Origin of the sequence: Streptomyces sp. NPDC050738 (assembly GCF_040654175.1) — a bacterium.
GTDB lineage: Bacteria > Actinomycetota > Actinomycetes > Streptomycetales > Streptomycetaceae > Streptomyces.
Genome location: NZ_JBFAHN010000010.1, coordinates 1 through 57,208, shown reverse-complemented (window position 1 = coordinate 57,208; position 57,208 = coordinate 1). Strand labels below are relative to the sequence as shown.

The 57,208-nt window shown below is 70.0% G+C and carries 50 protein-coding genes; 28 read left to right on the top strand and 22 right to left on the bottom strand.

All coding sequences use genetic code 11. The features are described 5' to 3' along the window. The first annotated feature begins 142 nt into the window (after positions 1-142). The 4 genes from AB0H78_RS24620 (at position 143) to AB0H78_RS24605 (ending at position 3,603) form a co-directional block, all read left to right on the top strand. Complete coding sequence (locus tag AB0H78_RS24620) at positions 143-688, top strand: hypothetical protein (RefSeq protein WP_363236716.1); 546 nt, start codon at positions 143-145, stop codon at positions 686-688. Between the two features lie 319 nt (positions 689-1,007). Beyond that, positions 1,008-1,847 carry a helix-turn-helix domain-containing protein gene (locus tag AB0H78_RS24615; RefSeq protein WP_363236715.1) on the top strand — a complete coding sequence of 280 codons (840 nt, stop codon included), beginning with the start codon at positions 1,008-1,010 and terminating at the stop codon, positions 1,845-1,847. A 29-nt stretch (positions 1,848-1,876) separates the two neighbouring features. After that, on the top strand, positions 1,877-2,938 hold the full coding sequence (locus tag AB0H78_RS24610) for an AAA family ATPase (RefSeq protein ID WP_363236714.1): 1,062 nt from the start codon (positions 1,877-1,879) through the stop codon (positions 2,936-2,938). Further along, complete coding sequence (locus tag AB0H78_RS24605; RefSeq protein WP_363236713.1) at positions 2,935-3,603, top strand: DUF4276 family protein; 669 nt, start codon at positions 2,935-2,937, stop codon at positions 3,601-3,603. The genes AB0H78_RS24610 and AB0H78_RS24605 overlap by 4 nt, the downstream gene beginning before the upstream one ends. 70 nt (positions 3,604-3,673) lie before the next feature. On the opposite strand, the gene AB0H78_RS24600 is transcribed toward AB0H78_RS24605, so the two are convergent. Continuing rightward, positions 3,674-5,170, bottom strand: coding sequence for an oligopeptide:H+ symporter (locus AB0H78_RS24600; protein WP_363236712.1), 1,497 nt, complete (start codon positions 5,168-5,170; stop codon positions 3,674-3,676). A gap of 474 nt (positions 5,171-5,644) precedes the next feature. On the opposite strand from AB0H78_RS24600, the gene AB0H78_RS24595 reads away from it, so the two are divergent. Beyond that, a complete protein-coding gene (locus tag AB0H78_RS24595) occupies positions 5,645-6,322 on the top strand; it encodes a response regulator transcription factor (protein WP_363236711.1) in 678 nt (225 codons plus the stop codon). A gap of 15 nt (positions 6,323-6,337) precedes the next feature. Beyond that, positions 6,338-7,633: an ATP-binding protein gene (locus AB0H78_RS24590; RefSeq protein ID WP_363236710.1), complete on the top strand. Its 1,296-nt coding sequence runs from the start codon at positions 6,338-6,340 to the stop codon at positions 7,631-7,633. Here AB0H78_RS24590 and AB0H78_RS24585 read toward each other — a convergent pair. After that, the gene (locus tag AB0H78_RS24585) at positions 7,626-8,147 is read right to left on the bottom strand and encodes a GtrA family protein (protein ID WP_363236709.1); all 522 of its coding nucleotides are present in this window, start codon (positions 8,145-8,147) and stop codon (positions 7,626-7,628) included. The genes AB0H78_RS24590 and AB0H78_RS24585 overlap by 8 nt on opposite strands. Before the next feature lie 103 nt (positions 8,148-8,250). Between AB0H78_RS24585 and AB0H78_RS24580 the strand changes: the two genes are divergently transcribed. From AB0H78_RS24580 to AB0H78_RS24570, 3 genes are read left to right on the top strand one after another with little or no spacing between them, the layout of a single operon-like run. Then, positions 8,251-9,390 (top strand): 5-(carboxyamino)imidazole ribonucleotide synthase, encoded by a 1,140-nt coding sequence (locus tag AB0H78_RS24580; protein WP_363236708.1) that lies wholly within the window; start codon positions 8,251-8,253, stop codon positions 9,388-9,390. Beyond that, on the top strand, positions 9,387-9,911 hold the full coding sequence (gene purE, locus AB0H78_RS24575) for a 5-(carboxyamino)imidazole ribonucleotide mutase (protein ID WP_363236707.1): 525 nt from the start codon (positions 9,387-9,389) through the stop codon (positions 9,909-9,911). The genes AB0H78_RS24580 and purE overlap by 4 nt, the downstream gene beginning before the upstream one ends. 10 nt (positions 9,912-9,921) lie before the next feature. After that, complete coding sequence (locus tag AB0H78_RS24570) at positions 9,922-11,121, top strand: dipeptidase (protein ID WP_363236706.1); 1,200 nt, start codon at positions 9,922-9,924, stop codon at positions 11,119-11,121. Between the two features lie 54 nt (positions 11,122-11,175). On the opposite strand, the gene AB0H78_RS24565 is transcribed toward AB0H78_RS24570, so the two are convergent. After that, positions 11,176-11,538, bottom strand: a complete 363-nt coding sequence (locus AB0H78_RS24565; protein ID WP_363236705.1) for a VOC family protein — start codon at positions 11,536-11,538, stop codon at positions 11,176-11,178. A 95-nt stretch (positions 11,539-11,633) separates the two neighbouring features. On the opposite strand from AB0H78_RS24565, the gene AB0H78_RS24560 reads away from it, so the two are divergent. Then, positions 11,634-12,173, top strand: coding sequence for a CGNR zinc finger domain-containing protein (locus AB0H78_RS24560; protein WP_363236704.1), 540 nt, complete (start codon positions 11,634-11,636; stop codon positions 12,171-12,173). 53 nt (positions 12,174-12,226) lie between these two features. On the opposite strand, the gene AB0H78_RS24555 is transcribed toward AB0H78_RS24560, so the two are convergent. Beyond that, on the bottom strand, positions 12,227-13,552 hold the full coding sequence (locus AB0H78_RS24555; RefSeq protein WP_363236703.1) for a UDP-glucose/GDP-mannose dehydrogenase family protein: 1,326 nt from the start codon (positions 13,550-13,552) through the stop codon (positions 12,227-12,229). 165 nt (positions 13,553-13,717) lie between these two features. Here AB0H78_RS24555 and AB0H78_RS24550 point away from each other — a divergent pair, with 165 nt between their 5' ends. Beyond that, on the top strand, positions 13,718-14,875 hold the full coding sequence (locus AB0H78_RS24550; protein ID WP_363236702.1) for an acyl-CoA dehydrogenase: 1,158 nt from the start codon (positions 13,718-13,720) through the stop codon (positions 14,873-14,875). A 4-nt stretch (positions 14,876-14,879) separates the two neighbouring features. Here AB0H78_RS24550 and AB0H78_RS24545 read toward each other — a convergent pair whose 3' ends face one another. The 8 genes from AB0H78_RS24545 to AB0H78_RS24510 form a co-directional block, all read right to left on the bottom strand. Then, a complete protein-coding gene (locus tag AB0H78_RS24545) occupies positions 14,880-15,854 on the bottom strand; it encodes a sugar kinase (RefSeq protein ID WP_363236701.1) in 975 nt (324 codons plus the stop codon). Further along, positions 15,851-16,513 carry a bifunctional 4-hydroxy-2-oxoglutarate aldolase/2-dehydro-3-deoxy-phosphogluconate aldolase gene (locus AB0H78_RS24540; protein WP_363236700.1) on the bottom strand — a complete coding sequence of 221 codons (663 nt, stop codon included), beginning with the start codon at positions 16,511-16,513 and terminating at the stop codon, positions 15,851-15,853. Before AB0H78_RS24540 ends, AB0H78_RS24545 begins: the two co-directional genes overlap by 4 nt. Beyond that, positions 16,510-17,250, bottom strand: coding sequence for an SDR family oxidoreductase (locus tag AB0H78_RS24535; RefSeq protein ID WP_363236699.1), 741 nt, complete (start codon positions 17,248-17,250; stop codon positions 16,510-16,512). The genes AB0H78_RS24540 and AB0H78_RS24535 overlap by 4 nt, the downstream gene beginning before the upstream one ends. After that, on the bottom strand, positions 17,247-18,326 hold the full coding sequence (locus tag AB0H78_RS24530) for an enolase C-terminal domain-like protein (protein WP_363236698.1): 1,080 nt from the start codon (positions 18,324-18,326) through the stop codon (positions 17,247-17,249). Before AB0H78_RS24530 ends, AB0H78_RS24535 begins: the two co-directional genes overlap by 4 nt. A 14-nt stretch (positions 18,327-18,340) precedes the next feature. Next, entirely contained in the window at positions 18,341-19,540 is a 1,200-nt protein-coding gene (locus AB0H78_RS24525; protein WP_363236697.1) for an ROK family transcriptional regulator, read from the bottom strand. Between the two features lie 32 nt (positions 19,541-19,572). Next, on the bottom strand, positions 19,573-20,919 hold the full coding sequence (locus AB0H78_RS24520; RefSeq protein WP_363236696.1) for an MFS transporter: 1,347 nt from the start codon (positions 20,917-20,919) through the stop codon (positions 19,573-19,575). A gap of 7 nt (positions 20,920-20,926) precedes the next feature. Further along, complete coding sequence (locus AB0H78_RS24515) at positions 20,927-22,498, bottom strand: right-handed parallel beta-helix repeat-containing protein (RefSeq protein WP_363236695.1); 1,572 nt, start codon at positions 22,496-22,498, stop codon at positions 20,927-20,929. A 173-nt stretch (positions 22,499-22,671) separates the two neighbouring features. Continuing rightward, positions 22,672-23,901: an LCP family protein gene (locus AB0H78_RS24510; RefSeq protein ID WP_363236694.1), complete on the bottom strand. Its 1,230-nt coding sequence runs from the start codon at positions 23,899-23,901 to the stop codon at positions 22,672-22,674. A 107-nt stretch (positions 23,902-24,008) separates the two neighbouring features. On the opposite strand from AB0H78_RS24510, the gene AB0H78_RS24505 reads away from it, so the two are divergent. Next, on the top strand, positions 24,009-24,533 hold the full coding sequence (locus AB0H78_RS24505; protein WP_363236693.1) for an acyl-CoA thioesterase: 525 nt from the start codon (positions 24,009-24,011) through the stop codon (positions 24,531-24,533). A 12-nt stretch (positions 24,534-24,545) separates the two neighbouring features. Here AB0H78_RS24505 and AB0H78_RS24500 read toward each other — a convergent pair whose 3' ends face one another. Beyond that, the gene (locus tag AB0H78_RS24500) at positions 24,546-25,958 is read right to left on the bottom strand and encodes an LCP family protein (protein ID WP_363236692.1); all 1,413 of its coding nucleotides are present in this window, start codon (positions 25,956-25,958) and stop codon (positions 24,546-24,548) included. 117 nt (positions 25,959-26,075) lie between these two features. On the opposite strand from AB0H78_RS24500, the gene AB0H78_RS24495 reads away from it, so the two are divergent. Beyond that, on the top strand, positions 26,076-27,101 hold the full coding sequence (locus AB0H78_RS24495) for a glycosyltransferase family 2 protein (RefSeq protein WP_363236691.1): 1,026 nt from the start codon (positions 26,076-26,078) through the stop codon (positions 27,099-27,101). A gap of 57 nt (positions 27,102-27,158) precedes the next feature. On the opposite strand, the gene AB0H78_RS24490 is transcribed toward AB0H78_RS24495, so the two are convergent. The 4 genes from AB0H78_RS24490 to AB0H78_RS24475 form a co-directional block, all read right to left on the bottom strand. Further along, positions 27,159-28,721: an LCP family protein gene (locus AB0H78_RS24490; protein ID WP_363236913.1), complete on the bottom strand. Its 1,563-nt coding sequence runs from the start codon at positions 28,719-28,721 to the stop codon at positions 27,159-27,161. Positions 28,722-28,851: 130 nt separating this feature from the next. Next, complete coding sequence (locus tag AB0H78_RS24485; protein WP_363236690.1) at positions 28,852-30,642, bottom strand: LCP family protein; 1,791 nt, start codon at positions 30,640-30,642, stop codon at positions 28,852-28,854. 221 nt (positions 30,643-30,863) lie between these two features. After that, positions 30,864-32,156 carry an LCP family protein gene (locus tag AB0H78_RS24480; protein ID WP_363236689.1) on the bottom strand — a complete coding sequence of 431 codons (1,293 nt, stop codon included), beginning with the start codon at positions 32,154-32,156 and terminating at the stop codon, positions 30,864-30,866. A gap of 140 nt (positions 32,157-32,296) precedes the next feature. Further along, positions 32,297-33,049: a TIGR03089 family protein gene (locus tag AB0H78_RS24475; protein WP_363236688.1), complete on the bottom strand. Its 753-nt coding sequence runs from the start codon at positions 33,047-33,049 to the stop codon at positions 32,297-32,299. Positions 33,050-33,167: 118 nt separating this feature from the next. Between AB0H78_RS24475 and AB0H78_RS24470 the strand changes: the two genes are divergently transcribed. The 3 genes from AB0H78_RS24470 (at position 33,168) to AB0H78_RS24460 (ending at position 36,546) form a co-directional block, all read left to right on the top strand. Beyond that, entirely contained in the window at positions 33,168-34,460 is a 1,293-nt protein-coding gene (locus AB0H78_RS24470) for an N-acetylmuramoyl-L-alanine amidase (RefSeq protein WP_363236687.1), read from the top strand. An 81-nt stretch (positions 34,461-34,541) separates the two neighbouring features. Next, a complete protein-coding gene (locus tag AB0H78_RS24465; protein ID WP_363236686.1) occupies positions 34,542-35,624 on the top strand; it encodes an NDP-sugar synthase in 1,083 nt (360 codons plus the stop codon). Positions 35,625-35,655: 31 nt separating this feature from the next. Continuing rightward, positions 35,656-36,546 (top strand): DNA-3-methyladenine glycosylase 2 family protein, encoded by an 891-nt coding sequence (locus AB0H78_RS24460; protein WP_363236685.1) that lies wholly within the window; start codon positions 35,656-35,658, stop codon positions 36,544-36,546. Positions 36,547-36,674: 128 nt separating this feature from the next. Here the strand turns inward: AB0H78_RS24460 and AB0H78_RS24455 are convergent, their stop codons facing one another. From AB0H78_RS24455 to AB0H78_RS24445, 3 genes are read right to left on the bottom strand one after another with little or no spacing between them, the layout of a single operon-like run. Further along, positions 36,675-37,976: a coenzyme F420-0:L-glutamate ligase gene (locus AB0H78_RS24455; protein ID WP_363236684.1), complete on the bottom strand. Its 1,302-nt coding sequence runs from the start codon at positions 37,974-37,976 to the stop codon at positions 36,675-36,677. Beyond that, positions 37,973-38,929, bottom strand: coding sequence for a 2-phospho-L-lactate transferase (gene cofD / locus AB0H78_RS24450; RefSeq protein WP_363236683.1), 957 nt, complete (start codon positions 38,927-38,929; stop codon positions 37,973-37,975). Before cofD ends, AB0H78_RS24455 begins: the two co-directional genes overlap by 4 nt. 12 nt (positions 38,930-38,941) lie before the next feature. After that, entirely contained in the window at positions 38,942-39,457 is a 516-nt protein-coding gene (locus AB0H78_RS24445) for a cysteine dioxygenase family protein (protein WP_363236682.1), read from the bottom strand. Positions 39,458-40,079: 622 nt separating this feature from the next. Between AB0H78_RS24445 and AB0H78_RS24440 the strand changes: the two genes are divergently transcribed. From AB0H78_RS24440 to AB0H78_RS24430, 3 genes are all read left to right on the top strand, one after another. Continuing rightward, positions 40,080-40,343, top strand: coding sequence for a WhiB family transcriptional regulator (locus tag AB0H78_RS24440; protein WP_206966728.1), 264 nt, complete (start codon positions 40,080-40,082; stop codon positions 40,341-40,343). 208 nt (positions 40,344-40,551) lie between these two features. Continuing rightward, a complete protein-coding gene (locus AB0H78_RS24435; protein WP_363236681.1) occupies positions 40,552-44,256 on the top strand; it encodes a glycosyltransferase in 3,705 nt (1,234 codons plus the stop codon). Then, positions 44,253-45,731 carry a DUF5719 family protein gene (locus AB0H78_RS24430; RefSeq protein ID WP_363236680.1) on the top strand — a complete coding sequence of 493 codons (1,479 nt, stop codon included), beginning with the start codon at positions 44,253-44,255 and terminating at the stop codon, positions 45,729-45,731. Before AB0H78_RS24435 ends, AB0H78_RS24430 begins: the two co-directional genes overlap by 4 nt. A gap of 1 nt (position 45,732) precedes the next feature. On the opposite strand, the gene AB0H78_RS24425 is transcribed toward AB0H78_RS24430, so the two are convergent. Next, positions 45,733-46,206, bottom strand: coding sequence for a metallopeptidase family protein (locus AB0H78_RS24425; RefSeq protein ID WP_363236912.1), 474 nt, complete (start codon positions 46,204-46,206; stop codon positions 45,733-45,735). Positions 46,207-46,523: 317 nt separating this feature from the next. On the opposite strand from AB0H78_RS24425, the gene AB0H78_RS24420 reads away from it, so the two are divergent. The 8 genes from AB0H78_RS24420 to AB0H78_RS24385 all read left to right on the top strand — a co-directional run bounded on the left by AB0H78_RS24420 (position 46,524) and on the right by AB0H78_RS24385 (position 54,824). Further along, positions 46,524-46,901 (top strand): DUF3499 domain-containing protein, encoded by a 378-nt coding sequence (locus AB0H78_RS24420; RefSeq protein ID WP_363236910.1) that lies wholly within the window; start codon positions 46,524-46,526, stop codon positions 46,899-46,901. Positions 46,902-46,957: 56 nt separating this feature from the next. Continuing rightward, positions 46,958-48,340 (top strand): phosphomannomutase/phosphoglucomutase, encoded by a 1,383-nt coding sequence (locus tag AB0H78_RS24415; protein ID WP_363236909.1) that lies wholly within the window; start codon positions 46,958-46,960, stop codon positions 48,338-48,340. Between the two features lie 204 nt (positions 48,341-48,544). Further along, positions 48,545-48,730, top strand: a complete 186-nt coding sequence (locus tag AB0H78_RS24410) for a Trm112 family protein (protein ID WP_363236679.1) — start codon at positions 48,545-48,547, stop codon at positions 48,728-48,730. Positions 48,731-48,780: 50 nt separating this feature from the next. After that, entirely contained in the window at positions 48,781-49,938 is a 1,158-nt protein-coding gene (locus AB0H78_RS24405; protein WP_363236678.1) for an SIS domain-containing protein, read from the top strand. Positions 49,939-49,992: 54 nt separating this feature from the next. Continuing rightward, the gene (gene manA, locus AB0H78_RS24400) at positions 49,993-51,156 is read left to right on the top strand and encodes a mannose-6-phosphate isomerase, class I (protein ID WP_363236677.1); all 1,164 of its coding nucleotides are present in this window, start codon (positions 49,993-49,995) and stop codon (positions 51,154-51,156) included. A 72-nt stretch (positions 51,157-51,228) separates the two neighbouring features. Next, on the top strand, positions 51,229-52,206 hold the full coding sequence (locus AB0H78_RS24395; protein WP_363236676.1) for a cation diffusion facilitator family transporter: 978 nt from the start codon (positions 51,229-51,231) through the stop codon (positions 52,204-52,206). A gap of 282 nt (positions 52,207-52,488) precedes the next feature. Next, positions 52,489-53,946 carry an adenosylhomocysteinase gene (gene ahcY / locus AB0H78_RS24390; protein ID WP_363236675.1) on the top strand — a complete coding sequence of 486 codons (1,458 nt, stop codon included), beginning with the start codon at positions 52,489-52,491 and terminating at the stop codon, positions 53,944-53,946. A gap of 257 nt (positions 53,947-54,203) precedes the next feature. After that, the gene (locus AB0H78_RS24385; protein WP_363236673.1) at positions 54,204-54,824 is read left to right on the top strand and encodes a hypothetical protein; all 621 of its coding nucleotides are present in this window, start codon (positions 54,204-54,206) and stop codon (positions 54,822-54,824) included. On the opposite strand, the gene AB0H78_RS24380 is transcribed toward AB0H78_RS24385, so the two are convergent. Then, a complete protein-coding gene (locus AB0H78_RS24380; protein WP_363236672.1) occupies positions 54,821-55,717 on the bottom strand; it encodes an RDD family protein in 897 nt (298 codons plus the stop codon). The two genes, AB0H78_RS24385 and AB0H78_RS24380, sit on opposite strands and share 4 nt — an antisense overlap. A gap of 97 nt (positions 55,718-55,814) precedes the next feature. Here AB0H78_RS24380 and AB0H78_RS24375 point away from each other — a divergent pair, with 97 nt between their 5' ends. Continuing rightward, entirely contained in the window at positions 55,815-56,822 is a 1,008-nt protein-coding gene (locus tag AB0H78_RS24375) for a stage II sporulation protein M (protein WP_363236671.1), read from the top strand. Positions 56,823-57,208: the final 386 nt, after the last annotated feature.

Here is a 57,208-nt window from a genome sequence, read left to right as displayed (position 1 = left end):
CCATCTCCGTATCAATGGAACCGCCGTCTCCACCATCGGATCCGTGCAGAGCGACCGAGCCACCTGCTACAAGACCACGAGTTGCAAGTTCAAGAAGGGCCATATCTAAACCCCGCATGAACCTCACGAGAAGGAAATGGACATGGAGATCAGCCACGTCGAGATGATGGGCAAACTTCTTGGCGCCGATCCCCCCCGCGCCGTATGTGACTTCACCACCCTCCACGCCGATGGTGATGTCGGCGAAACCGGCTCACTTCAGTACGCCTCCCGCGACCGGTGGATCCTCGACCTCGACCACGCCGGACGCACACTCCACACCCCGGAACGGGAAGAATTCACCGGCCTAGGCGGCGAGCGCCACACTGCCGACCGTCCCACCACCCCCTCGTACACCTCGGCCGTCGCACTCCTGCTCCCTCGGTACGCAGCCATCTACGGACGGCGCGGTGACGACTGGAGCATCGACGAAACCGTGCCCATCCGCACTGGCGATGGCGGCTCGCTTCAGGTGGTCTTCCAGCACAGGGAAGACCCTCGATTTCGGTCCACGGCGCATGTTCACCCCACCCAGTACTGCATCACCGCATTCATCAACCCCGCGGAGACGCGGAAGCTCACCAACCTCCGCTTCGAACTCACCGAAGAGGAAGAGGAGCAGGCCAGGCGTTTGCTCGACGCTGCTTGACCGCTGTCCTGGCTGAGCATGCGCCAGAGAGGTACGGCTGGGGGATTACCGCGCATCCGCCCAGGTCGCCACCGGGGCGCGGGTTTCCGCGCCCCGGTCAGCCACGTGCCCCTTTTAAGTAACGGGAGAGAAACTGATCAAACCCGACCTGTCCGCTCCAACTTCAGCCACTTGTCGCACAATTGGCTGAATTGGCGTCCAAAATCCGGATCGGCGGGGTATGGTCGGCCGCAGCAACCCCACAACGTAAAAGTCGGCCCCTGGCAGGACGGCAATCCACGCCAAGGGCCTGACCATTCAGGAAGAAGCGAACTTCCCCATGGCTGATCCGCAGTCTAGCGTCGGCACGTCCGCGCACCCCGGCGTCCCGATCCCCGCCGACGCCCCCCGCTCCGGCGTCCTCCACGTACGCCACCGCCACACCGACCGCTTCACGGTCGTAGGCAATCACCTCGCCCAGCACCCGAGCCTCTCTGCGACCGCGATCGGATTCGCTGTTCACATCCAGTCGCTGCCCGACGGCGCGTCTGTCACGGTCAAGACGCTGACTCTGCGGTTCCCCGAGGGCGAGACGACCGTCCGTCGTGCCCTCAACGAGCTTGAGGAAGCTGGCTACTTGGAGCGCAGCCGTGTACCCCTCGGCGGCGGCCGGTTCGCCACCCGTGCGTTCTTCTACGACAGGCCCGGCGCTGCGCAGGCGGTCACGCCGCCGACCGCCCCGACGCCTCCAATTCCCCTAGAAACCACGGCAGTCATCGACCCCGCAGACGTACGACCAAAGCCGCAGCCCGCGCCCACCACCGGTCCCGCCCCCGATTTGCTCGCCCGCCTCCGCCTCGCCGACTCCCGCCTCCTCCTCTCCGCCAACGACGTCTACACCCTCACCCCGGCCGTCGAGACCTGGCTGAACCGCGGTGCCACCCCCGCCCAGATCACCCGCACCCTCACCGCGAACCTCCCACCCGAACCGGCCTCGATCCACCACCCGGCACGCTTCCTCGAACACCGGCTCACCACCCTCCTCCCACCTCCACTCCCAGCCGGACCCGCACCGACCGCACAGCCACCCCTCCAGAGCTGCGAAGGCTGCGAGCGCGCCATCCGTTCCCACGACTCCGCCGTCCGCTGTCGCGACTGCCGTCCAGCGGTACCCGCCTGATGAGCTGGGCCTGGCATAGGCTCGGCGGCATGCCGTACAAGCTCTCCGAGGTGTCCGTCGAAGGCTTCGCCTCGATCCGGTCGGGCGTGCTCACGCTCGGCGACGTGACCGTGCTGGTCGGGGCCAATGGCGCCGGGAAGAGCAATGTGGTCGGGCTGCTCGAACTGCTCGGGCGCATGGCCGACTCCGAGCTCGGTCTCGCGGTCGGGCTGCGGGGTGGGGCGCAGGCGATGCAGTACGCCGGGCCGCGGGCCGAAGAGGGGATCCGGCTACGGGTGAAGGCCGAGCCGTACCTCTATGAGGCCCACCTTGTGGCGGCGGCCAATGACTCGCTGATCTTTGCGACGGAGCAGTGGGGGCGGCCTCCGGAAGGCCGTGCCAGCGGCCACAAAGAGTCGGAACTTCACGGGCCGATGCGTGACGTGTTGGGCGGTTGCCGGGTCTTCCACTTCCAGGACACCAGCATCAACGCACCCGTCAAACAGCTCGGTTTCACCGCCGACAACGAGGCGCTGAGGCCGGACGCACGGAACCTGGCCGCGTTCCTGCTGCGGTTGCGGGAGAGCGAGCCCCAGACTTACCGGCGGATCGTGCGAGCCGTGCAGTCCGTGGCACCGTTCTTCCGGGACTTCTTGCTGGCCGAGGAGCCGGGCGGGAAGATCCGGCTGCGCTGGACGCAGCAGGGCGTGGATGCGATTTTCCCGGCGGAGGCGCTGTCGGACGGAACGCTCCGGTACATCTGTCTCTGTGTGCTGCTTCTACAGCCGGATCCGCCGTCGCTACTGACCTTGGACGAGCCGGAGTTGGGGCTTCATCCGCATGCGGTGGTACAGCTGGCGGACATGTTGCGGTCGGCATCCGTGCGGAGCCAGGTGGTGATCGCTACGCAGTCCGTGACGCTGGTCAACCAGTTCTCATTGGACGAGCTCGTGGTCGTGGAGCGGGAAGAGGGAGCTACTCGGCTGCAGCGTCCGGAGCGTGCGGAGCTGGAGGCGTGGATTGATGAGTACTCGCTCGGGGAGTTGTGGGAGAAGAACCTGCTGGGCGGGCGCCCCGCCCCCGAAATGCCGCTGCGAGGGCACACGGAATGATCACGGTGGGGGTCCTCTGCGAAGGGCAGACCGAAGAGAACATGGTCAGGGATTTCCTCGCACCCGAGCTGTTCGGGGCAGGGATCATCCTGGTTCCGACCATCCTGCTGACGGGGGCGCGTGCGGGAGGTCCGGCCGGACGGGGCGGCGTCAGCAAGTGGGCGAAGATCGAGAAAGATCTACGGCTGCGGCTCGCCACCACTCCGCACTGGGCGGCGGTCACCACGCTGCTTGACTATTACGGGCTTCCGCAGGACAGCCCCGGCATGGACGACCGTCCGGCCGGCTCGGCCAGGCAACGTGTGGAGCATGTCGAGCGGCGCATCGCGGAGCGGATCGAGCACCCCAGGTTTCTGCCGTACCTGGTGCTGCACGAGACCGAGACGTGGGTATTCGCCGCTGCCGAGCAGATGGGCGAGTGGGCTGAAGATGCAGCGCTGGCGGGTGAGTTGAAACGGCAGGCAGATGCGGCGGGCGGGCCGGAAGGCGTCAACGACGGCGCGGACACCGCTCCGTCCAAGCGACTGCTCCGGGCGTATCCCGCGTACAACAAGACGCAGGACGGGCCGGTCGCGGTCACAGACCTGGGGCTCGTTGAACTGCGCGCTGCCTGCCCGCACTTCGACTCCTGGATCGGCAGCCTGCTGGCGCTGACCGGGGTGTGAGCAGACGCGATGGGCCCCGCACCGGAGGTGATCCGGTGCGGGGCCCTTCGTCGTACAGGAGCGGGAAACGTCAGCGGACGTCGCCCATGAGCTCCTTGACCTTCTTGCGGTTCATCCACACCAGCACACCCGCGATGACCGCGACCGTCGCTTCGACAGCGACGATGCCGCTCTTGTTCAGGTTGAAGCTGAACGGGGGCAGCGACAGCATGCCGGTGACGCTGTCGCCTGCGGTGACGGCCAGGAACCAGACGCCCATCATCTGGGAGGCGTACTTGGCGGGGGCCATCTTCGTGGTGACCGACAGGCCGACCGGGGAGAGCGTGAGCTCACCGACGGTCTGGATGAAGTAGACCGCCACGAGCCACATCGCCGCGGCCTTCGTGCCGTCGGTGGCGATCGCCAGCGGGGCCAGGAAGACGAAGAACGAGGCGCCGACGAGGACCAGGCCGGAAGCGAACTTCACGACCGTGCTCGGCTCCTTGCCGCGGCGGTTGAGCGCCAGCCAGAAGGTGGCGAAGACCGGGGCCAGGGCCATGATCAGGACCGGGTTGACCGACTGGTACCAGGAGACCGGGAAGTTCCAGCCGAAGACCGAGTTGTCGGCCGAGGAGTCGGCGAAGATCGACATGGTCGATCCGCCCTGGTCGTAGATCATCCAGAAGACGGCGGCGGCGACGAAGAACCAGATGTAGCCGGACATCTTCTTCTGCTCGAGACCGGTGAGCTCCTTGTCGCGCTTGATGCGCGCCAGGACGAACACCGGAATGATCAGGCCTGCGAGGGTGATCGGGATCAGCACCCAGTTGAGGGTGTAGACGCCCGAGACGACCGTGATGAGGTAGAAGACGGCGGCGATCGCCATCCAGATCATGGCCTTGCGCAGCGTCGAGGCGCGCTCGGCGGCCGACAGCGGGGTCGGTACGACGCTGGACGTCGCGTTCAGGTGGCGCGAGCCGAGCAGGAACTGGCCGAGGCCCAGCGCCATGCCGAGAGCGGCGATCGCGAAGCCGATGTGCCAGTTGACGTTCTCACCGATGGTGCCGATGATCAGCGGCGCGGCGAAGGCACCCAGGTTGATGCCCATGTAGAAGACGGTGAAGCCACCGTCTCGGCGGGCGTCCTTCGGGCCGTCGTAGAGCTGGCCGACCATCGTGGAGATGTTGGCCTTCAGCAGACCGGAGCCGAGCGCCACCAGGCCGAGACCGACGAAGAACGTACCGGAGGACGGCAGCGCCAGCGTCAGGTGCCCGACCATGATCACGGCGCCTGCGATGGCGACCGTTTTGCGCGGGCCCCAGACGCGGTCCCCGAACCAGCCGCCGGGCATGGTCAGCAGGTACACGAGCGACACGTAGACCGAGTAGATCGCCGTCGCCGTGGCCGGGTTCATGTTGAGGCCGTCGGGCGCGATCAGGTACAGGGGGAGGAGCGCCCTCATGCCGTAGTAGGAGAAACGCTCCCACATCTCGGTCATGAAGAGCGTGGCCAGGCCGCGGGGGTGGCCGAAGAAGGTCTTCTCGAAGCCGGGAGTGCCGGCCGAGTTCTTCGTCAGGCTGGTCGCCATGGGTCGATCCTTGCTTGCTAGGGACGCGCTGCTGGGTAAGCGGGGGACGCGCCCTGTGGGGGGTGGCCGGCACCGGCATGTGTTCGTCCCCGCCTCACGCCCTGAGGGTTCAGCCGGAATGGGGTCCGTGCCGAGGGGGAAGACCACACCGGGATCCACGCTCCGCGCTCAACTTCGAACGCGGGGCCCGGCCGATAGGTCATTCACAGTGCATCAGAACGGCAAGCCGTTCTTGTACAGAAAAAGGGACTGTTGGCGAGTCATAGCCGCCGAAAGTCCCCTGAGTAGTGCTATAGGCGTCGGGACACCATAAAGGCAACGAAGCGGCATTTGGAAGCCATTGAGATGTGGATCACAGGCCTGCGTGGAACCGGCTACCCACATTCGAAGGCAGAAACCAGGATCTCATCCCAGACCCGCAGGCTCTGTCGATCACCTCCCGGCCCGGGGCCTGCGCGGACTACCATCACCCTCATGACCCGTGTACTGCTCGCCGAGGATGACGCATCCATCTCGGAGCCCCTGGCCCGCGCCCTGCGTCGGGAGGGTTACGAGGTCGAGGTGCGGGAGGACGGTCCCACCGCGCTCGACGCCGGCCTCCAGGGAGGCGTCGACCTGGTCGTCCTCGACCTGGGCCTTCCCGGCATGGACGGCCTGGAGGTGGCCCGCAGGCTGCGCTCCGAGGGCCACACCGTGCCCATCCTCGTGCTCACCGCCCGTGCCGACGAGGTCGACACGGTGGTCGGCCTGGATGCGGGCGCCGACGACTACGTCACCAAGCCCTTCCGCCTGGCCGAGCTCCTCGCCCGCGTCCGTGCCCTGCTGCGGCGCGGCTCCAGCGACCCGGTCCCCGCGCCCGCCACCCACGGGGTGCGGATCGACGTCGAGTCGCACCGCGCCTGGATGGGCGACGAGGAACTCCAGCTCACGGCAAAGGAGTTCGACCTCCTGCGCGTGCTCGTGCGCGACGCGGGCCGCGTCGTCACCCGCGATCAGCTGATGCGCGAGGTCTGGGACACCACCTGGTGGTCGTCGACGAAGACGCTCGACATGCACATCTCCTGGCTGCGCAAGAAGCTCGGCGACGACGCCGCCAATCCGCGGTACATCGCCACGGTCCGAGGCGTCGGTTTCCGCTTCGAGAAAAGCTGACGTACTCATAGGTCCATGCGCCGCCGACTGATCAACTCCACGCTCGCCGTCGTCCTCGTCGTCATCGCGGTCTTCGGCGTCTCGCTCGTCATCGTCGAGACACGCACCATCAGCAGCAGCGCCCAGGAGAGCGTGGACTCCGAGGCGCAGCGGCTGGCCTCCATCGTGGACAGCCGTCTGGTCGGCCACGAGAAGGTCTCCACGGAGATACTGCAGGGCCAGATCGACGTCACCACGCGGTACGCGGTCATCGAGATCCCCGGCCGCGACACCATCCGCCTCGGCACCAGACCCGAGGGCGGCGTCATCCGGGGCACCGCCAGCGGCGAGAGCGGCGAGAAGGTCAGCGTCGAGGAGTCCCGTTCCTCGGTGACGCGCGAGGTCGGCAAGACCCTGCTGATCATCGGCGCGGTCGCGCTGCTCGCCATCGTGGCGGCGACGCTCCTCGCCGTACGGCAGGCGAACAAGCTCGCCGCCCCGCTCACCGACCTCGCCGAGACCGCCGAGCGCCTCGGCTCGGGCGACCCGCGGCCGCGCCACAAGCGGTACGCGGTCCCCGAGCTGGACCGGGTCGCCGATGTCCTCGACTCCTCCGCGGAGCGCATCGCCCGCATGCTGACCGCCGAGCGGCGCCTGGCGGCCGATGCCTCGCACCAGCTCCGTACGCCCCTCACAGCCCTCTCCATGCGGCTGGAGGAGATCACCCTCACCGACGACCTCGACACGGTGAAGGAGGAGGCGACGATCGCGCTGACGCAGGTCGAGCGGCTCACCGACGTCGTGGAGCGCTTGCTCACCAATTCGCGCGATCCGCGTACGGGCTCCGCCGTCACCTTCGACCTCGACGAGGTCGTCAAGCAGCAGCTGGAGGAGTGGCGGCCCGCTTACCGGAGCTCGGGGCGGGCGATCGTACGGTCGGGGAAGACGAATCTGCGGGCCGTCGGCACCCCGGGCGCGGTCGCCCAGGTGATGGCCGCGCTGATCGAGAATTCGCTGATGCACGGGGGCGGGACGGTCGCCGTACGCACCCGGGTGACCGGCAACCAGGCCGTGATCGAGGTCACGGACGAGGGCCCCGGGGTGCCGCCCGATCTCGGCGCGCGGATCTTCGAGCGGACCATCAGCGGCCGGAACTCCACCGGCATCGGTCTCGCCGTGGCCCGCGATCTCGCGGAGGCGGACGGCGGCCGGCTGGAGATGCTGCAGCAGCAGCCGCCGGTCTTCGCGCTCTTCCTGAGCCGGGACGGCAAGGGCGTACGGCCGTTGCCGGAGCTCGATCCGGAGCCGGAGCCGGAGCCGACGATCAGGTAGTGCGGTTCACCGGCACCTGCTGGGCCTGGGCCTCAGGGCTCTCCAGAAAGGATTCCGCAGTCGCTACGGCCTCGCGCGCGGGCAGCGCCTTGAAGACCCAGGTGCGGTACGACCAGAAGCGGAAGACCGTGCCGATGCCGAGCCCGACGACGTTCTTCGCCATGTTGTCGGCGAGCGTCGAGGTGAAGCCGAAGCCGTAGTGCGAGAGGGCGAGGATGCCGTTCTCGATGACCAGGCCGATGCCGCTGAAGAGCAGGAAGAGCATCAGCTCGCGGCTGCGCTTGTTCTTGTCGGTGTGCCGGTACGTCCAGTAGCGGTTGCCGATGTAGTTCGTGGCGATGGCGACGACCGTCGCGATGACTCCGGAACGGACAACCGCCAGGTAAAAAGCGTGCACGCAGATGTTGAAAACGATCAGGTTGACCACAAAGCCGATCGCACCGACCGCCCCGAACTTGGCGATCTCGCGGGCGAGCAGGTCCAGCCGCGTCCGCAGCGCGCCGCGTTCGCTCATGGTGGGGGCCCCGTCCAGATAGGCAGATGAATGTGGTCAGCCCTTCCACTCTAACCAGCGGCTGGGTGAGGGCATCGGCCACACGGCGGATACCCTGGAGTACGTGACGTTCCCCGTAGTCGGCATGGTCGGTGGCGGTCAGCTCGCCCGTATGACCCACGAGGCGGGCATCCCCCTCGGCATCAGATTCAAGCTCCTCAGCGACACCCCCCAGGACTCGGCGGCCCAGGTGGTGAGCGAAGTCGTCGTCGGCGACTATCGCGACCTGGCCACGCTGCGCGCCTTCGCGCGCGGGTGCGACGTGATCACTTTTGATCACGAGCACGTACCCACCGAGCACCTGCGGGCCCTGGAAGCGGACGGCATCGTCGTCCGCCCGGGGCCCGACGCGCTGGTGCACGCCCACGACAAGGGGGTGATGCGCGCGAAGCTCAGCGCGATCGGCGCGCCCTGCCCCCGCCACCGGATCGTGAGCGATCCGGCGGACGTGGCGGTCTTCGCGGAGGAGGTGGGCGGCTTCCCGGTGATCCTCAAGACGGTCACGGGCGGCTACGACGGCAAGGGCGTGTGGTTCGTCCGCACCGCCGCCGACGCCGAGGACCCCTTCCGGGCGGGCGTGCCCGTCCTCGCGGAGGAGAAGGTGGACTTCGTACGGGAGCTGGCGGCCAATGTCGTCCGCTCGCCGCACGGCCAGGCGGTCGCGTACCCCGTGGTCGAGTCCCAGCAGGTCGACGGCGTCTGCGACACGGTCATCGCCCCGGCGCCCGACCTCGACGAACAGCTCTCCGGCGAGGCCCAGCAGCTGGCGCTGCGCATCGCGGACGAGCTCGGAGTCGTCGGCCACCTCGCGGTGGAGCTCTTCGAGACCCGTGACGGCCGCATTCTCGTCAACGAGCTGGCCATGCGCCCGCACAACTCCGGCCACTGGACGCAGGACGGCGCGATCACCTCGCAGTTCGCGAACCACGTCCGCGCCGTCCTGGACCTTCCGCTGGGCGACCCGCGCCCGAGGGCCACCTGGACGGTCATGTGCAACGTGCTGGGCGGCGACTACCCCGACATGTACCAGGCGTATCTCCACTGCATGGCCCGCGATCCACAGCTCAAGATCCACATGTACGGAAAGGACGTGAAGCCGGGCCGCAAGGTCGGCCACGTCAACACCTACGGCGACGACCTGGACGACGTGCTGGAGCGCGCGCGCCACGCAGCCGGCTATCTGCGAGGAACGATCACAGAATGAGCACCCCCGTCATCGGCATCGTCATGGGCTCGGACTCCGACTGGCCCGTGATGGAGGCCGCGGCCAAGGCCCTGGACGAGTTCGAGATCCCGTACGAGGTCGACGTCGTCTCCGCACACCGGATGCCGCGCGAAATGATCGCGTACGGCGAGGAGGCCGCAGGCCGCGGCCTCAAGGCGATCATTGCCGGCGCCGGGGGAGCGGCCCACCTCCCCGGCATGCTGGCCTCCGTCACCCCGCTGCCGGTGATCGGCGTCCCCGTCCCGCTGAAGTACCTCGACGGCATGGACTCCCTCCTCTCCATCGTGCAGATGCCGGCCGGTGTCCCGGTCGCGACGGTCTCGGTCGGCGGCGCGCGCAACGCGGGTCTGCTCGCCGCGCGGATTCTCGCCGTCCAGGACCCCGAACTCACGGTGAAGATGGGGGAGTTCCTGCAGGAGCTGAACGACCAGGCGACGGAGAAGGGCAAGCGGCTGCGCGCGAAGGTCCAGGGCGCGGACTCCTTCGGATTCGGAAAGTAGGCGGCCCGCGATGACCCTGCCCCTGACCCCGCACCTCACCGAAGCCCTCGACCTGCTCGCCGAGCACCCGGTCGTCGACGGCCACAACGACCTCCCGTGGGCACTGCGCAAGCTGGTCCGCTACGACCTCGACCAGCTCGACATCGCCCGCGACCAGCAGGGCGCGCTGCACACCGACATCCACCGCCTGCGCAAGGGCGGGGTCGGGGCGCAGTTCTGGTCGGTGTACGTACAGACCGACCTGGCCGGCGACGAGGCGGTCAGCGCGACGCTCGAACAGATCGACTGTGTCGAGCAGTTGCTCACCCGCTACCCGAGCGACCTGGTCCGCGCCTGGACGGCCGACGACATGGAGGCGGCGCGCGCCCAGGGCCGTATCGCCTCCCTCATGGGCGCCGAGGGCGGCCACTCGATCAACAACTCCCTCGCCACGCTCCGGGCCTTCCACGCGCTCGGCGTCCGCTACATGACGCTGACCCACAACGACAACACCGCGTGGGCGGACTCGGCGACCGACGTGGCGAAGGCGGGAGGCCTGACGGCCTTCGGCCACGAGGTCGTACGCGAGATGAACCGCACCGGCATGCTGGTCGACCTCTCGCACGTGGCGGCGACGACGATGCGCGACGCGATCGCCACGTCGGTGGCGCCGGTCATCTTCTCGCACTCCTCGTCGCGTGCGATCTGCGACCATCCGCGCAACATCCCGGACGACGTCCTGGCGCTGCTCGCCGCCAACGGCGGTACGGCGATGGCCACGTTCGTGCCGAAGTTCGTGCTGCCCGAGGCGGTCGCCTGGACGAACCGCGCGGACGAGAACATGCGCGCGCACGGCCTGCACCACCTCGACACGACGCCTGCCGCGATGAAGATCCACGCGGAGTTCGAGGCGGCGAACCCGCGCCCGATGGCGACGGTCTCCACGATCGCCGACCACCTCGACCACATGCGTGAGGTCGCGGGCGTCGACCACATCGGTATCGGCGGCGACTACGACGGAACCGCCTTCACCCCGGCGGGACTTGAGGATGTCGCGGGCTACCCGAACCTGATCGCGGAGCTCATCGGCCGCGGCTGGTCCAAGGCCGACCTGGCCAAGCTCACCTGGCAGAACGCGGTCCGCACCCTGCGTGCCGCCGAGGACGTGGCCCGCGAACTCCAGTCGCAGCGCGGCCCGTCGAACGCGACGCTGGACCAACTGGACGGCTGAGCACGGCAGTCGGCGGGGGGTACGGAACCAGGTTCCGTACCCCCCGCCGCCGTTTCAGCAGGCGCAGAGACAGAAGGGGTGCCCGGCAGGATCCGCGAACACCCGCCAGGTCCGCCCCGCCTCTCCCTTGTCCAGCAGCTTCGCGCCGAGAGCCAGCACCGCCGCCTCCGACGCGTCCAGGTCCTCGACCGTCAGGTCGAGATGGAACTGCTGCGAGGCGTCGACGGAAGGCCACTTCGGCGGTACGTGGCCGGGCGCCTCCTGGAAGGCCAGCGGCGTCCCCTCGTGCCCGGTGAGGGTGACCCAGCCCTCGTCCTCCTCCTTGAACGTCCCGCCGAGTACTTCCGCGTAGAAGGCGGCGAGCGCGTGCGGATCGGGGCAGTCCAGTGCGACGGTGCCGAGCTTGGCCAGAGCCATGGTGTCCTCCTGAGTACCTGCGAGGCGTTACCGATGGACCCCGTCCATGCAGTAACCGTTACTGCATACTCCCGCATAAGAGGTAACGTCGCAATATGAATGACAGAGCTCCCGCGCCCGGCGGTCTCGCCCTCGTCGAGCAGCTGGTGAACACGCTCAGCCTCGACACCGGCGACGACCGCCTCGCCGCGGAGTTCTCCCTGACCGGCACCGCACTCGCCGAGGCGACGGAGCTGCGCGAAGCCCTGCGCGCCGCCTGCCGTGCGCACGCGGGCCACGACGTACGGGACGCCGGAGCGGCGCTGACACGCCTCTTGTCGGCGGCCCCGCTGCTCCTGGAGATCGACGCCGAGGGTGCGGCGACCCTGGCTCCCGCCGACCCGGCCGCACTCTCGTCCCGTATCGCGGCAGCCGTCGCGACGGCGGCGGCGGACGGCAGCTGGCCCCGCCTCAAGGCCTGCGAGGCCGAGGACTGCCACTGGGCGTACTACGACCGCAGCCCGGCGGGCCGCAGTCGCTGGTGCACGATGTCGGTCTGCGGCAGCCGCGCCAAGATGCGCGCCTACCGAGCCCGCAGATCAAGCGTGACCGGCAACTCAAGCGCGACCGGCAACTCAAGCCCGTCCGGCGACTGAGGACAACGCGGCCGAAGGCCGGTCGCGTGCCCGCCCCACCACCCGCACCCGAACTACGCGCGCGGCCGCCCCATGGCCCGAAACGTCCAGCCCGCTTCCCGCCACGCCACAGCGTCCAGCGCATTGCGCCCGTCCAGGATGATCCGCTCGTCCGCCACCTCGCCCAGCGCCGCCGCGTCCAGTTCCCTGAACTCCCGCCACTCCGTCAGGTGCAGCACGACATCCGCGCCCCGCACCGCGTCGAGCGCGCTCTCCGCGTACCCGAGCGTCGGGAAGAGGCGCCTGGCGTTCTCCATGCCCTTCGGGTCGTACACGGTCACCTGACCGCCCTGAAGGTGGATCTGCCCGGCCACATTGAGCGCGGGCGAGTCCCGTACGTCGTCCGAGTCCGGCTTGAAGGTGGCGCCCAGCACGGCGACCCGCTTGCCCAGGAAGGACCCGCCGCCCACGGCCTCCCGCGCCAGCTCGACCATGTGCCCGCGCCGCCGCATGTTGACCGAGTCGACCTCGCGCAGGAACGTCAGCGCCTGGTCGGCCCCGAGCTCGCCGGCCCGCGCCATGAAGGCCCGGATGTCCTTGGGCAGGCAGCCGCCCCCGAAGCCGATGCCGGCCCGCAGGAACTTGGGGCCGATGCGGTCGTCGTACCCGAGGGCCTCCGCCAGCTTCACGACGTCGCCGTCGGCGGCCTCGCACACCTCGGCCATCGCGTTGATGAAGGAGATCTTCGTCGCCAGGAAGGAGTTGGCGGCGGTCTTCACGAGCTCGGCGGTCGGGAAATCGGTCACGACGAAGGGCGAGCCCTCGCCGACCGGCCCGGCGTACACCTCACGCAGCAGCTTCTCGGCCCGCTCGCTCTCCACGCCGACCACGATCCGGTCGGGATGCAGCGTGTCCTCGACGGCGAACCCTTCCCGCAGGAACTCCGGATTCCAGGCGAGCTCGACGCCCTCGCCGAGCGTCTCGGCCAGCCGCGCCGCGGATCCCACCGGCACGGTGGACTTCCCGACGACGAGCGAGCCGGCCTTCACGTGCGGCACCAGCGAAGCGAAGGCGGAGTCCACGTAGCTCATGTCGCACGCGTACTCCCCGTGCTTCTGCGGCGTGTTCACGCAGACGAAGTGCACATCGCCGAAGGCGCCGACCTCTTCCCACGAGGTGGTGAACCGCAGCCGCCCGCTCGATCCCTCGATCCCGGCGACATGCCGCTGCAGGATCTCGTCGAGCCCCGGTTCGTACATGGGCACGCGCCCCTGCGAGAGAAGCTCGATCTTCTCGGGGACGACATCGAGGCCGAGGACCTCGAATCCCAGCTCGGCCATGGCCGCGGCGTGCGTCGCGCCGAGGTATCCGGTGCCGATCACGGTGATCTTGAGGGCCATGCGGTGCTCCTGGGACGTACGGACACGAGTGCGGGCCCGAGCATATCCGGGCGCCCCGCAGGCAAGGATTCCCCCTGTATCGAAGCTCACGTACCCCTGCGCATGGCGCCCGCACTAAAATGAAGTTACTAAACGGTAGTTAACATCCCTGGGGAGTGAGCAGTCTTGGCCGGTTCGCCCGATTTCGACCTGTACCGTCCGGCCGAGGAGCACGACATGCTCCGCGACGTGATCCGCTCCCTCGCGGAGGCGAAGATCGGCCCGTACGCGGCAGCCGTCGACGAGGAGGCCCGCTTCCCGCAGGAGGCCCTCGACGCCCTGACCGCCAACGACCTGCACGCGGTGCACGTCCCCGAGGAGTACGGCGGCGCGGGCGCCGACGCGCTCGCCACGGTCATCGTGATCGAGGAGGTGGCCCGCGTCTGCGCGTCCTCCTCCCTCATCCCCGCCGTGAACAAGCTCGGCTCGCTGCCGGTGATCCTCTCCGGCTCCGAGGAGCTGAAGAAGAAGTACATGACGCCGCTCGCCAAGGGCGAGGGCATGTTCTCGTACTGCCTCTCCGAGCCCGACGCGGGTTCGGACGCGGCCGGCATGAAGACGCGCGCGGTCCGCGACGGCGACTTCTGGGTCCTCAACGGCGTGAAGCGCTGGATCACCAACGCGGGCGAGTCCGAGTACTACACGGTCATGGCGGTCACCGACCCGACGAAGCGCTCGAAGGGCATCTCGGCCTTCGTCGTCGAGAAGTCCGACGAGGGCGTCTCCTTCGGCGCCCCGGAGAAGAAGCTCGGCATCAAGGGCTCCCCGACGCGCGAGGTCTACCTCGACAACGTCCGCATCCCCCTCGACCGCATGATCGGCGACGAGGGCACCGGCTTCGCCACGGCGATGAAGACCCTGGACCACACCCGCATCACCATCGCGGCCCAGGCGCTCGGCATCGCGCAGGGTGCTCTCGACTACGCCAAGGGCTACGTCCAGGAGCGCAAGCAGTTCGGCAAGCCGATCGGCGACTTCCAGGGCATCCAGTTCATGCTCGCGGACATGGCCATGAAGATCGAGGCCGCTCGCCAGCTCACGTACGCGGCAGCCGCCAAGTCGCAGCGCGGCGACAGCGACCTGACCTTCGCGGGCGCGGCGGCCAAGTGCTTCGCCTCGGACGTGGCGATGGAGGTCACCACGGACGCGGTCCAGCTGCTCGGCGGGTACGGCTACACGCGTGACTACCCGGTGGAGCGCATGATGCGCGACGCGAAGATCACGCAGATCTACGAGGGCACGAACCAGGTCCAGCGGATCGTCATGGCGCGCAACCTGCCGTAGCGCCTCAGCGGGCCACCGTGCCGGGCGGGGCTGCTGTCAGCGGGAGTTCCGCCGCTGACGGCAGCCCTTCCCAGTCGCCCTCCGCCGCCACCGACCAGGCCGCCACCCGTGCCGCCTGGACGAGGCGGTCGTACGACTGTGCCTTGTCGAGCAGCGCCGCCAGATAGCCCGCGACGAAGGAGTCCCCGGCGCCCACCGGGTCGATCTCCGGCACCGGAACGGCGGGCACCGTGTGCACCGTCCCCGAGAGGCCGACCGAGACCGCGCCCTCGGCGCCGAGCGTGACGACCGCGGTCTGTGGGCCCAATTTCCTTATCGCCAGGGCGAGTTCGGCCGGGGTCAGGCTGCCCGGTGCGACCTCCAGGAGCAGCTCCGCCTCGTCCGCGCTCGCGAACAGCACCGACATGGCCGGCAGCAGCGGGTAGGCGAAGGCGCGCGCCTCGGCCGAAGTCCACAGCCGTGCGCGGTGGTTGAGGTCGTACGAGACCGCCGTGCCCGCCGTGCGCGCCCGCGCGACCGCCGCCCGTACCGTGTCCGCCGCCGTCGCGGACAGGGCCGGGGTGATGCCCGTGACGTGCAGCAGGTCCGCCGACTCGATGGTGCCGGAGGGCAGGTCGGCGGGGGCCAGGCGTGAACCCGCCGAGCCGGACCGGTAGTAGTGCACCCGGCGCAGGGACGCCGTACGGCGCTCCTTGAGCAGCAGGCCGGTCGGGGCCTGCGCATCCACCGTCGCGTGGACGTCCACCGACTCGCCGCGCAGGGTCGACGTCACGAGAGCGCCCAGCTCGTCGTCCCCCACCCGCCCGATCCACGCCGCCCGGTGCCCCAGCCGCCGTACGCCGATCGCGACCGTCGACTCCGAACCCGCGACCGCGAGCCCCATCGTCGTCGCGTGCCGCAGCGGTCCGATGCGGTGCGGGGCGAGCGCCGCCATCGTCTCGCCCAGGGTCACCAGGGAGCCGGATCCGGTGCCGCTCATCGGCCGCACTCCTTCACGAACGCCCGTGCCCGCTCGGCGAGTTCGGCCTGCGAGCCGCCCTCCAGGGCGTCCCCGACCAGCGGCGATCCGACTCCGACCGCCAACGCTCCGGCCTCCAGATACGGGCGTACGTCGGCGAGCGCCACACCCCCCGTCGGCACCAGCGGGATCTGCGGGAGCGGGCCGCGCCACGCCTTGACGGCCGCGGGGCCCAGCGGCTCGGCGGGGAAGAGCTTCACCGCGCTCGCCCCGGCCTGCCAGGCCGTGTGCCCCTCCGAGGGGGTGAAGCAGCCGGGCAGCGAGCCCAGTTTCGCGCTCCGGGCCGCCATGACCAGGGTGTGGTCGCAGATCGGGCTGACGATGAACTGGCCGCCCGCGTCCTTCACCCGGCGGACCTGCGCCTGCTCGGTGACCGTGCCGACGCCCAGCAGCACCTCGTCGGGGAGCTCGCCCCGCAGCCGGGTGACGGCATCCAGCGACCCCGGCGTCGGCAGCGTGACCTCGATGCACCGCACACCGGCGTCGGCGAGGTTACGTACGGTCTCGACGAGCGGGGCGTCAGGGCGGGAGCCGCGGAGGATGGCGACCAGGCCGTACGCCTTCAGGGCCTGGCGCAGGGCTATGTCTCCGGGTGTGGGGGCGGGGGTGGTGGTGCTCATGTTCCGTTCCTGGGCTGGGAGTTGACCTCGGGCAGTACGGCGAGTGCGCCGCCGTCGACGGGCAGGCAGACCCCGTTGACGTAGGAAGAGGCGGGGGAGGCGAGGAAGGCGACGGCCTCGGCGATCTCCTCGGGGCGGCACAGCCGGCCCAGCGGATACGCGGAGAGGATGCGGTCCCGGTCGTCGGGGTCCTGCCAGCGGTGGGCGTTGCGGTCGACGGCGACGAAGCCCGGTTCCACGACATTGGTCCGTACGCCCAGCGGACCCCACTCGACGGCAGCCGCCCTGGCCAGGGCGGCGAGCCCGGCCTTCGCGACGGCGTACGGGGCCATGCCGGGGGCGGCGCCGTGCGCGTGCACGGACCCGATGAGCACGAGGGACGCGGGCTGCCCCGGGGGCAGCCGCCGCACCAGTTCGGCCGAGGCCTGCCATGCCGATACGAGGCTGGTGTCCAGGACGGTGTGCCACTGCGCGGCGGTCAGCTCGGCCAGCGGCGCCCGCGCCTCCCCGAGCAGTGCGTGCACGAGGACGGAGGGCGGCTCGGGGCAGGCGTCGAAGGCGCGGGCGAGCAGCGCGGCGTCCGTGGCATCGCCGTCGAACGCGGCCACGCAGCCGGGGAGTTGATGCACCGAGGCATTGCGGTCCACGGCGACGACGTCGAGCCCGTCGGCGGCGAGGCGGGCCACGCAGGCGCGTCCGACACCGCCGGCCGCACCCAGCACGAGGGCGCTGCTCATGGCTGCCTCTCCTCCTCGTCCAGCGGCGTCAGCCCGATCCCGGCTTCCGCGGACAGGGTGTAGGTGCCCGCGGCGATCGGTTCGGCGGGGGCGACCGCCGACGCACGCCACGCTATCTCCCCGAACATCGTCTCCAGCGGGGGGCTCCCGTCCGGCAGCAGGGCGCTGACGTGCGCGCTTGCCGCCGTGGCGACGGGGCCGCTCGGGTTGTGCAGCGACACCGCGACGCCGTGCTCGCGCGCCAGCGCCGCGAGCCTGAGCACCTGCAGCGGGCCGCCCGCGTGCTTGATGTCGGGCATCAGCACGTCCAGTGCGCCGGAGCGCAGCGCGGGCAGCACCTCGGCCGCCGTCGCCGCGAACTCCCCGCCCGCGATCGGGGCGCCGACCGCGTCCCGTACCCGGCGCAGCCCCGCCGCGTCGCCGAGGGGTGCGGCGTCCTCCAGCCAGCCGAGCCGGAGAGAGGTGAAGACGGAGGCGTGCGCGACTATCTCCTCCGGGGAGAGCAAGTGGTGGGCGTCCAGGAGGAGTTCGCGTCCTTCGCCGATCGTCTCGCGCACCGCGAGCGCGATCTCCAGGCCGCGCTCGACCCGCCCAGGTCCCGAAAGCCCGTCGAACGGGGCGCACTTGACCGTACGGAAACCCGCCGCGAGCGCCCGCGCGGCGACAGCCGCCGCCGCTTCGGGGGTGCGGGCGGTCATCGCCCGGTTGATGTTGGCGTACAGCGGGAGCGCCCGGCGCCGTACGGGAAGACGGACCCGCTCCCCGAGCCATCCGGCCAGCTCCATCCCCGCCTGCCGTGCCGCCGCGTCGGCCGCCGCCGTCGCGAGCCCGCCCGCTGCGGTGCGCCGCGCGAAGGTGTCCGGCGTGCCGGAGGCCTCCAGGGCGGCCACCGCCCGGTCCGGGGAGAGTCCCGCGAGCGGTGCCGAGAGTTCGGCGAGGAGCGGCCCGGCTTCGTCGGCCGGGATGTCGGACAACTCGCCCCAGCCGGAGCCCAGTCGGGCCAGGAGCCAGGTGGTGCGGGGGGTGACGGGGATCGTGCGCAGGCTCGTACAGCCGGATGCGGGTGGTGCGGTCACGTGCTCGGGGCCTTTCAGCTGAAGGTGTCGTAGGCCGGCGGGTCGTCGTAGTACGCGCTCAGGAGCAGCGCGCCCGACGAGGCGGCCAGGGCGTGCGGGCCGAGCGCGGTGGGACGGACGCGGTCCGGGTCCCAGGAGCGGCCGAGCAGGCGCGCGGCCTCGGCCCGCACCTCGTCGACGTGCGCGGGGACGGCGAGCAGGCCGCCGGACAGGACGACCAGGTCCGGGTCGAAGAGGTCGACGAGGTGGGCGACGGCGGCGCCGATGTGCCGGGCGCGTTCGCGCAGCAGCGCGTCGGCCGCCGCGTCGCCCGAGGTGGCGAGGGCGGCGAGGTCCGTCAAGTCGCCGTCGGAACCGAGGAGTTGGGAGGCGATGGCGGAGTCCACCACCGCCCGGTCGGAGGCCACCGCCTGGAGCACGCCGCGCCGCCCGCAGGCGCAGGCCGGGCCTCCGTCGCGTACGGGCAGATGGCCGATCGAGCCCGCGGCGGCCCGCGCACCCGTGTGCACGCGGCGGCCCATCGCGAGCGCGGCGTCGATGACGTTGCCGGTGAAGAGATGGACCGACGACCCGGTGGCGCGCGCGCACCCGAACCAGACCTCGGCCGTGGCCTGGGCGCGCGCGCCCGAGTCGACGAGCACCGGCAGTCCGTCGCCGATGGCCTCGGTGAGCAGGGCCCGCAGGGGTACGTTCCGCCAGCCGAGCGCCTCGTTGTCGACGACGGTGCCGGCCGTCGGATCGACCCAGCCGCCGGTCGCGACGCCGACCCCGAGGACGGGAACGCGGCCCGCCTCCTTGCGGAGCCGGGTCACCAACTCCACCGCACCGGCGAGGAGTTGGTCCGGCGTACCGGGCCCGCGCTCATCGGTGAGCACGGTGCGCACCCCGCCCCGCAGGTCCACCAGACCGGCCGTGGTGCGCTGCCGCCCCAGGTGCAGCCCGATGACGTAACGGGCGCCCGCCACCAGGTCGACGGGGACCCGGGGCCGCCCGCCGCCACCGGTCCCGGTCCCCGCCCCGGTCAGCGCGGGCAGCTCCCGCAGCAGACCGGAGGCGACGATCGGAGAGACGATCCGGCTGACCGTGCCCGCCGCGAGACCGAGCCGCTCGGCGAGGTCGGCGCGGGGCAGCGGCCCCTCGTCGAGCACGGTGCGCAGCACGGCGGCGGTGTTCGCGCGGCGCAGCCCCGCCGGTGTGCGGTGGTCGTCGGTCACGTCTCTCCTCGGATCCGGTACGTACAACTCGCTCATGCCTGCTGGATGTTGACCTCCTCCAGCTCCTTGCCGGTGGTCGCGAGGAACGGCGAGACCATGACGATCCCCGCGCACAGGACATAGGCGCAGGCGTAGATCGCGACGGTCTTCAGACCGTAGCTCTCCAGCAGATTCGGTACGAGGACGACGTTCAGCGCGATCATCAGACGCGTGACGCCCTGCGTGATACCGGAACCGATGCCGCGCAGCTGCGTCGGGAACGCCTCCGACGACCACACCCAGGACAGTACGCCGGGCCCGAACCAGGTGAGCAGGGAGTAGAAGACGTAGCAGATCAGCAGAAGCGTCGCCGATTTCGGGCCGAGGAAGGCGATGCCGAGCCCCGCCACGAAGACGCCGAGGCAGGCCCAGATGCCGAGCTTGCGGCGGTTGATGCGGTCGATGACCTGGGAGCCCGCGATGACCGCGACGAGCCCCGCGGTGAAGCCGGCGAGCGAGAACCACAGCGAGTTCTTCGCGCCGATCCCGGTGGACTCCATGACGATGGGGCCCGCGACGGTGGCGACCGCGCCGCCGAACGACTGGAGCGCGAAGAAGCCGGTGACAGCGGCGAGGCGGTAGCCCGCGCCGTCGCTGAACAGCTCGCGCAGGTTCCGCCGCTCCTCCTTGACCGGGGCGGGCGGCTCCTCGACGCCCAGCAGCTCGAAGACCTGCCGCGCCTCCTCGTGCCGGCCCTGCGCCCGCAGCCAGCGCGGCGACTCGGGCAGGAGCTGGCGGGCGACCAGTACGGCGAGAGCGGGGAGCGCCGCGAGCCCGAACAGCCAGCGCCAGGTGTTCTCCCCGGCGACGTCGCGCAGGGCGAGCGCGATGAGCACGCTGGTGATCGCACCGCCGAGCCACATCATGTTGGGCAGCGAGCCCGCGATCCTGCCGCGCCTGGCCTTGGGCGATATCTCGGCGAGGAAGGCGTGCGAGGTGGGGATGTCCATGCCGACGGCGACGCCGATGAAGAACCGGGCGATCATCAGCTGCCACACCTCGGTCACGAAGGCGGACGCGATGGCGGCGACGACGAAGAAGACGAGGTTGATGACGAAGATGATCTTCCGGCCGAAGCGGTCGGACAGATCACCGAAGACGACGAGGCCGACCGCCGTACCGATGAAGGCGATGGCACCGAGCCAGCCGACCTGGGTGGCGTCGAGGCCGAAGGCGGGCTTGAGGAAGATCAGGGCGGCGCCCATGACGAGCAGGTCGTAGCCGTCGATGAACTCGCCGAAGGCGACGATCCGGGGAGTCCACTTCTTCGCGAAGCGGGCGCGCTCGGGGGTGATGCCGCCGGGATGTGGGGCGGGGGTGCGGGTGTCGGTGCTGGTCATGGGGAGGTCACTGTCCCTCTGTGAAACCGATGGAAGGGGAGGCGGGGAGGGGAGCCCCGAAGTAGTCGCGGCCGCCGTTCCCGGAGATCGCGGCGCCGGCGCCCAGAGCGGGGGAGCCGGACAGCAGCCGGTAGCCGGCCGGGTCGTACGAGGAGGTGGAGGCCGCGGCGAGGCGCGGGTCCGCGGTGAGCGTGGCGGTGGCCGTCGCGGGGGCGGGGGAGCCGTGGATCAGGTTGTGCTGGATACGGAAGGCGGAGTCGTTCAGCGTCCAGGACGCCGAACTGCCGCCGTTCAGAAGGTTGTTGGTGAAGGCGACGTCGAGCGCACCGTCCTTCGTCGCGCCCTCCGTGACGACCTTGTGGCCCGCGTCGTCGGGGAGCTGGACGGTGTTGTTGTAGATCTGTCCGCGCTGCAGCCCTCCGGAGCAGACCTGGAAGGTGCGCGCGTGGTCGTTGACCGACAGGTTGTAGCGGATCACGAAGTCCTTGGTGTTGCCGGGGACATCGGCGCCGTACGGGCAGAGCAGGAAGAAGCCCCCGTCGTTGTCGTGCGACAGGTTGTACTGGAAGGTGACGTGGTTCGTGGAGTGGTCCACGTCGTACGCCTGGCCGTCCTGGGTGGTGTTGCCGCCCGAGGCCGCGTTGTACTGGAAGGTGACGTAGTCGCTGTTTGCGGTCCACATGCCCGCGTTGGGCGACCCGGACCGCTCGTTGAAGCCGGCGAGCGTGTTGCGCTGCACCAGGGCGTTCGAGCTGGTCTTGATCACGATCTCGTCGCCCCCGATGTCGGACAGGGCGTTGCCCTCGACGGTGGTGGCGGTGTGCGGGTGCCAGGCGGCGGTGCACAGGGTGTTCCAGAAGGTCACCATGTCGGGTCGCTGGCACCAGTTGGACCAGAAGTAGATCCCGGCGCGGTCCACGGAGCGGATGGTGTTGTCGCGGATCGCGATGCCGGTGAAGGCGGAGGGGGTGGCCGTCCCGAGCGCCTCGACGACGATTCCGCCCGAGGCGCCCGCGTACTTGCCGTTGGAGATCGTCCCGCCGGTCTTCGCGGGCAGGACCCCGCGTACGTCGTGGATGTTCAGGCGCTGCAGCACGACCCCGGCGAGGTCGCCCGAGTCGACCGCCTGCGCCCAAACACCGCGTCGGGCGGTGGTGTTGTCGCCGAGTGCCGTCAGCTCCAGGTCCTGGACGGTGACGTGTGAGGCGTTCTTGAGCCAGACGGCGGCGAGGTTGCCGTTCGCGTCGATGTGCGCGGCGGCGCCGCTGCCGTAACTCCCGTACGAGACGGGGGAGTTGGCGGTCCCGGAGTAGCGGGCGTAGAGCTGCCCCTTGCAGGTGGTGCCGCGCTTGAAGAGCACGGAGTCGCCGGCGGTCAGGGCGAGGGCGTTGGCGGCGGGCATCGAATTGAGCGGGGACGCCTGGCTGCCGGAGCCGTCGGCCGCGGCCGAGCAGTCGACGTAGTACGCCGTGGGGGCGGCGGACGCGGGTGCGGCGGCGGCCAGTTGGGCGCCGACGACGAGCAGGCCGAGGGCTGCGGCCGCAGCGCGAATGCGCAGCTGGGGACGGGGGTGGAGCATGTTCACCTCCTAGTTGTGTGCGGAAAGAAAATAACTCCGCGAGGTCGGTGTCAAGACTTCTCGCAGGACCGCCATGAGCCTGCAACACACACAGAAGGCCCGGAACACCCCCAGCGGGAAGTTCCGGGCCTTCGTGAAGCCGCGTGAAGCGTCGTGAAGCCCTGAGTACGAGTTCAGTTGCCGGTGACGGTGACCTTCTCGTCGTTCTTCAGCTCGTCCACCAGCTGCTTGACCTTGGCCTTGTCCCAGACGAGATTGCCGCCGACGGAACCGTTGATCGGCATGTTCATCGAGGTGCCGTCGCCGCCCGTCACACCCTTGAGCGCCAGGAACATCTGGGCCAGGTTGTACAGGCTCATGTCCTTGTCCACGGCCACCGTGTCCAGCCCCGCGCTCATCGCCGGGTAGATCGCGAACGGGTTCATCACCGTCGTCGGGCTGGCCACCTTGGAGGCGAGCGCCGAGAGGAACTTCTGCTGGTTCTTGGTGCGCTGCAGGTCGCTGGCGGCGAAGGCGTGCCGGGTACGCACGTAGGCGAGCGCCTGCTGCCCGTCGAGCGTCTGCTTGCCCGCCTTGAAGTCGGCTCCCGAGTACTTGTCCTTGAAGCCCTCCGGGAGGTTCATCTCGACGCCGCCGACCGCGTCGACCAGGTTGGCGAAGCCGCCGAAGCCGATCTCCGCGTAGTGGTCGATGTGCAGACCGGTGTTGTACTCCACGGTCCGCACGAGCAGCTCGGGGCCGTCCATGGCGTACGCGGCGTTCAGCTTCGTCGTGCGTCCCGTGTTCGGGTAGGTCTTGCCGGACTCGGAGCCCTTGAAGGAGGGGATGGTGATGTTCGAGTCGCGCGGCAGCGAGATCAGGGAGTCCCCGTTGTCGCCGATGTGCAGGATCGACATCGAGTCCGTGCGCTTGCCCGCGGCGGACCCGGTGTGCAGCTTCTTCTTGTCCGCGGCGGACATGCCCTCGCGGCTGTCGGAGCCGACGATCAGGTAGTTCGTGCCCTTGCCGGTCTCGGGCCGCTCGATGACCTTCGACAGGTCGACCTCGCGCCTGAGCTTGGAGTCGGCCCAGAAGTACGTACCGATCGACACGCCCAGGACGGCGACGACCAGCACCAGCGCGCCGATCTTGATGCGGCGCCGCCAGTTCGGGGCGGCGGAGGGGCTGCGGCGCGGGGCCGGGGGCTGACCGCCCTGGCCGCTGCGACCGCCGCCGGAGCCGTGGCCGCCGTAGACCTGCCCGGTGTTGTAATCGCTGTCGTACGCACCCGGGGCGCCATAGCCGTCGTCGTACCCCGGCGAGGGCGCGGGAACGGGCGACCGCCGCTGCACATGCGGCATGGCCCGCGCGCCTTCCGGCTGCGCGTCGTAGCTGCCGCGTCCGTACCTGTCCCTGTCGCTCATGCGAAACAGTGTGCAGTCACCGGCTGTGTGCTTTACAGGGAGGGTGGGGAATCGCAGCAGGGCTGTTGCAGAGCTGATGCATTTGTCCAGCCCGTAATCTGGCACGTATGACCGATCTTCCGGGCAAGCCCACCTCAGCCTCCCGAACCACCCTGTCCCACATCATGACCGGCAATGACACCAACCTTCTCGGCACGGTGCACGGCGGCGTGATCATGAAGCTGGTGGACGACGCGGCGGGCGCGGTGGCCGGCCGGCACTCCGGCGGCCCCGCCGTCACCGCGTCCATGGACGAGATGGCGTTCCTGGAGCCGGTACGCGTGGGCGACCTCGTCCATGTGAAAGCCCAGGTCAACTGGACGGGCCGGTCCTCCATGGAGGTCGGCGTACGGGTCCTGGCCGAGCGGTGGAACGAATCCACCCCCGCCCAGCAGGTCGGCTCCGCCTATCTCGTCTTCGCCGCGGTCGACGAGGAGGGCAAGCCCAGGACCGTACCGCCCGTGGAGCCGGAGACGGAGCAGGACAAGCGCCGCTACCAGGAAGCCCAGATCCGCCGCACCCACCGCCTGGCACGCCGCCGTGCGATCAAGGAGCTGCGCGAGCAGCGGGCCGCGGACGGCATCGAGGACTGAGTCCTCCGCCCGTTACGGACAGACGACCTGGTCCCCGGTGACCGCCCCGAACTCACCCTGGTACTGATCCTCGGCCCGCACCCGCACGACCTTCTTGTAGTCCGACCCCGCCGTCACCTTCAGCGTCCGCCCGAGCCCCTTCACCGGCCGCAGCTCGGCGCCCGGCAGCGCGGTGGCCAGGGACCTCGCCGAGCGGTCCCAGCCCGGGTCGTACTCGATGAAGGTCTGCCGCACGTCGTGCGCCAGCGAGGGCTTGGATGCGCCGGCGGTACGGAAGCCGGTCGCGTGCAGCGCCTTGTCGACGCGTGCGCCGAGCCCGTCGGACGCGGTCCCGTTGTAGACCTGCACCCTGATCTGCTGCGGCGACACGTCCACGGGCGTGGCCTTCGGCTGCTTCGGCCGGTGCGGGGCGAGCGGCTTGTCGTCGCGCAGCAGCTGGAAGAGCTTCTTGGACTTGGCCTCGTCCCACTTCACGGTCGACCCGATGCCCTTGACGGGGAAGCTGATCTGCCCGATCGGCACGGACATGAACTCCGACGAGGCGGGCGTGAAGCTGCGCATGGCCTGCCCCAGCTGGAGCATCTGCTCCGCCCCGAATCCCGGATCGGCCCGCACCGAGCCGAGCATCGCGCCGGTCACCTCGCGGAATCTCACCGGGTTGAGGAGCACCCCGCTGCCGCTGGCCTTGGCGATGAGGGAGGCCAGGAAGCGCTGCTGGCGCTGCATCCGGCCCAGGTCGGCGGCGCCGTCGATGTGGCGGGAGCGTACGTACTGAAGCGCCTGCCCGCCGCTGAGGCTGGTGGTCCCCACGGGCAGGTCGAGCCCGGTGTAGGAGTCCTTCAGCGGACGGGCCGTGCAGACCTGCACCCCGCCCAGCACGTCCACCGTCTTCATGAAGCTGGTGAAGTCGACCTCCAGGTAGTGGTCGATCTTCACCCCGGTCATGTGCTCCACGGTCCGCACCGCGAGGTTCGGGCCGCCCTCCGCGTACGCCGCGTTGATCTTGATCGGGTGCATGTTGTGGTGCCGGCCCGTGGACTCGTCCGTGTGCTCGGGCGCCTCGGCGTAACTGTCGCGCGGCAGGCTCACCACGCTCGCCCGCGACCTGTCCTCCGACAGATGGACGATCATGATCGTGTCGGTGCAGTGACAGGGCGCGCCGCCCAGGTGGTACAGCCGCTTCTGCTCCGGAGTGATCTTGTCGCGCCCGTCGGTCCCGACGAGCAGGAGATTCATCCCCTTGCTCTCCTCGGGCCGGTTCTTCATGTCCTTGAAGGGGTCGACCCGGTCGATGCCGGAGTCCACGCTGTTGACGACCGCGTGGCCGACGCCGGATGCGCCCAGGACCAGTACGGACAGTGAGGTGGCCGCGCGCAGCCCCCAGCGAGGGCGCGCGTCCTGCGTTCGGCGACGGGGCTGGGGCATGAGGGACTCCTCCGGGGCAGGGGACGCGAGCACCGTAGGCGGACATGATCGGATGACCCGGGCAATGGACCGGCCGCCGCGCGCCCGGTTCCCCCGTTCGCGGTAACGTGAACTCCGATGAACGCCACTCCCGCCCCGCATCCAGCCGTCTCCGTGATCATGCCCGTCCTCAATGAGGAACGGCATCTGCGCAGCTCGGTCCGTCACATCCTCGAGCAGGAGTACGACGGCGAGATGGAGGTGGTGATCGCGATCGGCCCCTCCTCGGACCGCACGGAGGAGATCGCCGCCGAACTCGTACGAGAAGACCCCCGCGTCCACACCGTCCCGAACCCCACGGGCCGCACCCCCGCAGCGCTGAACGCGGCGATCAAGGCCTCCCGGCACCCCATCGTGGTGCGGGTCGACGGCCACGGCATGCTCTCCCCGAACTACATCGCCACCGCGGTCCGCCTCCTCGGCGAGACGGGTGCGATGAACGTCGGCGGCATCATGAACGCCGAGGGCGAGACGCCGTGGGAGGAAGCGGTCGCGGCCGCGATGACGTCGAAGATCGGCGTCGGCAACGCGGCATTCCATACGGGCGGCGAGGCGGCCTCGGCGGAGACGGTCTTCCTCGGCGTATTCCGCCGCGAGGCCCTGGAGCAACAGGGCGGCTACAACGAGGAGTTCATCCGCGCCCAGGACTGGGAGCTGAACTTCCGCATCCGCGAGGCGGGCGGCCTGATCTGGTTCTCACCGGAGCTGAAGGTCCAGTACCGCCCGCGCCCCTCGGTGAAGGCCCTGGCCAAGCAGTACAAGGACTACGGCCGCTGGCGCCACGTGGTCGCCCGCTACCACGAGGGCTCGATCAACCTCCGCTACCTCGCGCCCCCGACGGCGGTCGTCGCGATAGCCGCAGGCATCGTGCTGGGCGCGGCGGTGACCCCTTGGGCCTTCGTCCTCCCGGCCGGCTACCTCGCGGCGATCGTCGCGGGCTCGATCCCGGCGGGCAAGGGCCTGTCGCTGAAGGCCCGCGCGCAGATCCCGGTGGCCCTCGCGACGATGCACATGTCCTGGGGCTACGGCTACCTGACGAGCCCCCGCGCCCTGGCCCGCAAGGTCATCGCCAGCCGCCGCCCGTCGGTGCGCGCGACCGTCTGACCCGACCCGAAGGGCCCCTCCGCACCGGCGGAGGGGCCCTTCGGCGTACTCACCGCGCTAGAAGCTGTAGCCGGGCTGTACGTGCATGCACGAGACCTTCTCGCCGTTGAGCACCTTCGCGGTGGACGGGGTCTTGTCGTCCGCCTTGGGGTACGCGTCCCCCGTGCGCCAGTCCGCGCCCACCGTCAGCGTGACACCCGAGACATCGGTCGACTTCTTCACCGAACTCAGCGGAATCCCCAGGGCCTTGGCGAGGGCCTGTGCGTCCCCCTCCAGATCGGCGCTGGGGAAGTTGATGACGGTCTTCGCCTGCGGTTTCAGCGTGTGGTCGGACTTGGCCCGGGCGTAGCCCGCCGCCTTCAGCACCGAGGCCACCGCGGTCGCGCGCCCTTCGGCCGGCGCCTGGGAGTCCGTTCCTGTGCCGTTGTGCACCAGCACTCCGGTGTCGGCCACCGGGGCTGCAGGGTCCTTGGAGACCTGCTCGACCTTCTTCTTCGCCGCAGGCTTCCCGTCCAGCGGGACGTCGTCACGGACCATCGACCACAGCTTCTCGGCGTCGCCCGGGATGGGCACGACCTTGCCCTTGTGGTTCGGGTCCTGGGAGTACATGTTCGGCATCGTGGTCATCGAGATGCGCTTGGTCGGGACCTTCTTGAGGTCCTCCCCGAGGTCGTAGAGCTTCTTGACCGTGCCCAGACCGTCATCCACGGTGAGCGCGTTGGTGGCAGCTTCGGCAAGATCCATGAGCTGCCCGGGGTCGCTCAACTTGGTGCCCTTGCGCAGCTGGCGCACCATCGAGCTCATGTACTGGTGCTGGGCTTCGGCGCGCGCCAGGTCGGTGCCGTCGACGAAGCCGTATCGGGTACGCAGCCATTGCAGGGCTTGTATGCCCTTGATGTTGTGGTCGCCCTTGGTCAGCTCAAGTCCCGAACCGTGACCGTTGCGGTCGCGCGAGCGGACATTCGCATCGACACAGACCGGAACACCGCCGATGGCGTCCGCCATGGAGACCACACCCGAGAAGTCGATCATCATGAAGTGATCGATGTGGATGTTGGTGATCGACTCCCAGGTGGCCACCGTGCAGCCGGGTCCGCCGCGGCCGAGCGACTCATTGGTCAGGTGCGGCTCCGTGGACGCCGAGTAGACCTTCCCCTTCTTGTCCGTGCACTTGGGGATCTTCACCAGGGTGTCGCGCGGCATGCTGACCACCGACATGTTGCTGCGGTCGGCGGAGACATGGAGCAGCATCTGAACGTCGGCGAGCGGCAGCCCTCCGAAGGTGTTCTTCGCCCCGCCCAGCTTCTGGTTCTCCTTGGTGTCCCGCGCGTCCGAACCGATCAGCAGGATGTTCATCGGGGTCTGCCCGGCGGCGTTGGCCTTCGCCTTGGGCGCCTTGCTCTCGCCCAGGTTGAGGGCGTCCTTCTTGATGTTCGCGTTGAGATGGCGGTAATACGCGTAACCGGCGCCGGCCGTCCCCAATATGAGCAGCGACACCACGGCCGCCACCCATTTCAGTATTCGGTGTTTGCCACGTTTCGCGCGTCTGCGCGGCCCGCCACGGCGATGCCCGCTGCCCTCCCCGGGCTCAGCCGGCGGCTGGCCGCCGTCCGCGTACAGGCTTTCGTCCCAACCGAGTTGATGAGCGCGCGAAGCCCGGGCATCCCGAGCCTCCTCCCCACGCACACTGTTCTGCCCCACCCCTGAACCCCCTGTTATTCAGGTCTGCGCGAAGAAGGCTGACGGATCGTCACTTCGGGCACACCGTCTTGTCGGCTTCCACTCTCTGAATATCTTCCGGCGCCTTTGTAGGAGTGGCGATCGGAGTTCCCGGTTCCTTGAAGTCGGCGCCGAGTGTGAGCGTCATCGGCGTACGGCCGACGGAGTCCGTGGTGCCGGGCTTGAGGGCCGAAGCGGGCAGGCCCATGAGGTCGGCCAGCTTGCGGGCCTGGTCGGCCTGGTTCGGTCCGTACTCCAGGGTCGTCTTCGCGACCTTCGTCGGGGCGTTGCCGTCGTTGCTCGACTTCAGCACGCCCTCCGTGTTCTGGAGCCAGGTCAGCGTCGACGATGCGGATCCGGGCGGGGCCGTGCTGTTGAGCACCTTCACGCGTACGTCGGACGCCTTGGCCTGCGTCCCCTTCAGCAGCGCGTCCTGGGCGCTCTTGGCGGCGCTCGCCTTCTGCTTGACCTCGGTGAGCGAGATGTCGTCCCGGATCATCGCGTACAGCGGGTCGGCCTTGGCCGGGTTGACGATGACCGTCTTGTGGATCTTGCCGTCGGCAGGATTGTCCAGGACGGGGAGCGTCGCGAAGGTGACGTTCTTCGGGTTGACCTTCTTCAGGTCGAGCGCGAGGTTCTTGAGCTTGTTGATGCTCCCTATCGCGCTGTCGACCGTGAGGGCCTTGGTGGCCGCGTCCGCCAGGCTGTAGAGCTTTCCGGCGTCCGTGAGCGTGTCACCGGAGGTGATCTTGCGGATCAGCGACGCGAGGAACTGCTGCTGCACCTGGATGCGGTCCAGGTCGCCCTGGTTGCCGAAGCTGTGCCGGGTCCGTACGAAAGCGAGCGCCTGCTCGCCCTCGACGACCGACTTCCCCTTGGGGAGCGTGAGGTGTGACTTTTCGTCGTTGATCGGCTTGCCGACGCAGATTTCGACACCGCCCACCGCGGAGGAGAGCGTCTTGACGGCATTGAAGTCGGCCATCATGAAGTGGTCGACGTTGAGGCCGGTGAGCTTCTTGACCGTGGCCATGGTGCAGCCCGGGTCGCGGCCGTCCTGGCCGAGGCTGATGTTGAAGCGGACGTTGTCGGTGCCCGGGATGTTCTTGATCGACCCGTCCGGCTGCTTCGTGGGGCACTCGGGGATGTCGGTGACCAGGTCCCGGGGGATGGAGATCGCGGTGGCGTTCGTCCGGTCCTTGGAGACGTGGAAGAGGATGTTGGTGTCGGCGTGGCCGATGCTTCCCTTGTCCCCGTAACCCTCATTGCCCTTGCCGGTGCGCTTGTCCGTACCGATGAGCAGGATGTTGACGGCCTTGTTCTTGATGGAGCCGTTTTTGTCGCCGCCGATCACGTCAACGGTCTTCAGGTTTCCGTTGAAGTGCTGGTAGAGCGCGTACGCTCCCGCACTGCCGGCGACCAGGACCACGCCCATCACGCCGCCGGTCCACATCAGGGCCTTCTTCTTGCGCGACTTCTTCGGCTTGGGCTTACGGCGCCCGTTGCCACCCTGCGGTGTACCACCAGGGCCGCCCGTGTCGCCGGTGCCGCCCGAGCCGCCGCCCCTGCGTCCCGAACCGCCCCTGCCACCGGAACCGGCGGCGCCGTCCGCCCCGCCCGAACCGGGCTGCGCGGCACGGCGGCTGCGCTGCGGAGGTGTGTCGCGATGATTCGACTGTCCGGAACTCCCCGACTGCCGGTGAGAGCCTCCCGACTGCGGTGCGGAAGGGTTCAGTCGCAGTTCGTAATTGCCGGTATTCGGGTTGAGCACCCACTGGTCTGCGGGGTCGATGTCGTCCGCCCGCCCACGGCCTTGCGCATCCACGGTTGCTTGAGTCCTCCGTCGGGTGCCACCTGAAGCGCCTCCCCCCAGGCGCCTGGCAATCGGTCCAGAAGTGCACGGCCTTGACGGTCGCATGCACCGGATCGCGTCACACTATCTGTCCGCTCGCAGATCGGGCGACGAGCGTGACGTATTCCACCCCGCTTACAACCGGGCAATACGCCCAATTCCCTTACACACGCGGGTTTCCCTTGGGCAGTGCTTTACCCGCACATGCCGACAGCGGCGCTTGTTCCGGTGGAAGTGGAGCCCGGACGGGGTGCTCGTCGCCCCGGTTTTTCGTCGCCCCAGTACTCCTCGCCGGAGTATTCGTCCTCCCATGACGAGTCGTTCGCGGAGTTGTCGCCCGAAGCCGCGTCGTTGGCAGGAGGGGTGGGGCTCACCGTGACGGGGACGTCCTTGCGCAGTTGCGTGAAGAGGTTCTCCGCGTCGGGCTCGACGAGTTGGTCGCGGTTCGCGTCATAGATGTACGACTCCCGCGGCAGCGTCAGGAATTGCACCTTGTCGATGGGAATGTCCCGCATGCGGCGCGTCAGGTCGTAGAGGTCCTTCAGCGAGTCCAGACCCGGGTCGGTGGTCAGCGACTTGGTGGCCGCGTCCAGGACGGGCAGCAGGCGCGTCGGGTTCAGGAGCACACCGCTGGACTGCACCTTCTTCACCAGGGAGCTGAGGAACTGCTGCTGGCGGCCCATGCGTTCGGTGTCGCTGCCGTTGCCGATGCTGTGCCGTGCCCGTACGAAGCCGAGCGCCTGCTCCCCGCGCAGCGTCTGGCGCCCGGCCGGCAGCTTGAGGTGGGCCTCGGTGTCGTTGATCGGGCTCGTGAGGCAGATCTCGACGCCGTCGACGGCGTCCACCATGTCCTTGAAGCCGTTGAAGTCGATGACCATCTGGTGGTCGATGCGGATTCCGGTGAGCTTTTCGACCGTACGGATGGTGCAGGCGGTGCCGCCGGTCTCGAACGCCCAGTTGAACTGGGCGAATTGAGAATCACTGAGCGTGTTGTCCGGTTTGTGGCAGGCCGGGATCTGCACCATCAGATCGCGCGGGATCGACATGGCCGTCGCCCGCTGCCGGTCCGCGGACAGATGCAGCAGGATCGTGGTGTCCGAACGCTGGGTGCCCGAGTCCCTGCCGTACCCCTTGTTGCTGCCCGAGCGCGAGTCCGAGCCGATGAGCAGGATGTTCTGCGCGTTGACGACGAGCGGGGTCGGGCGCTCCTTCTCGTACGCGCGCAGTTCGTCGGCGGCGGTGGTGTCGGTCTTGATGTTGCCGTTGAGCTTGTCGTAGTACCACCAGCCGACCCCGGCCCCGGCCAGGATCACGAGCGAGACCCCGGCCGCCGTCCAGCGCAGCCAGTGACGCTTGCGCCGGGCGGGGGGCTCGGCGGGCTCGGCGGGCTCCGCGGACGGGTCGCCGGCGCCGTTGTCCGGCTCTTCCGTCTGCGGCGTCTCGTCGTTCCCGGGGGTGCCCGCGCTGTCGGTCACGTCTGCGTCCATCCCTCGCTGCGTCGGCGGCATCGGCGGCGGAGAGCTGGCTGCCCCCTGCTTCCGATCATGCAGCGGAGTGCGCCCGGGGGCCCGGGGAGCCCGCCCGCGGTGGGCCGTACGGGTGGACGGGCGCCGGTTACGGACGCGGCCTAAGCGGCGGTGTGGGTGACCCGCTCGCTCTCGGTCCGCTTCTCCAGACCCCCCTCGGCGAGTTCGCCGAGATGGCGGCAGAGGACCACCGAGGCGCCCGCGGCCAGCGGGGCGAAGAGCCCGGCGGAGAGCCCGTCCCAGGTGCTGTAGTGACGTCCCGAGAGCAGCCGGGACCCGGTCGTGAGCCCGAGCGAGGCCGCGTCCTCACGAGCCCGCTCCACCAGCTGGGCCGCCGTCAGTTCGACGCCGCCCACCGAGAGCGCGGGCGCGTCCGGGTCCACCGGGGCGTACGGCGCGAAGCGGTCGCCCTGGCTCGGCACCTCGACGGCGTAGTCCGCGAAGCCCGCCGGCGGCTGCGGGAAGCGGCCGCCCAGCGGACGCAGCGCGAGCGCGACGCGCTCTCCGCGGCAGGCGCCCGCCGCCTGGAGCGTGTCGGGTCCGCTGACCACCAGATCCGCTTTCGCCGGGTCGCCCCCGACGTCCGCGACGACACCCACCGACGCGCAGGCGAGCAGCCACACCGCGCTCTGCCAGTGCGCGGGCAGCAGCAGCGCGAGCCGGTCGCCGGGTTCGGCGCCGAGGTCGCCCTGCAGCAGATTGGCGGTCTTGGACACCCAATTGGCGAAGGTGGCCACCGAGAGTTCTACGCGCTCGCCGGTGGCGTCGTCGTAGAAGGTGACCAAGGGGCGGGCCGGGTCCGCGGCGAGGGCAGATCGCAGCAGGTCGGCGGGGGTGCGGTCGCTGGCGTTCATGGGCGCCAAGGGTACGCGGCGGGGGAGTGGGGGCCGGGCCGCCGGGGCGGCGGAGCATCCGACGGACCGTCAGTTCCCCTATGGACAGATTTGTCTGACTATGTTCATGATCCTGTGCATGCGTGCTCTTCTTCCTGTCTCGGTCGCTGTCGTGTGCGCCGCCGCCCTCGCCGTTCCCCTCTCCGCCTCCGCCACCTCCTCCACGGGGTCACCGGCCGCGGACATCCCCGGCTCGACCCGGTCGCTGCCGCTCAATCCGCTCTCCTCCACCCGCTCCCTCTCCGCCGCGCAGGGTCTGCCCGAGCGCGACGTGCAGCCCTTCTCGCTGGTCGGCGTCGTCTGGGACGACGCGGCCGCCGAACTCCAGGGCACGGTCCAGGTCCGTACCCGCGCCACCGGATCCACCGCCTGGTCCGGCTGGCAGCGCGTCGAGACCCACAACCACGAGCACGCCGCCGACCTCGGCACCGAGGAGCAGGAGTCGAGCTCGGTCCGTGGATCCACCGCCCCCCTGTGGGTCGGCGACAGCGACGGCGTCGAGGTACGCGTCCAGCCGGACACCGGCGTACGGGCCGCGGCACCGCTGCCCAAGGGCCTGCGCCTCGAACTGGTCGACCCGGGCGAGGACTCGGGATCCAGTACGGACACCGAGGGTCCGCGCGCCACGGCGCTGAGCGCGGAGGACGCCGCGAGCTCCGCGGTCAACGCCGAGCTCGCCCCGCTCGGCGCCGCCGAGATCCCGGCCCTCGACAAGAGGAGCTCGGAGGACGAGGCCGAGAGTCTCTCGGGAGGCGTCGCGCGTCCGTTCGTAGGACCGAGGCCGCGCATCATCACCCGCAAGGGATGGGGCGCCGACGAGAAGCTCCGCGAGCGCGACTTCGCCTATACGAAGTCGGTGAAGGCGGCCTTCGTGCACCACAGCGCGTCCGGCAACGGCTACAGCTGTGCGCAGTCCCCCTCAGTCCTCCGCAGTATTTACCGCTACCACGTCAAGAGCAGTGGATGGCGTGACATCGGCTACAACTTCGCAGTCGACAAGTGCGGAAACATCTACGAAGGCCGGGCAGGCGGTGTGGCCAAGCCCGTCATGGGCGCGCACACTCTCGGTTTCAACACCAACAGCATGGGTGTCGCGGTGCTCGGCACCTTCACCGACTCCCCGCCGCCCGCCGCCGCCGTGAACGCCGTCGCACGCCTCACGGCCTGGAAACTCGGCCTCTACGGAGCCAATCCGGCCGGGAAGACGTCTCTGATCTCAGGGGGCGGCAATCTCTACAAGAAGGGGAGGAAGGTCACTCTGAACGTCATCTCGGGACACCGCGACGGATTCGCGACCGAATGCCCGGGCGGCCGTCTCTACAAGAAGCTCGGCAAGGCGCGTCACACCTCGGCCCACTACCAGGGCCGCTGAGTGCCCGTACAGCTCTTCACACTATGCCTACACTGACCGCCGATGACCTGGCCGGTCCCAGCAGGAAGCAGAGACGACACGGTGACTGAAGCGATCCTCCTGGTCGGCGGCAAGGGCACGAGGCTGCGACCGCTCACGGTCAACACCCCCAAGCCGATGGTTCCGGCCGCGGGCGTCCCGTTCCTCACCCACCAGCTGGCCCGGGCCCGTGCGGCCGGGGTCGACCACATCGTCCTCGCCACCTCCTACCTCGCGGAGGTCTTCGAGCCGCACTTCGGCGACGGCTCGTCGCTGGGGCTGCACCTCGAGTACGTGACCGAGGAGGAGCCCCTCGGCACGGGCGGCGCGATCCGCAACGTGGCGGCCCGCCTCCACTCCTCGCCCGACGACCCGGTGCTGATCTTCAACGGCGACATCCTGACGGGCCTGGACATCGAGGCGCTGGTGGCCACGCACACCACCAGCGGCGCCGACGTCTCGCTGCACCTCACCCGCGTCGAGGACCCGCGCGCCTTCGGCCTGGTCCCGACGGACGCGACGGGCCGGGTGACGGCCTTCCTCGAAAAGCCCCAGACCCCCGAGGAGATCGTCACCGACCAGATCAACGCGGGCGCGTACGTCTTCCGCCGCTCGGTCATCGACACGATCCCGACCGGCCGCCCGGTCTCGGTCGAGCGCGAGACCTTCCCCGACCTCCTCGCCGCCGGCGCCCACCTCCAGGGGATGGTCGACTCCACGTACTGGCTGGACCTGGGCACCCCGCAGGCTTTCGTACGCGGCTCCGCCGACCTGGTCCAGGGCCGCGCCCCGTCCCCGGCGGTCCCGGGCCGCTGCGGGGACCGCCTGGTCCTGCCCACGGCAACGGTCGCCCTCGACGCCAAACTGACGGATGGCACGGTGGTGGGCGAAGGCGCGGTCATCGCCGAAGGCGCCCGCATCGCGGGCTCCACGATCCTCGACGGCGCGGTGGTCGAGGCCGGTGCGGTGATCACGGACTCGATGGTCGGCGTGGGCGCACGCATCGGTGCGCGTACGGTCCTGTCCGGCGTGGTGATCGGCGACGGTGCACGGGTCGGCGCGGACAACGAGCTGCGTGAGGGCGTACGCATCTGGTGCGACGCGATCGTCCCCCCGTCCTCGATCCGCTTCTCCTCCGACCAGTAACCGGCGGCCCTGCCCCAGTAACCTCGGTGGGGTGTCCGGACGCTTCCCGGTCGGCAGCCCCACCGACCTCACCCTCATCCTCGGCCCGCTGCGACGCGGCCCGGGGGACCCGACGTGCCGCATCGGACGCGACGGCACGTTCTGGCGCGCCTCGCGCACGCCCAAGGGCCCGGCCACGCTCCGTGTGACCCCGTCGGGCGCGGAGGCCTGGGGTCCGGGAGCGGACTGGATGATGGCCCAACTCCCTTCACTCCTGGGCGAGTTGGACGACCCCTCCACCTTCGTCGCCCACCATCGCCTCGTAGCCGAAGCGGCCCGCAGAGCTCCCGCCCTGCGCCTGACCCGCACGGGCCTGGTGATGGAGGCGCTGATCCCCTCGATCCTCGAACAGAAGGTGACGACGGACGAGGCGTACAAGGCCTGGCGCCTGCTGGTGCGCAAGTACGGCGAAGAGGCCCCAGGCCCGGCCCCCGCCGGAATGCACGTCATGCCGACGGCCCGCACCTGGTCCCTGATCCCGTCCTGGGAGTGGCACAAGGCGGGAGTGGACAACAAAAGGGCGGCCACGATCCTGCGGGCGGTACGTGTGGCCCCGCGCCTGGAGGAGGCGTCGACGATGCGCCCCGAGGAAGCGGCGGCACGCCTGCAGTTGATCCCCGGGATCGGCCCCTGGACGACGGCGGAGGTACTTCAGCGCGCACTGGGCGCCCCGGACGCGATCACCGTGGGAGACCTGCACCTCCCGAACATCATCGGCTACGCCCTGACGGGAGCCCACAGGTCGACGGACGAGGAGATGCTGGCGCTCCTGGCCCCGTACGAGGGCCACCGCCACAGGGCGGCCCGCCTGATCCTCCTGACGGGCAGAACGCCTCCACGCCGCACGCCGAAGATGCCGGTGGCGAACATAGCGAGCCTCTGACGATCAAGCCCGCACACCGAGGCCCCGGGGTCTGGGGCGTAGCCCCAGTTTCGGGAAGGGGCGGGTCAGGGGACCAGCGCCGCGCAGCGGAGCCGCCTCGGCCACCCCCTACCCGCGCGACCACCCGCCTACCGAACCTCGACGAAGTCCCCCACGTCGCGCGCCCTTCGCGCAGCCACGGCCCCCGCAGGATGTCCCACCGCAACGGCCCCCATCGGATCCCACCCCGCCGGCAGCCCCAGCACATCCCGCACCACATCCCGGCAGAACATGGTCGAAGAAACCCAAGCCGACCCCAACCGTTCCCCGGCCAGAGCCACAAGGAAGTTCTGAACCCCCGCCCCCATGGCCACCACGAACATCTCCCGCTCGGCAGCATCCCGCCGCGCGTCCCCGTACGTATGAGCCCCGTCCATCACCAGGCAGGGCACGACCAGATACGGCGCCCGCCGCAGCACATCCCCGCGCCGCACCCGCTTGGCAATGGACTCCTCCGACTTGCCGTCCGCCCGAAGATCCGCGACCCAGGCGTCCCGCATCCCGTCGAGCAACGCCCCCCGAGCCGCCTTTGACTCGACCAGCACGAACCGCCAGGGCGTCGTGTGATGCGGCGCAGGCGCGGTGACAGCCGCAGCGACAGCCCGCCGTACAGCCCCCGCGTCCACCACCTCGTCGGTGAACTCCCGAACGGTGCGCCGCAGCGTCACCGCTTCGCGCACCGCCTCCGAAGTCCCCAACCTGAACATGTCATCGGCGGCGACCCGCACCATGTCCCGTGCGGAACCGCTCTCGCTCCCCACCACACCGGAAAGCCCCCGCACGACGGCGACAGGCAGCCCCTCGGCCTTGCCCTTCACGAGATCACCGGCCGCGGCCAGTTCATCCGCGACAGCCACAACGGTCGCGCTCAGCGGATTCCCATACGCATCGACACCACCCCGCAGGTCATCGAGCACCCGCACCCCCGCAGCCCCGATGGCCACATCGGTGAGCCCGTTCCGCCAGGGCCGCCCGAAGGTGTCGGTGACGACGACCCCGACATCGACCCCCAGCGCATCGCGCAGCCCGTCCCGGATCCCCCGGGCCGAAGCGTCCGCGTCCTCGGGCAGCAACAGCACGGTCCCCGCAGGGGTGTTGGAGGCGTCGACGCCGGCAGCGGCCATCACGAGCCCCTGACGGTTCTCCACGATCCGCAGCGCCCCGCGCCGCGCGACGACCCGCACGGTCTCCGCATCGATGGCGGCCTCGCGGTCCTCGGCGGCGACAACGCGCCCCTCGGCCTTGCTCACGATCTTCGAGGTGACGAGAACGACGTCGCCATCGACCAGCTCAGGGGCGGCCCCCGCGATGAGCTTCGCCAGATCGTCACCGCCCCGCACCTCGGGCAGCCCGGGTACGGCCCACACCCGGAACTCGGGGGAGGCGCTCACGCCCGTACCTCCTCGGCCAACCGCAGCGCCTCCCGGGCCATCACGGTGGTGGCCTCGAGGTCGGTCATCATCAGCGGTACGGCACGGCACCGGATCCCCGCCGCCTCGACCTCAGCGACAGCACCCGCGTCCACGGTGTCGACGAGCCAGCCGTCGAGAAGCCCCGACCCGTAGTGCGTGGCAACAGCCGCAGCGGTCGACTCGACGCCCACCGCGGCCAGCACCTTGTCGGCCATGCCCCGCACGGGAGCGTCCCCGACGATCGGCGAGAGCCCGACGACGGGCACCCCTGCCTCGGCGATGGCTTCACGGATCCCCGGCACGGCCAGGATCGTCCCGACGCTCACCACAGGGTTGGACGGCGGGAAGAGAATGACGTCCGCCTCCGCGATGGCCTCCAGGACCCCGGGCGCAGGCTTCGCCTGCTCGGCACCCACGGGGACCACGGCCTGCGCGTCCACGGAGGCGCGCAGCTTCACCCAGTACTCCTGGAAATGAACAGCCTTCCGCTCACCGTCCACATCGACAGCCACATGCGTCTCGACGCGATCGTCGGACATCGGAATGAGCCGCACCCCCGGCTGCCACCGCTCGCACAAGGCAGCGGTGACCGCACTCAGCGGATACCCGGCCCCGAGCATCTGCGTCCGCACGATATGAGTGGCGAAGTCCCGGTCCCCGAGCCCGAACCACTCGGGTCCCACCCCATAGGCGGCCAGTTCGCTCTTGACGGTGAAGGACTCGTCGGTCCGCCCCCAGCCCTGCTCCTCGTTGATGCCACCGCCGAGGGTGTACATCACGGTGTCGAGGTCGGGACAGACCTTCAGCCCGAACAGATGGATGTCGTCACCGGTGTTGCCGATGACGGTGACGTCCGCGTCGGGCGCGGCCTGCTTGAGGCCGCGCAGGAATCGGGCACCACCGATGCCTCCGGCCAGAACCACAATGCGCATGCGCCCAGCATCTCAGGCGGGTACGACATCCTCGGCGGCCGGGGCGGCGCACTGCGCACCGTGCATGGGCATGTCGGTCAGCCCGGGGAAGTAGACGTGCAGGCTTATGGCCGGCTCCAACGAGTCGTTCACGACCTCATGGACGTAACCGGGCGCGAAGACGCGCTGCGCCCCGGCGCCCAGTTCACGCGCGATGGCCCCGGTGGGCCCGGCCCGCTCGGTCAACCGCCCGTCCAGCACGGTCAGTACCCCGGAGGAGTCCCCGTGGTCGTGCAGCCCGCTGCCCTGCCCCGGGATCCAGCTCAGCAGCCAGACCTCGTAACCCGGCCCGGTGCGCAGCCGGTGGTACCAGCGGGAGGTCGCGTCGTAGTCGACGAGGTGCTCCCACTGCGCGCGGTCGGCCGCGATGGAGCGCGCAAGGCCGGCGAACTCGGCGACGGTGGCCGGGTGCTCGCGGGCAGGCTGCAGAAGGTGCTGTACGGAAAGGATGTCGCCGGCGATCTGGAGGTCGCTGTCATTGCTGTTCATGGCGCGGGGGTTCCTCGGCAGAGTCAGTGCTGGGGTGTCGCAGGGCGGGAGGCCACAAGGCTGGAGTACACAGATGGACTCAACAGCTGGAACAGCAACAGCGCGCCTGGACAGCACTGCGGAACCCACGGATGTGGGTCGCGGTGAGTGCTGTGGTGGTGGCCATGGAAACAAGGACACCGGGTCGGACCGCAGCTGTCAACTTGATGCCCGATTTGGGGGTAATGTTTCACCTCATCCGGTTACTCCGCCCGGAGAAAGGTTTGTTCGGACGTGAGAGCGGAGATGTGGCGCTACAGCCCCCGTGGCAAACGTCGTTGCGCACTCGTGATCCGACTGTGATCTCGATCGCTTCGACCGGCGGACCGGAACAAGATCAATCCCCGTCGCATCCTTCCCTGTTGCGGGAGGGGCGCCGGGATGGGCCAGTGGCAAGTGTCAGGGTTTTTGGTGATTTGAACACTTTCCGCATAGCCTTGGTTCCGCAGAGTGAAATAGGGACCCAATAGCAGATCTCGGCTTGACTGGCCCGGATCCACGCACTTGTAATTTCACTCGTGTCGTTCAACCGAAATCGGTAACGACAGCATCACGGGGACGTAAAGACGGACGAGGGGCGCACATGACCGAGGTGTTCCACCAACTGCTGGTCGACGACGCGGAAGAAGAACTCGGCTGGCAGGAGCGCGCATTGTGCGCGCAGACCGACCCCGAGTCGTTCTTCCCCGAGAAGGGCGGCTCCACCCGCGAGGCCAAGAAGGTCTGCCTGGCCTGCGAGGTCCGCTCCGAATGCCTTGAGTACGCCCTCTCCAAAGATGAACGCTTCGGCATCTGGGGCGGCCTCTCCGAGCGCGAGCGCCGCCGCCTCAAGAAGGCTGCGGTCTAGGCAAATCGCCCAAGCCCGTACGTAACGAACGGTCCGCCCCCTGCTTCATCCCCGCAGGCGGCGGACCGTCGTGATTCCCAGCCGTTAGTGTGGGGCGCTGTCCGCGTGATGCACCAACGCCCCCACGGGGCGCGTGCGTCCACCGCATCCGCACAGCAGCCTCCGGGGGGACGCCCCCCGGACCCCGGCCGGAGGGGCCCGTACCTCGATGTCCGTGCACAGCCAGTCGACGGCCCCTTACGAGGGCTCCGCGACCCCAGAGTTCCCCAGGCATGTCGTCACCGCCGTGCTCGTCTCCCACGACGGCGCACGCTGGCTCCCCGACGCGCTCGCCGGGCTGCTCGGGCAGGACCGGCCCGTACAGAACGTGGTCGCAGCCGACACCGGCAGCGCCGACGACTCCGCCGCCCTGGTCACCGAAGCGCTCGGCGCGGAGCGGGTGTTGCACCTCGCCCGCCGCACCGGCTTCGGCACCGCCGTCGAGGAGGCATCGCGTACGGCAGGAGTCCTCACCCCCGAGGAACTGCCCTATTTGAAGCGCCCCAGCGGCTGGGACCCGGTCAGCAGGACCTGGCGCGACGACGCCTACGACCTGCCCGAACTCCCGCACGGCGAACCCGTGCAGTGGCTCTGGCTGCTGCACGACGACTGCGCCCCGGAGCCCGACGCCCTGGCCGAGCTGCTCCGGGTCGCCGACGCGGATCCGTACGCGGCGATCGTCGGCCCCAAGCTCCGCGGCTGGTACGACCGCAAGCAGCTCCTCGAAGTCGGCGTCTCCATCGCCAACAGCGGCCGCCGCTGGACCGGGCTCGACCGGCGCGAACAGGACCAGGGACAGCACGACCAGGTCCGCTCCGTGCTCTCGGTCTCCAGCGCCGGAATGCTGATCCGCCGCGATGTGTGGGACGAACTGGGCGGCTTCGACCGCAGGCTGCCGCTCATGCGCGACGACGTGGACCTCTGCTGGCGCGCGCACACGGCCGGACACAAGGTCGTCATCGCACCCGACGCCGTGATGCGCCATGCCGAAGCCTCCGCGCGCGAGCGCCGCCCCATCGACTGCGTGGGACGCTCCGTCGCGAGCCCGCACCACGTCGACAAGGCGGGCGCCGCCTACACGCTGCTCGCCAACGCGCGCGGCAAGGCACTTCCGTACGTCGCCCTGCGCCTGATCGTCGGCACCCTGCTGCGCACCGTCGCCTATCTGGTCGGCAAGGTGCCGGGACAGGCCGTCGACGAGGTCACCGGGCTCCTCGGGACGCTGCTGCGACCCGGCCGCATCCTCGGCGCCCGGCGCCGCAGGGGCAGGCCGGTCGTCGAGGCGAGCGAGCTGCGGCCGCTGTTCCCGCCGAGCGGTGCCACCGTCCGCGCCACCTTCGAACAGGTCACCAGCCACTTCGGCGGGAACTCCGAACCCGACGCCGGCGGCTCGCGCCACGGCGTGGTCGAGTCCGGACCCGGCGGGGACGACGGTGACTATCTGGAGGTCGAGCAGTTCGCGCGGCTCAAGCGGATCGCCCGCAAGCCGGGCCCCGTGCTCTTCGCCGTACTCCTGGTCTTCTCCCTCGCCGCCTGCCGCGGCCTGCTCGGCGGCGGCGCGCTCGCGGGAGGGGCGCTGCTGCCCGCGCCCAGCGACGTCTCCGACCTCTGGAGCCGGTACGCGGACGCCTGGCACCCGCTCGGAGTCGGCGGCACCCAGACCGCGCCGCCCTACCTCGGCATCATCGCCGCGCTGTCGACGGTGCTGCTCGGCCACACCGGCCTCGCGCTCACCCTGCTGCTGGTCTGCTCGGTGCCGCTGGCCGGGCTCACCGCGTACTTCGCATCCCGCCCGCTCACCGAATCGCGCCTCCTGCGGGCCTGGGGGAGCGTCGCGTACGCCTTCCTGCCCGCCGCCACCGGCGCGCTCGCGACCGGGCGCCTGGGCACGGCCGTCCTCGCCATCCTGCTGCCGCTGATCGCGCGCTGCGCCGTCTCGGCGGCCGGTCTGCGCGGGTCGCGCGGTTCCTGGCGCGCCACCTGGGCGTACACCTTCCTGCTGACGCTCGCGATGGCGTTCACGCCGGTCGTGTGGCCGCTCGCGGTGGTGCTCGGCGTGGGCGTGCTGGCGCTGCACCGTGACGAGATCACCGCGTACGGGCTGCGCCTGCTCGCCGTCGTGGGCACCCCGCTCCTGGTGCTCGCGCCCTGGTCGCTGACGCTGCTCACCCACCCGTCCCGCCTCTTCGAGGAGGCGGGGCTCGCCTACGGCAAGGGCTCGGCCTCCGCAGTCGACCTGCTGGGCATCAGCCCCGGCGGCCCGAAGACGGTCGGCGGCCTGGTCCTCGCCGGAGTGGTGCTCGCCGCGCTGGCCGCACTCCTGCGCGGGGAGCGGCAGTTCGCGGTCCGTACCGCCTGGGCGGCCGCACTGATCGGCCTCGTCTTCGCAGTCCTGGTGAACCGCTCGGGCTGGGCCGGTCCCGCCACGCTCGTGTACGGCATCGCCCTCCTGGCCGCCGCGGTGATCGGCGCCGAGGGGGCCCGCGAGCGGGTCGCCTCGCAGAGCTTCGGCTGGCGTCAGCCGGTTGCGGGACTGATCGCCGTCGCCGCCGTCCTGGGACCGCTGGTCGCCGCCTTCGGGTGGATGGCCGGCGGCGCGGACGGCCCGGCCGAACGGCGCGATCCCACGCAGGTGCCCGCCTTCGTCGCCGAGGAGAGCGGCACGCGCGACCAGGCGCGGACGCTGGTCCTCGGCGGGAAATCGGCCGCGAAGGTCTCGTACACGCTGGTACGCGGCTCGGGCGGGCGCCTCGGCGACGCCGAACTGGCCGAGGCGGGCGGCAGCAGCCCCCGGCTCGACAAGATCGTCGCCAACCTGGTGGCCGGATCCGGAGCCGACCAGTCGAGTCAGCTGAGCGGCTACGCCATCCGCTATCTCCTCGTACGCGACGGAGCACCCAGGGAGATGGGCCGCACCCTCGACGCGACGCCCGGCCTGAGCCGCCTCAGCCAGCTGGACGGCAGCGCCCTGTGGCAGGTCGACCGGCAGGTCGCCCGAGCCACGATCGTCTCCGGCACCACCGAGCCGGTCGTGGTGGCCTCGGGCCCTGTCGACGCGCACACCATGCTTCCCTCGGGCCCCTCCGGCCGCACCCTGCGGATCGCGGACGCCGCGTCGCCCGGCTGGAGCGCGACGCTCGACGGGAGCCCGCTGACGAAGACGACCGTCGACGGCTGGGCGCAGGGATTCCAACTGCCCGCCGAGGGCGGCAGGCTCGACCTGACGTACGACGCACCGATCACCCACACCGCATGGATCTGGGCCCAGGGCCTGCTCGCCCTGGTGCTGTTGGTGCTCGCGCTGCCCGGCCGGCGCAGGGACGTCGACGACGACCTTCCCGAGGAGGACCTCGTGGTGCCCGCCCAGCCGGTGGCCGGCGAGGGCCGCAGGGCGCGCAGGCTGCGGGCGGCGGCCCAGGCTTCGGAGGACGAAGGCACCGAAGGCCCGGAGGGCGCGGTGGGCGCGGAGGCGCTGCCCGCCGACGACGGGTTCCCGCAGCAGCAGCAGCAGCCGGTCGCGGAGGGCGACTTCGCGCCGCAGTACGGCAGCGAGGTGCCGCAGCAGCAGGCGTACGGGGAGTGGGACCAGCAGCAGCAGCCGACGTACGCGACGGCCGACTATGCGCAGTACCCGGAAGGCCAGGGCCAGCAGGGCTACGGCGGGGAACAGCAGTACCAGCAGTACCCCGGCCAGTACGGCACCGAGGGCTACGACCCGTACCAGCAGCAGCAATACCCGCAGCAGGACGGCCAGTACGACCCGTACGGCTACAACCAGCCCCTGCCGCCCGAACAGCAGCAGCAACACCAGCAACAGCCGCCCTACCCCGACGACGAGCCCCACCAGCAGCGCCCCGACGGGAGCCACCAGTGAACCGCAACACCCTCTCCCTCGCCGCAGCTGTGGCCGCCCTCGCCGCGGTCGCCGGCATCGCCACCCTCGCCGCCCCCGGCAGCGGTACGACGGTCGAGGCGAAGGCGGCGGCGCGGCTGCCCGTGGAGCGCACCAGCCTGCTCTGCCCGGCACCCAGCCAGTCCGACCTCGCGGCGACGACGTACACGTCCTTCACCCCCGCGGGCGCGGCGGGCGACGCCAAGTCGGGCAAGGCCGAACTGATGCCGTCCGCCACGGCGAAGAAGAAGGCGGACAAGCCCGTCGCCCCCCTCACCCAGACAGGCAAGCCCGCCACGGCCACCGCGTCGGGCGGCGACGCCCCGGCCCTGATCGGCTCGGCCGACGGCACCCTCGCCCCCGGCTGGACCGCCCAGCAGACCACCACGGTCACGATCGGCGGCTCACGCGGCCTGCTCGGCACCAACTGCACCGCCCCGGACACCGACTTCTGGTTCCCCGGCGCGAGCACAGCGGCCGACCGCCAGGACTACGTCCACCTCACCAACCCGGACGACAGCGCGGCCGTCGCCGACATCGAGCTGTACGGCAAGAGCGGCCGCATCGCCTCCGACGTGGGCGAGGACATCACGGTCCCCGCGCACGGCAGCGTCCCCGTCCTGATCTCGACGCTGATCGCGGCCAAGGACCCCGACCTGACCGTCCATGTCTCCACCCGTTCGGGCCGCGTGGGCGCCGTCGTCCAGTCCATGGACGACAAGCTCGGCAGCGACTGGCTGCCCTCCTCGGCGGCCGCGGCCCGCACGCAGGTCCTGCCCGGCATCCCCGCCGATGCGACGGACGTGCAGCTGGTGGCGTACGCACCCGGCAACGACGACGCCGACCTCAAGCTCCAACTGGCGGGCGCGGACGGCAAGATCACCCCGGCCGGCTTCGAGACCCTGCACGTGAAGGCGGGGATGACCGCCGCGGTCGACCTCAAGAACATCACGCGCGGCGTCGCCGGTTCGCTCGTGCTCTCCCCCTCGGGCGACGGGAGTTCGACCCCTGTGGTGGCCGCGCTCAAGGTCGTACGGGGCACGGGCGGCAAGCAGGAGGTCGCCTTCATCCCGGCGGCAGGTCCGGTGGGCGAGCGGGCCACGGCGGCCGACAACCGGGCCAAGGGCTCGACGCTCTCACTGGTCGCGCCCGACGGTGCGGGCAAGGTGAAGGTCACGGCTTCCGCGGGCAGCGGGGGCGGCGCTCCGGTGGTCAAGACGTACACGGTCAAGGCCGGTACGACGCTCGTGGTGAAGCCCGAGGTCCCCTCGGGTCTCAAGGGCGCGTACGCACTGACCGTCGAGCCCGAGGCGGGCAGCGGACCGGTCTACGCGGCCCGCACGCTCGAACTCCCGCAGGGCGGGGTGCCGATGTTCACGGTGCAGGCACTCTCCGACGACCGCGGGATGGTCCGCGTGCCCGCGGCCGACGAGGACCTGTCGCTGCTGAACGACTGAGTCACTCCTGCCCGTCCTGCCCGTACCGCGGATCGACCGACTCAGGTGCGAGGCCGAGGAGTTCGGCGACCTGCTCGACCACGACCTCGTGGACGAGCAGTGCCCGCTCGTCGCGGTTCTTGGTACGGATCTCGACGGGGCGCCGGTAGACCACGATCCGCGCGGCCCGGTCCTTGTCCGCCGCGACCGCGGCGCCCAGTGGCACGGCTTCGCTGTCGTGCCACTCGTCCGGGTCGTCCGGCGTGCTCGTACGGGGTACGTCGAGCACCAGGAAGTCCACCTCGGCCAGCTGCGGCCAGCGCCGCTCCAGACGCTCCACGGAGTCCTGTACGAGATCGCGGAAGCTCTCGGCACGCGTCGTGGAGAGCGGGACCTGCGGAGGGGCCACAGGCCCGCGCATGCCGCGTCCGTGTCGGTCGCGGCGGCGGGGCGGCCGCGGCTCGGCGGGCTGGGGCGGGGGTGCGGGTGCGTCCATCACTGACGCAGGGTAGTCCTCCGGACAGCCTGGTGAAGGACGGGACGGGCCTCTGCACGGCATGTCGTCGAATGAGCGAGTCCATGCCCATTCTGATCGATGGCGGCTCGCTCATCGACCGTAAATTTCGCTCCTCTTGTCTTGATCAAGCCAACTACTGACCGAATACCGCCCGGTCACTGCCTGTATCCGTCTCCGCCCGTGCAGGTCAGGGCAGTTGCGCCGCGGACAGCAGGGGCAGGGGTGGCACGAGGACACGGTGGGGTGACGTCGGGGAGAGTCGTCGCGGCCCGCTCAAGAGTGCGGTACCGTCCAACATCGTGAGCCCTGTACGTCGCTGTTCTCGGACCGCGTGCGGCCGCCCCGCCGTCGCGACGCTGACGTACGTCTACGCCGACTCGACCGCGGTACTCGGCCCGCTCGCCACCTATGCCGAACCTCATTGCTACGACCTGTGCGCCGACCACAGCGAGCGCCTGACCGCCCCGCGCGGCTGGGAAGTCGTCCGTCTCACCGACGGTTCGGCCCCCGCCCACCCCAGCGGCGACGACCTCGAAGCCCTCGCCAACGCGGTACGGGAAGCGGCCCGTCCGCACGACCGAGGCACGGGTGCGGCGGGCGTCGGCCGGCAGGCCGACCCGATGGAGGTCGCGCGCCGCGGCCATCTGCGGGTGCTGCGCTCACCGGAGTCCTGAACACCGGCCCTTCCACCTCCGGGTATTTTGAAGGTCCGTAATGACCTTCAGGAGGGCTGGCCGTGGCTGCTGCCGCCGATTTGTCGCAGATCGTCAAGGCGTACGACGTGCGCGGAGTGGTCCCCGACCAGTGGGACGAGTCGCTGGCCGAACTCTTCGGAGCGGCTTTCGTCAAGGTCACCGAGGCGTCGGCGATCGTCATCGGCCATGACATGCGCCCCTCCTCGCCGGACCTCTCGAACGCCTTCGCGCGCGGCGCGGCCGCCCAGGGTGCCGATGTCACCCTCATCGGCCTGTGCTCGACGGACCAGCTGTACTTCGCCTCGGGCCAACTGGATCTGCCCGGGGCGATGTTCACCGCCTCGCACAACCCGGCGCAGTACAACGGCATCAAGATGTGCCGGGCCGGTGCGGCACCGGTGGGCCAGGACACGGGCCTCGCGGAGATCCGTACGCTCGCCGAGAACTGGTCGGCGACGGGCGCCCCCACACCTGCTGCCACCACGGGAACCGTCACCCGCACCGAGACGTTGAACGATTACGCGGCCCACCTCCTCTCCCTGGTGGACCTCTCCTCGATCCGCCCGCTGAAGGTCGTGGTGGACGCGGGCAACGGCATGGGCGGCCACACGGTCCCCACGGTCTTCGCCGACCTGCCCGTCGAACTGATCCCCATGTACTTCGAACTCGACGGCACGTTCCCCAACCACGAGGCCAACCCCCTGGACCCGGCGAACATCGTCGACCTGCAGGCCCGCGTCGTCGCCGAGGGCGCGGACCTCGGCCTGGCCTTCGACGGCGACGCCGACCGCTGCTTCGTGGTCGACGAGCGCGGCCGGGGCGTCTCGCCGTCGGCCATCACGGCCCTGGTGGCAGCCCGCGAACTGGCCAAGCACCCCGGCGGCACGGTGATCCACAACCTGATCACCTCCTGGTCGGTCCCCGAGGTCGTACGCGAACAGGGCGGCATCCCCGTCCGTACGCGCGTGGGCCACTCCTTCATCAAGCAGGAGATGGCCACCTCCGGAGCGATCTTCGGCGGCGAGCACTCGGCCCACTACTACTTCCGCGACTTCTGGAACGCCGACACCGGCATGCTCGCGGCCCTGCACGTCCTGGCGGCCCTGGGCGGCCAGGACGGCCCGCTCTCCGAGCTGGTCGCGTCCTACGACCGCTACGCGGGCTCGGGCGAGATCAACTCCACGGTCGACGACCAGAAGGCCCGCACGGCAGCGGTCCGCGAGACGTACGCACCGCTGCCCGGAATCACCACCGACGACCTGGACGGCCTGACCGTCACCGCACAGGACTGGTGGTTCAACCTCCGCCCCTCGAACACCGAGCCGCTGCTGCGCCTCAACGTGGAGGCGAGGGACGAAGCAACGATGACCAAGGTCCGCGACGAGGTCCTGGCCCTGGTACGCAACCCAACTCCCTGACCGAACCTCCGGCGATCGAGGAGCGGGGGTCCGGGGGCGGAGCCCCCGAAAAGGCGGGGCCCGGGGTGCAACCCCGGTTTCGGGAAGGGGCGGGTCAGGGGAGAAAAGCCCGCGCAGCGGCCACCGTCAGCGGCCAACCCCACCCCGCCCCCACCCCGGCGGTACGCTGACGTCACCCAACCCAAACGTTCGAAGGGACACCCCATGCCGCTCGAAGCCGGCCTTCTGGAGATCCTCGCCTGCCCGGCCTGCCACGCCCCGCTCAAGGACGAGTCGGCCTCCGACGACGCCCCCGAGCTGATCTGCACGGGCAAGGACTGCGGCCTGGCCTACCCCGTAAGGGACGGCATCCCCGTCCTCCTCGTGGACGAAGCCCGCCACCCCGCATAGGCGCAAGCCACCCGCACCCGAACCCACCACGGAGGAGGGGGCCCGCCCCCATGCTCGACGAGACGCTGCTGGACACCCCCGACGCCCTGGCCCGCGCCGACCGCCACGGCCTCCTCCGAGGAGCAGCCGAAGCAGGCGCCCGCGTCCGCACCGCCGCCCGCCACGCGGTCGAGGCGGGCATCGCGGAGCTGAAGCCGGAGGGCAGGCCCCGCGCCCTCCTGCTCGCGGGCCCCGGCACCGCGGCCACCGGAGTCGCCGACCTGCTCGCCGCACTGGCGGGCACCACGGCCCCGGTGACCCGCCTCGCCCCCACCGGCGTCGCCCCCGCCGCAGGCGCCCTGCGCTGGGCGCTCCCCGGCTGGGCGGGCCCCGTGGACCTCCTGCTCATCACCACGACGGACGGCACGGAACCGGGCCTCGCCCTCCTCGCCGAACAGGCCTACCGCCGAGGCTGCACGGTCGTCGCCGTGGCCCCCCGCAGCTCCCCGCTCACCGAGGCGGTCGAGGTCGCGCACGGCCTGTACGTACCGCTGGCGACGGCGCCCCGCACCGGCGACCAACACCCCGACGAAGCCCAGGAATCCGCCGCTTCCCCCGGCGCCTTCTGGTCCCTGCTCACGCCCCTGCTCATACTCCTGGACCGGCTGGGCATCCTCACGGCCCCGACCGAGACGATCAGCGGCATGGCGGACCGTCTGGACCGCACGGCGGAGCGCTGCGGACCGGCCATCACCACGTACAGCAACCCCGCCAAGACACTCGCATCCGAGCTCGCGGAATCGCTCCCCCTCATCTGGTCGGAAGGTACGGCCACAGCCGCTGCGGGCCGTCGATTCGCCGCCGTACTGGGCGAGTTGGCGGGCCACCCGGCGCTGACGGCAGAGCTCCCCGAGGCGATCGCGGCCCACTCCACCCTGCTCGGCGCCTCCGGAGGCGGCCAGGGCGCCCCGGACGTCGCGGACTCCGCGGACGACTTCTTCCGCGACCGCGCGGACGACGCCCAAACGCTGCGCCCCCGAGCCATCCTGCTCCGCGACCGCCCGGCCGGAGGCCTCACCGCGGCCCCGGCCGCCCGCGACCTCGCGCTCGCCCACAACGCGCCCCTGAGCGAGCTGGAGCCGGAAGAGGGCACGGACCTGGAAGCCCTCGCGGCACTCATCGCGACCACAGACTTCGCGGCCGTGTACCTCGCGCTGGCCACGGCATAACGTCTGCTCCCCCCAGCCCACCCACCCCAGCTGAACCACCCGGAGAGAGCCCCCATGGACCGCCTGACCAACACCGTGCGCCCATACGCCTGGGGCTCCACCACCGCCATCCCGGCCCTCCTCTCGACCGCCCCCACCGGCGAACCCCAGGCCGAGATGTGGATGGGCGCCCACCCCGGCGCCCCCTCACGCGTCGACCGCGGCCAGGAATCCCAGCCGCTCTCCGAGCTGATCACCGCCGACCCGGAAGCCGAACTCGGCGCGGCAGCGGTCGCGAAGTTCGGCCCCCGCCTCCCCTTCCTCCTCAAGATCCTCGCGGCCGGCGCTCCCCTCTCCCTCCAGGTCCACCCCGACCTCCAGCAGGCGCGGCAGGGTTACGAGGCCGAGGAGCGCGCCGGGATCCCCATCGACGCCCCGCACCGCAACTACAAGGACGCCAACCACAAGCCCGAGCTGATCTGCGCGCTGACCCCCTTCGACGGCCTGTGCGGCTTCCGCACACCCACCGAATCCGCAGACCTGCTGGCCGCCCTCGAGGTCGACTCCCTCAAGCCGTACGTGGACATCCTGCGCGCCCGCCCCGAAGGGGCGGCCCTGCGCGAGGTCCTCACGGCGATCCTGACCGCGGACCCGGCCGAGATGCACGCGACGGTCACCGAAGCGGCAGCCGCGGCGACACGCCTCGGCGGAGCCCACGCCCCGTACGCACAGATCGCCCAGCACTACCCCGGAGACCCCGGCGTCATCGCCGCGATGCTGCTCAACCACGTACAACTGCAGCCGGGCGAAGCCCTCTTCCTCGGCGCGGGCGTCCCGCACGCCTACCTCAGCGGCATGGGCGTGGAGATCATGGCGAACTCCGACAACGTCCTGCGCTGCGGCCTCACCCCCAAGCACGTGGACGTCCCCGAGCTCCTCAAGGTCGTCCGCTTCGAGTCGGCAGGCCCCGGCGTCCTGCGCCCCGAGGCCTCGGCGACCGGCGAAGAGCTCTACGAGACCCCCATCGACGAGTTCCGCCTCTCCCGCTACGTCCTCCCCGCCGACGCGACCCCCGTGGACCTGCCGGCCACCACCCCCCAGATCCTGCTCTGCACCGCGGGAACCCCCCGGGCCGGTGAACTCCCGCTCACCCCCGGCCAGTCGGTCTTCGTCCCCGCAGGCGAAAAAGCCACGCTCACCGGCCCCGGGACGGTCTTCCGCGCCACAGTCGTGGCCTGATGCAACAATGTGCGGCCGTACGTACAGGTCAGCACCCAGCACCCAGCACCGACGAAGGGACCCAGCCCACTCATGAGCGCGTCAGGCGGAACCAAGGCGATCGTGGCGGCGCTCGGCGCCAACCTCGCGATCGCGGTAGCGAAGTTCGTGGCGTTCCTCTTCAGTGGCTCGTCGTCGATGCTCGCGGAGAGCGTCCACTCGCTCGCCGACTCCGGCAATCAGGGACTGCTGCTCCTCGGCGGCAAGAAGGCCAAGCGCGAGGCAACGCCCGAGCACCCCTTCGGCTACGGCCGTGAGCGCTACATCTACGCCTTCCTGGTCTCCATCGTCCTGTTCTCCGTCGGCGGCATGTTCGCGGTCTACGAGGGCTACGAGAAGATCAAGCACCCGCACTCCCTCGACAACTGGTACTGGCCGGTCGGCGTCCTGGTGTTCGCGATCATCGCGGAGGGCTTCTCCTTCCGTACGGCGATCGTGGAGTCCAACGTGACCCGCGGCACCCTCTCCTGGTCCCAGTTCATCCGCCGCTCGAAGGCCCCCGAGCTCCCCGTCGTCCTCCTCGAGGACTTCGGCGCCCTGATCGGTCTGATCCTCGCCCTGTTCGGCGTCGGCCTGGCCGTGGTGACCGACAACGGCATCTGGGACGGCATCGGCACGCTGTGCATCGGCATCCTCCTGATCGCCATCGCGATCGTCCTGGCGGCGGAGACGAAGTCGCTCCTCCTCGGCGAATCCGCAGGCATCGAGGAGGTCGACAAGATCAAGGCGGCGATCGTCGACCACGACACGGTCACCTCGGTCATCCACATGCGCACGCTCCACCTCGGCCCCGAGGAACTCCTGGTCGCAGCCAAGATCGCGGTCCAGCACGACGACACGGCGGCCGAGGTCGCAGCCGCCATCAACGCGGCGGAATCCCGTATCCGCGAGGCCGTCCCGATCGCCCGGGTGATCTACCTGGAGCCGGACATCTACAGCGAGTCGGACGCAGCCGCGGGCAACGACCCCGAGGCGACTCCCGGCGGCCCGACCCCCGCGCCCGCCCACTGAACCGAGGCCCCAACACCCCACCGGACAAAGCCTCTCCCCATCCGGGCTGGGGTCCACTGGGCCGATCGGTGTAGATTCGTGACCAGAGCCAGACGTCGCTGCTGATGGCGGTCGGGCGGTCCGTACTGCGGACCGTCCGAGGGAGAGAGGGCCTCCGACGGACTGCGCACTGCGTGTGCGAGGCCACCCGGGCATTCCCATGCCCGTACACCGCCGCAACCGCAGAGCACAGCCACCCGAAGCACCACGACCCTCGACCCATTTCAACGAGGAGCAGCTCGTATGACGACTGTCGCCACCGCCCAGGACTTCAAGGTCGCCGACCTGTCCCTGGCCGCTTTCGGCCGCAAGGAGATCACCCTCGCCGAGCACGAGATGCCCGGCCTGATGTCGATCCGCAAGGAGTACGCCGCCACGCAGCCGCTCGCCGGCGCCCGCGTCACCGGCTCCCTGCACATGACCGTGCAGACGGCGGTCCTGATCGAGACGCTGGTCGCCCTCGGCGCCGACGTCCGCTGGGCCTCCTGCAACATCTTCTCCACCCAGGACCACGCCGCGGCCGCCATCGCGGTGGGCCCGACGGGCACCCCCGAGGCCCCCGCGGGCGTCCCGGTCTTCGCCTGGAAGGGCGAGAGCCTGGAGGAGTACTGGTGGTGCACGGAGCAGGCGCTGACCTGGCCCAACACCCCCACCGGCGGCCCGAACATGATCCTGGACGACGGCGGCGACGCCACGCTCCTGGTCCACAAGGGCGTGGAGTTCGAGAAGGCCGGCGCGGCCCCGGACCCGGCGACGGCGGACTCCGAGGAGTACGCGTACATCCTCAAGCTCCTCAACCGCACGCTGGGTGAGAACCCCCAGAAGTGGACCCAGCTCGCCTCGGAGATCCGCGGCGTGACCGAGGAGACCACGACCGGTGTGCACCGTCTGTACGAGATGATGCGCGACGGCCAGCTGCTCTTCCCCGCGATCAACGTCAACGACGCGGTGACCAAGTCGAAGTTCGACAACAAGTACGGCTGCCGCCACTCGCTGATCGACGGCATCAACCGCGCCACGGACGTCCTCATCGGCGGCAAGGTCGCGGTCGTCTGCGGTTACGGCGACGTCGGCAAGGGCTGTGCGGAGTCGCTGCGCGGCCAGGGTGCCCGCGTGATCATCACGGAGATCGACCCGATCTGCGCGCTCCAGGCGGCGATGGACGGATACCAGGTCGCGACCCTCGACGACGTCGTCGAGATCGCGGACATCTTCGTCACGACGACGGGCAACAAGGACATCATCATGGCCTCCGACATGGCCAAGATGAAGCACCAGGCCATCGTCGGGAACATCGGCCACTTCGACAACGAGATCGACATGGCCGGCCTGGCCAAGATCCCGGGCATCGTCAGGGACGAGGTCAAGCCCCAGGTCCACACCTGGAAGTTCGAGGACGGCAAGGTCCTGATCGTCCTCTCCGAGGGCCGCCTCCTGAACCTCGGCAACGCGACGGGCCACCCCTCGTTCGTGATGTCCAACTCCTTCGCGGACCAGACCCTGGCCCAGATCGAGCTGTTCACCAAGCCGTCCGAGTACCCGACCGACGTCTACGTGCTCCCCAAGCACCTCGACGAGAAGGTCGCCCGCCTCCACCTGGACGCACTGGGCGTCAAGCTCACGACGCTCCGCCCGGAGCAGGCGAGCTACATCGGCGTAGAGGTAGAGGGCCCGTACAAGTCGGACCACTACCGCTACTGAGCCACCCGCAAGCCCCGAACACAGGCAGGCCCCCGTCACCCAGTGCCGGGGGCCTGCCCTGTACCGGCCCATCAAGCCCACCCCGGCCACATCAAGCCCGTCCGGCGATTGAGGACGAGCGACCGAAGGTCGCGACAGGGGGCCCGGGGCACAGCCCCGGTTTCGGGAAGGGGCGGGGTGGGGGACAGGCCCGCCGCAGGCGCCCCACCCGCACCCACCCCACCACCCGCACAAGCTCTCTCCCCCCGAGGACCCTCATGCCCAGAGGCCGCTACACCCTCCACGACCCCCACGACCACGCCCCCCTGGGCGAAGAGCACTTCCACTGCGCCCCCGGCCCCTCCGGCTGGCGCTACGTAGCCCAGACAACAAGCTCCACCGGCGACCACATGGGCTCCGTCGACTTGGCCCTCGACGAGCTGGGCCGCCCCATCCGCCTGGAACTCAACGCCTCCTCCTGGCAGATCCGCGGCGCAGCCCTGGACGGCGTCACCTGGGTCCGCACGGACCCCACCGGCACGTACGCCACCGAAGGCAACGTCCAGGCCCACGCATTCGCCGGCACCTCCCCGGCCTTCCTCATCGCGACAACCCGTCTGCTCCGCCTGACCCCCACCACCCCCGCCACCCGCGTCCGCCTGGTCACCTTCACCGACCCCGTACTGGCCCCCCGCACCGTCGACCAGTCCTGGGCCCTACTGAAAAGTGAAGCGCACGCCACTGACAACGGCCCCCTCCTCGTGGACGAGTACCAGGTCAACGCACTGGACACCGGCGAGCAGCACACCGTCCATATCGCCGGCGACGTAGTGCTCTCAGCCCCCGGTATCGAACTGGAACACCTGGAGACCCCGCCCTCGGTGTTCCCCGCGCCCTAAGCCGGCGGCACAAACCCAGTGGTCGAGCCCTCGGACGCACCGTCCACAACGTCCCCCCGCACAGCCACAACCGCCGGCACCCCACGCACAGGGACCCCACCCAGAGGCACCCCGCCCACCGGCGCCGCACCCATCGGCACCGCACCCGCCCCAAAGATTCGCCGCGCATCCCGAACTTGCCGCTCACTCACGACGGCGGCCAAGTACGCCCCCGGTGGCACCCCTTGCGGCACAGGAGCCCCCGTACGACCGGCCAGCTCCCCGGCGAGCCGCTCGGCCACGGCCCACCCCACCTCCGCGTCGAGCTGCCCCATCCGCGTCAGGTACTGCCGCACCGCAAGCCACAACTCGTCCGGAACCCCGGACAGATCAAGTCCGGCGAACCGCCCGGCCAACCACGGCGGCGGAGGCGGCACAGGCTGCACCCGCCCCGCGGACACCCGCTCCCGTACGACAAGGGTCCCGGCGAAGACGTCCCCGACACGCCGTCCCCGCGCGGAGACGAGCGAGGCGATGCACGCCACCACCCCAAAGGTCATGAGGATCTCCACGACCCCGATCGCCCCACGCACCAGCGCATGCCTGAACCGGATCGGCCCCCCGTCGTCCCGCACCACCCGAAGCCCGCACGCGAGCTTCCCCAGCGACCGCCCATGGCTCAACGTCTCGACCGCGATCGGCGCCCCGACGAGCACCAGCAGAAACAACCCCACAGCCAGAGCGGCCGAGGCAGCCTCATCCATCGAAGCGGTAGCGGCGATGAGCCCTATCGAAACCCCGATGTACACAGCCCAGACGCACACCAGATCAATCAGCAGCGCCAACGCCCGACTGGGCAACTTCGCAGGCTGCAGCCCCAGTACGACCGCATCACCCGTCACGAGCCAACTCACAACAGCCCACCCACCCTTCGCCGAGATCCACAGTCTGCCAAGCTGACCCGCAACACGCAGGCGGGAAGCCCACAGCAGAGGCAGGAGAAGCAGCCCCATGGACCTTGATGTCTTCGTCACGGCGCACCGCGCCGAGTGGGACCGCCTCAACCACCTCCTGCACCGGGGCCGCCGACTCACCGGCGCAGAGGCCGACGAACTGGTCTCCCTCTACCAGCGCACGGCCACCCACCTCTCGCAGATCCAGTCCACCACCCCGGACCCCATGCTCACGGCCCGCCTGACCCAACTCGTGGCCCGAGCGAGGGCCACGGTGACGGGCACCCGCCGAGCGAGCTGGCGCGACGCCGTCCGCTTCCTGACGGCAGGCTTCCCCGCGGCGGTCTACCGCTCCCGCCACTGGTGGGTCCCCACAGCCCTGATATCGACAGCCCTCGCCGCGTTGATCGGCTGGTGGATCGCCACGCACCCGGAAATCCAGTCCTCCATCGCAGCGCCCTCGGCGCTCCGCGACATGACCCGCCCGGGCGGCGAGTACGAGACCTACTACTCCAGCCACCCCGCAGCGTCCTTCGCAGCCCAGGTCTGGACTAACAATGCCCAGGCCGCCACCATGTGCCTGGTCCTGGGCGCGTTCCTCTGCCTCCCGGTCTTCTGGATCCTCTTCCTCAACATGCTCAATCTCGGCGTTGGCATCGGCCTGATGGCATCGGCCGGCCGCCTGGACACCTTCCTGGGCCTGATCCTCCCGCACGGCCTGCTCGAACTCACCGCGGTCTTCGTGGCCGCAGGCACAGGCCTGCGCCTCGGCTGGACAGTCATCGACCCCGGCCCGCTCTCCCGCCGCACAGCCCTGGCCCAACAGGGCCGCGCGGCCCTGGGCATGGCCATCGGCCTGGCCCTGGTCCTCTTCGTTTCAGGAGTCCTGGAAGGCTTCGTGACCCCTTCGGGCCTCCCGACCTGGGCCCGCATCACCATCGGGATCGCAGCGGAATCGGCATTCCTCACCTACGTGTACGTGCTCGGAGGCCGGGCAGCACGAGCAGGCGACACAGGAGACGTGGAAGAACCCGACCGCAGCGCTGAACTCCCCATCGCGGCGTGATGTGCGTACGCCGCCTCTGACCTGCTAGTCTCCTCTTCGCCCACAAAAACCGTTGACACGGTTCGAGTGGGGAGGTAGATTCGAACGGTTGCCTCGAACTGGACAGGTTCGAGCCAAACAGCTAGTGTCTCTCTTGCTCTCACCGGAAATTGAATTTCCGCAGAGCCTCCCGATATTCAGAATCACGAGGCCGATCAAGTCGGCCAAATTGCATCTGATAAAGTCGGAATCGCCGGAAAGCCGAAAGGCTGAAAAGCACCCCACTTCGACTGGGAATCGGGCCCGAAAGGATCTGATAGAGTCGGAAACGCAAGACCGAAGGGAAGCGCCCGGAGGGCCCAGTGAAATGGGACCAAAGGAAGCGTCCGTTCCTTGAGAACTCAACA

Bases quoted from the DNA above. Each gene is read 5' to 3' on its own strand.
- AB0H78_RS24620 (WP_363236716.1), top strand. From the start codon at position 143: ATGGAGATCAGCCACGTCGAGATGATGGGCAAACTTCTTGGCGCCGAT.
- AB0H78_RS24615 (WP_363236715.1), top strand. From the start codon at position 1,008: ATGGCTGATCCGCAGTCTAGCGTCGGCACGTCCGCGCACCCCGGCGTC.
- AB0H78_RS24610 (WP_363236714.1), top strand. From the start codon at position 1,877: ATGCCGTACAAGCTCTCCGAGGTGTCCGTCGAAGGCTTCGCCTCGATC.
- AB0H78_RS24605 (WP_363236713.1), top strand. From the start codon at position 2,935: ATGATCACGGTGGGGGTCCTCTGCGAAGGGCAGACCGAAGAGAACATG.
- AB0H78_RS24600 (WP_363236712.1), bottom strand. From the start codon at position 5,170: ATGGCGACCAGCCTGACGAAGAACTCGGCCGGCACTCCCGGCTTCGAG.
- AB0H78_RS24595 (WP_363236711.1), top strand. From the start codon at position 5,645: ATGACCCGTGTACTGCTCGCCGAGGATGACGCATCCATCTCGGAGCCC.
- AB0H78_RS24590 (WP_363236710.1), top strand. From the start codon at position 6,338: ATGCGCCGCCGACTGATCAACTCCACGCTCGCCGTCGTCCTCGTCGTC.
- AB0H78_RS24585 (WP_363236709.1), bottom strand. From the start codon at position 8,147: ATGAGCGAACGCGGCGCGCTGCGGACGCGGCTGGACCTGCTCGCCCGC.
- purE (WP_363236707.1), top strand. From the start codon at position 9,387: ATGAGCACCCCCGTCATCGGCATCGTCATGGGCTCGGACTCCGACTGG.
- AB0H78_RS24570 (WP_363236706.1), top strand. From the start codon at position 9,922: ATGACCCTGCCCCTGACCCCGCACCTCACCGAAGCCCTCGACCTGCTC.
- AB0H78_RS24565 (WP_363236705.1), bottom strand. From the start codon at position 11,538: ATGGCTCTGGCCAAGCTCGGCACCGTCGCACTGGACTGCCCCGATCCG.
- AB0H78_RS24560 (WP_363236704.1), top strand. From the start codon at position 11,634: ATGAATGACAGAGCTCCCGCGCCCGGCGGTCTCGCCCTCGTCGAGCAG.
- AB0H78_RS24555 (WP_363236703.1), bottom strand. From the start codon at position 13,552: ATGGCCCTCAAGATCACCGTGATCGGCACCGGATACCTCGGCGCGACG.
- AB0H78_RS24545 (WP_363236701.1), bottom strand. From the start codon at position 15,854: ATGAGCGGCACCGGATCCGGCTCCCTGGTGACCCTGGGCGAGACGATG.
- AB0H78_RS24540 (WP_363236700.1), bottom strand. From the start codon at position 16,513: ATGAGCACCACCACCCCCGCCCCCACACCCGGAGACATAGCCCTGCGC.
- AB0H78_RS24535 (WP_363236699.1), bottom strand. From the start codon at position 17,250: ATGAGCAGCGCCCTCGTGCTGGGTGCGGCCGGCGGTGTCGGACGCGCC.
- AB0H78_RS24520 (WP_363236696.1), bottom strand. From the start codon at position 20,919: ATGACCAGCACCGACACCCGCACCCCCGCCCCACATCCCGGCGGCATC.
- AB0H78_RS24515 (WP_363236695.1), bottom strand. From the start codon at position 22,498: ATGCTCCACCCCCGTCCCCAGCTGCGCATTCGCGCTGCGGCCGCAGCC.
- AB0H78_RS24510 (WP_363236694.1), bottom strand. From the start codon at position 23,901: ATGAGCGACAGGGACAGGTACGGACGCGGCAGCTACGACGCGCAGCCG.
- AB0H78_RS24505 (WP_363236693.1), top strand. From the start codon at position 24,009: ATGACCGATCTTCCGGGCAAGCCCACCTCAGCCTCCCGAACCACCCTG.
- AB0H78_RS24500 (WP_363236692.1), bottom strand. From the start codon at position 25,958: ATGCCCCAGCCCCGTCGCCGAACGCAGGACGCGCGCCCTCGCTGGGGG.
- AB0H78_RS24495 (WP_363236691.1), top strand. From the start codon at position 26,076: ATGAACGCCACTCCCGCCCCGCATCCAGCCGTCTCCGTGATCATGCCC.
- AB0H78_RS24480 (WP_363236689.1), bottom strand. From the start codon at position 32,156: ATGGACGCAGACGTGACCGACAGCGCGGGCACCCCCGGGAACGACGAG.
- AB0H78_RS24475 (WP_363236688.1), bottom strand. From the start codon at position 33,049: ATGAACGCCAGCGACCGCACCCCCGCCGACCTGCTGCGATCTGCCCTC.
- AB0H78_RS24470 (WP_363236687.1), top strand. From the start codon at position 33,168: ATGCGTGCTCTTCTTCCTGTCTCGGTCGCTGTCGTGTGCGCCGCCGCC.
- cofD (WP_363236683.1), bottom strand. From the start codon at position 38,929: ATGCGCATTGTGGTTCTGGCCGGAGGCATCGGTGGTGCCCGATTCCTG.
- AB0H78_RS24445 (WP_363236682.1), bottom strand. From the start codon at position 39,457: ATGAACAGCAATGACAGCGACCTCCAGATCGCCGGCGACATCCTTTCC.
- AB0H78_RS24440 (WP_206966728.1), top strand. From the start codon at position 40,080: ATGACCGAGGTGTTCCACCAACTGCTGGTCGACGACGCGGAAGAAGAA.
- AB0H78_RS24435 (WP_363236681.1), top strand. From the start codon at position 40,552: ATGTCCGTGCACAGCCAGTCGACGGCCCCTTACGAGGGCTCCGCGACC.
- AB0H78_RS24425 (WP_363236912.1), bottom strand. From the start codon at position 46,206: ATGGACGCACCCGCACCCCCGCCCCAGCCCGCCGAGCCGCGGCCGCCC.
- AB0H78_RS24410 (WP_363236679.1), top strand. From the start codon at position 48,545: ATGCCGCTCGAAGCCGGCCTTCTGGAGATCCTCGCCTGCCCGGCCTGC.
- AB0H78_RS24405 (WP_363236678.1), top strand. From the start codon at position 48,781: ATGCTCGACGAGACGCTGCTGGACACCCCCGACGCCCTGGCCCGCGCC.
- manA (WP_363236677.1), top strand. From the start codon at position 49,993: ATGGACCGCCTGACCAACACCGTGCGCCCATACGCCTGGGGCTCCACC.
- AB0H78_RS24395 (WP_363236676.1), top strand. From the start codon at position 51,229: ATGAGCGCGTCAGGCGGAACCAAGGCGATCGTGGCGGCGCTCGGCGCC.
- ahcY (WP_363236675.1), top strand. From the start codon at position 52,489: ATGACGACTGTCGCCACCGCCCAGGACTTCAAGGTCGCCGACCTGTCC.
- AB0H78_RS24385 (WP_363236673.1), top strand. From the start codon at position 54,204: ATGCCCAGAGGCCGCTACACCCTCCACGACCCCCACGACCACGCCCCC.
- AB0H78_RS24375 (WP_363236671.1), top strand. From the start codon at position 55,815: ATGGACCTTGATGTCTTCGTCACGGCGCACCGCGCCGAGTGGGACCGC.